Here is a 48,013-nt window from a genome sequence, read left to right as displayed (position 1 = left end):
ATTATATGTAGTCTATGTATAAAACAAGTGAAATAAAGACTTGTGTTGAGACATACACGAGATATTAAAAGGAGAAGTAGTTTAATGGAAGTAATAAAATTAGGATTATATTTAACCATAGGTATGGTAGGAGTTTTTGTTATATTTGGTTTTTTGATAGGATGGTTAAATAATAGAAGTAGAAATTATATTTATGGAGCTTTTGGAAAACCAGCTTTATATATAACATCTTTTATAGGAACTCCAGTACATGAGTTTGGGCATTTTATAATGTGCATATTGTTTATGCATAGGGTTGTAGAAGTGAAATGGTTTATTCCAAGTGCAGTAGAAAAAGGTGGAGTGCTGGGATATGTCAGGCATAGTAGACATGATAGTTTATACCAAAGGGTAGGAGATTTCTTTATTGGAATTGGACCACTAATTGTAGGTAGTATTATTATTGTTACTCTTAGTAGATGGTTATTACCAGATACTTTTAACGCTTTATTTAATATGAAAGAATTTGACCTTACGTATATAGTAAAAACTATTTTTTCAGTAAAAAATATTTCAGACTATAAATTTTGGATATTTATGATTTTAGCTATTTCTATAAGTTCTCACATGTCATTAAGCAAACCTGATATAGAAAATAGCTATTTTGGAGCAATAGTTCTACTATTTATAAATATGGCGATTGCTACTATATTTGTAAGTTTAAAAATGGATACAAACCTTATAATTAAATTTATATATACTTATAATTTCATATTTATAACTTTATTATCAATAGGAATTGTTGCTATTTTAATTAGTATCATTGTGGCCAATCTATGGTTAGGTGTTAAAAGAATAAGCTAAGGTGTAAGATGTGGAAGCAAGTATAGGAAATATGTTATTATATAGATATGAGTAAGTTATAATACTCAAGGAATATAAAAAGATATTGGAGGAAAGAAATGGACGAAGGACCTGGACCGAATGCTAGTAATATTTCATACATCTTATTATTAGTAGCATTAACTTTAATTAATGCTTTTTTTGCAGCTGCAGAAATGGCAATAGTATCAGTAAACAAAAATAAACTAAAGATGTTAGCGAATGAAGGGAATAAGAAGGCAAAGGTAGTTTGTAAACTTATTGAAGAGCCTACCAAGTTTTTATCAACTATTCAAGTTGGTATAACATTGGCCGGATTTTTTGCCAGTGCAAGTGCAGCTACAGGAGTATCAAAAAAGTTAGGAGAATTATTAATCAGTTTAAATATTTCCTATGGAGAAGAGATAGCTTTTATAGGAGTAACTATTATATTATCTTACTTTACTCTTGTTTTTGGAGAATTGTTTCCAAAGAGATTAGCTTTGAATAATTCAGAAAATATAGCTATGTCATTTGTTGGACCTATAATGCTTATTTCAAAGGTATTATCACCTTTCATTAAAATTTTAGCTGTATCAACTAACTTTTTAGTTAAAATAACAGGACTTAACAAAGATTACTTAAATGAAAAAGTGACAAAGGAAGAAATTAAGTCTATTCTTGAAGAAGGTCAAGTGAGTGGTACTATAAATGAAAATGAAAAAGAAATGATTGATGGCATTCTTGAGTTTGATGATAAGCGTGCTGAAAAGGTAATGACACCAAGAACAGAGGTTTATTGTATAGACATAGAGGATACATTAGATGATTATATAGATGAATTGCTAGAAAAGAGATATACAAGAATACCTGTATATGAAGGAAATATAGACAATATTATTGGAATTCTCTACATGAAAGATTTTTTAATTGAAGCAAAGAAAAAAGGTTTTGAAAATGTGGATCTTAGAGATATACTTATAGAACCTAGTTTCGTACCTGAATGTAAAAGAGTAAAAGACTTATTTAAAGAAATGAAAGCATCAAAGAGTAAGCTAGCAATAATAATAGATGAGTATGGTGGTTTTTCAGGTATAGTAACTATAGAAGACTTGGTAGAGGAAATAATGGGAGAAATCAACGATGAGTATGATATTGAAGAAGAGGATATAGTACAAATTGGCGAAAATTCTTTCTTAGCTCAAGGTACTATGCCTTTAGAAGACCTTGAAGAAAAATTGGACATAGACTTTAAAACGGAAGATATAGATACTTTAAGTGGATTCTTAATAAATACTATAGGCAAAATTCCATCAGAAGAGAATGAGAAAGTTATAGAATATGATGGAGTAATTTTTAAGGTTCATGAAGTGAATGAAAAAAGAATAGAAAAGGTGATAATTCAACTGAATGTTGATAATATTAGGAATGACAATGAATTAATAATTAATAATTAATAAAAAAGATGTCTCGATTAAGAGACATCTTTTTTATCTTAGTTTAATAACTTCCATATTTTCTATAGCAAAGTTAACTAATGAAGCTATATCAAGGACTTCTTCACTCTTTCTCATTTTATCAACTTTTGGATGAGTTTTTGGATGTTTTGGAACAAATATTGTGCAGCAATCTTCGTAAGGAAGAATTGAAGTTTCATATGTATCTATTTCTCTAGCTATGTTCATAATATCTTCTTTATCCATAGCAATAAGTGGCCTAAATACTGGTCTATCAGCACAATCTGTACTTACTATAAGTCCATCCATAGTTTGACTTGCAACTTGACCTATACTTTCACCAGTAGAAATAGAATCTATACCAAGTTTTTCGGATAAAGTACAAGCTATTCTCATCATAAATCTTCTCATTATTATTGTTAATTCATCTTCTCTACATTTTTCTATAATACTCATTTGAATTTCAGTAAATGGAACTATATATAAATTAACTTCTTCAGTGTATCTAGCTAAGATTTTTGCAAGTTCTTTTACTTTGTCTTTAGCACGTTCTGATGTGTAAGGGTGACTATGATAGTAGACGCAATTAAGTGCAACACCTCTTCTAGCCATAAGATATCCTGCAACAGGAGAATCTATACCACCAGAGAGCATAAGCATTGTGCTTCCATTAATACCATAAGGAAGACCTCCGACTCCTTTGATTTTATCTTTACTAGACCAAATATAAGCATGTTCTCTTATTTCAATATGTATTGCACATTCCGGATTTTTAACATCAACAGATAGTTCTTTATGTGAATTATGAAGAATGAATCCTCCAACATCTCTAGAAGTATCTATAGAATTTAGAGGAAAAGTTTTATTAGCCCTATTAGTAATAACTTTAAAAGTTTTACAATCCACATCGGCAATACATTTAACAGCTTCATTTCTAATTACATCTAGATCTCTATTTACTTTAGTTACTAAGCAAACTTCAGAAACTCCAAAGACATTTCTAATTCTCTTTATTCCTTCTTCTATTTCGTCAACTTTTATAAAATGTCTACCTTGGTCCATTATAATTTCAAAATTTAGGCCCTTAAGTTTTCTTGAAATATTATTTCTTAATTTTTTTTCAAAAGTATTCCTATTTAGACCTTTTAAGAATATCTCCGAAGCATATTTAACTAAAATTAATTTATTCATCTTTTAATTCTCCTTAACAATAATAATCCTTTTTTTAAAATCTCAATGGTCTTGTCTATTTCTTCCTTAGTGTTGTCAGGTGAAAATGAAAATCTTATTGCACCTTCAACATCGCTTTTTGTGAGGCACATTGCCTCTAACACATGGCTTCCAACAACTCCACCTTTACTTTTAGAAGTACAAGCTGATCCAGTTGAAACAAAGATGTTTTCCTCACTTAAGAAATGGAGTAATACTTCTCCACGTATTTTTGCAAAAGATACGTTTAGTATGTATGGAGAAAAACCTTCATCCATAGGGCTATTAATTTTAATGTTATCAATATCGCTAAGTTTATTAATCATATAATTTTTTAATTCTTCTACTTTTTTATAGTTTTCCTTGAGATGGTTAATTTTATCCTTAGCGGCTATTGTAAGACCTACTATACCAGGTAAGTTTTCAGTTCCTGCTCTGAGCCCTTTTTCCTGAGCTCCACCAATTATATTGGGAATAGGAGTAATACCTTTTCCTATATAACAAAATCCAATTCCTTTTGGACCATTGATTTTATGAGCACTTACAGTTAATGCATCGATTTTCATAGAGCTTACATTAATAGGAAGTTTCCCATAACCTTGAACGGCATCTACATGAAATTTTGCTCTTGAACTTATTTCTTTTATAACTTTCCCAATTTCCTCAAGGTTTTGTATTGTACCTACTTCATTGTTTACATACATGATCGATACTAATACAGTATCTTTATTAATAGCAGATTTTAAATTGTCTATATCTATAAATCCGTTTGAATCAACAGGAATGTAAGTAACTTTAACTCCATTGTTTTCTAAAAATTGAACTGTATTTTTTATAGAACTATGCTCAAAATTAGTAGTAATTACATGAAGATCTTTCTTTGCTAGTCCTTTTAGGATAAAGTTATTTCCTTCACTTCCACCTGATGTGAAATAAATTTCATCTTTAGAACAATTTATAGTTTTTGCAATTTCCTCTCTACATTCATTTATTTTTTTATCACATTCCATACCAAGCTTATGAAGAGATGAAGCATTAGCATAGAAGTTATTCATACTGTCACAGATAGCGTTAATTACTTCGCTTGAAGGCTTAGTTGTTGCTGCATTATCTAAATAAATATTCATAGTTAGCACCTCCTGAAAATTTATTACTTATATTTCATATAAACATACTTAGTATAATGTAAATATAACATTATTTCAAATATAAAAAATAATACCACTTTATACTATGGTCATGAAAGAGTTGATTAGCTATAATAGTATACAAGAGAATTGTAAGTTTTTATACAGCAATTAGGAATTTTTATTGATAATTTATATAAGAGTTTTAGAAAAGGGGAAAAATAAATGGACAAATCAGTTATTGATTATTCACTTTATCTAGTTACAGATAGATCTGTATTAAAAGGAAGAAATTTGAGTAAAGCAGTTGAAGAGAGTATCCTTGGAGGAGTGACTTTAGTTCAACTTAGAGAAAAAGAAATATCTTCATTAGATTTTTATAAAATAGCTAAGGAAATTAAGGTTGTAACCGATAAATATAATATACCATTAATAATAAATGATAGACTGGATATAGCTCAAACTATTGATGCTTCAGGGGTTCATTTAGGACAAAGTGATATACCTTGCAAAGTAGCTAGAGAAATTTTAGGTAAAGATAAATTAGTAGGGGTATCAGCACATAATTTGGATGAAGCATTAAAGGCTCAAGCAGATGGGGCAGATTATATTGGCTGTGGTGCTGCATTTGCTACAAGTACGAAAGAAGATACTGTTAAGGTTACATATGATTCATTAAAAGAAATTAAAAGTAAGTTATGTATTCCGGTAGTTGCAATTGGAGGAATAAATGACAAGAATGTTAATGAATTAAGTGGGTCAGGAATAGATGGAATAGCCGTGGTGTCAGCGATTTTACAAAAGCAAAATATACGAAATACTACAAAAGAATTGAAAAGTATTTTGAATGCTAATTTAGGTAGATAGTATGAAATCAATAATAGAATATTGGTTTTAGTATTTTAATGGTATATAATAATAATTAGGTTGGGAATCTATAGGAAAGAGGAGTAGGATATCATGGAACAAATGGAATCAATAAGTAAGTCTATTGAAAAAATTAGTAAAGAAATTGATGAAATGAAGAGTACAGCAGAAAGTCTTTATGGCAAAGTAGACAGTATGAAGGATATGGTGAATAGTTTTAAAAATTCTTCACAAGAAATAGTGGGAATTGCATCTCAAACTAATATGCTTTCTTTAAATGCATCTATTGAAGCTGCTAGAGCTGGAGAAGCTGGAAAAGGATTTGCAGTAGTTGCAACAGAAGTTAAGAAGTTATCTGATATGAGTAGTAAGGTGGCTGAATCAACAGTTAAAGATCAAAATGAAATGCTTAAGATGATAGTTGATATTTATAAGGTTGCAGATATTGTAAATGAAAAGAGTGAAAGTTTAAGAGAAGCAATTGATAATATACAAAAAGCTGTAGAAAATAATAATTAGTTTATAAAATTGGCTTAATGGAAAGTTGTATTGATTAGGGATATTTCTGATTAATGCAACTTTTTTTATGTGAAATTATACAAAATACTACGATAAAAGTTTTTAATTTTCTTATAAAGAAAATAGTTTAATCAAACTAACATGATAAATGTATCTATAGAGGCAGCTAGGGTTGGAGAAGCAAGAAGAGATTGCTTCAATTGCTGCTTGTCTTGTTAAAAATTCATAAAAAGATATTGACAAATTGCAATTAAGATAATATTATAAATAACATGAAGCAATTGCTCAGAAAATTTAATACAACGATATCTTATCAAGAGTGGTGGAGGGACTGGCCCTTTGAAGCCCAGCAACCAATATAATAGTTCATTTACTATTTTACTATGGTGCTAAATCCTGCGGTAAATTTTTTAAATTACTGAAAGATGAGAGAATAATATTTTAGTGTTTATTATTGCGCTAGAGATTTATTCTCTAGCGCATTTATTTTTTATCTTACATTCATAGAGGAGGAGACAATTAGTGATTGAAATTAAAAATGTAAGTAAGAGTTTTGGGGATGTAGAAGTTTTACAAGATATTTCAATAAGCATAAATGAAGGGGAAATTTACGGTATTATCGGGCATAGTGGGGCAGGAAAATCAACTTTGCTTAGATGCATAAATGGTCTTGAGTCATATGATAATGGATCTGTAATTGTGATGGGGAAAGAAGTTTCTAAGCTTAATAATAATGAACTTAGAGAATTTAGAAAAGACTTAGGTATGATATTCCAAAACTTTAATTTACTAAAAAGAAAAACAGTATATCAAAATATTGCTCTTCCACTTGAAGTTTGGGGCTACAGTAAGAAAAAAATAGATGAGAGAGTAATGGAACTGTTAAGATTAGTTGGGCTAGAAGAAAAGATTAACAGTAAACCTGCATCTCTAAGTGGGGGACAAAAACAAAGAGTTGCTATAGCAAGAGCTTTAGCACTTGAACCAAAAGTACTTTTATGTGATGAAGCAACATCGGCATTAGATCCAAAGATAACAAAGGATATATTATCTTTGCTATTAAAGATTAATAAAGAACTTGGAATTACCATAGTTATGGTTACACATCAAATGGAAGTAGTAAAAGAAGTATGTGAAAAAGTAGCATTAATCGAAGGGGGCAAAATTAAAATAGAAGGAAGATCAGATGAGTTATTCTTAAAACCAGGACTATCTCTAAAGAAGTTCTTAGGAGAAGAAGAGGAGGAAACTCTACCTGATACAGGAGTTAATATAAAGTTATTCTTCCCAGCAGATTGTTCTGAAAATACAATAATCACAAGAATGGCTAGAGAAACAAATGTAGATTTTTCAGTAGTTTGGGGCAAACTAGAAAAGTTTAGAAGTAATGTTCTTGGTAGCTTAGTAATAAATGTAGAAGAAAAGGACAAGAACCTAGTTATGAATTATTTAAAAGATAAAAATATAGAATGGGAGGTAATATAGTATGTGGGAATTACTTTGGCCAGCAATACAACAAACTTTAGTAATGGTTGTTCCATCAACTATATTAGCAGTGATAATTGGTTTTATACCAGCTATTATATTAACTTTAACAGATGAAAATGGATTAAAACCGAATAAGGCGGTTTATAAAGGGTTAGACTTTATAGTAAACACACTTAGAAGTTTACCGTTCCTTATATTAATGGTAGTTATTATACCATTTACGAAATTAATTGTAGGAACTTCTATTGGAGAAGTAGCTTCTATAGTGCCATTAACTGTAGCTTCGGCACCTTTTATAGCTAGAATAATAGAATCAGCTTTAAAGGAAGTCGATCCAGGAGTTATTGAAGCAGCAAAAGCTTTTGGGGCTAGTACAACTCAAATAATATTTAAAGTAATGATTAAAGAAGCTGTACCTGCAATCATTTCAGGTATAACACTTTCATTAATAAGTATTATAGGATATTCAGCTATGGCAGGGACTATCGGAGCAGGTGGTCTTGGAAATTTAGCTGTAAGATATGGATATCAAAGGTTTCAAACAGATGTAATGATAGTGACAGTAATAGTACTTATTATTATAGTTCAAGGATTACAAAGTTTAGGCAATTATTTATATAACAGATTATCTAAATAGATTTAGTGATTTAAAGGGGGATTTATAAATGAAAAAGAAAAGTATAATTTCAGTAGTATTAGCAGGAATATTAGCACTAGGATTAGCTGGATGCGGAGCAAAGAAAACAGATGATAAAACAATAACTATTGGAGTATCACCTGTTCCACATAAAGAAATAGTTGAACAAATTAAGCCTATATTAGAAAAGGAAGGCTATAAGTTAGAGATAAAAGAATTTGATGATTATGAATTACCAAATACAGCAGTACAAGATGGAGAAATTGATGCGAACTACTTCCAACATATTGCTTATTTGAATACAACAAATGAAAAGAAAAACTATGATTTAACTTACACAGCAGAAATTCATATAGAACCTATGGCTTTATATTCAACAAAGGTTAAGAATCTTAATGAATTAAAAGATGGTGCAACAATAGGAATTCCTAATGATCCATCAAATGAAGCAAGAGCTTTAAGATTACTTGCAAAAGCAGGTCTAATTAAAGTTAAAGATGGAGAACTTATAACAATTGCAGATGTTACTGAAAATACTAAGAATATAAAATTCAAAGAATTAGAAGCAGCACAACTTCCAAGAACTTTAGATGAATTAAATGGTGCTGTAATTAATGGTAACTATGCGCTTGAAGCTAAATTAGATGCTACAAAGGATGCATTATTTACAGAAGATAAAAATGATGAATCTATAAAAAATTATAGAAATATATTAGCGGTTAAAAAAGGAAATGAAGATTCAGAAAAGATTAAGGCTTTAACAAAGGCACTTACTTCTGATGAAGTTAAAAAATATATTACTGATACTTATAAGGGTGCTGTAGTTCCAGTATTTTAATGAAAAAAAGAATTGATTACAAATTGTAATCAATTCTTTTTTTATATACAAATATTTTATTTGGTATATAATTTGTGATTTTAAATATCGTTGAATTTTCCTTTTGTTCATCATTGCTTATATCAGGCAATAAATATATATAGTTTTACAATAAATAAAAATCAGGTTAAAATAAATTAAGATTATATGTTAGTGGAGGAAAATATAATGAAGATTTCAAAGGTAAATGCAGAACTAACTGGACAAGATATTTTAAGTATAATAAATGAATTTGTTAAAGTTGAAGGATTAACTCTTAATAAAGTAAATATAGATAATGAAATTACAATAGAAGGTACTTTCAAAAAAGGAATATCTTTTGGTTTCAAAGGAAGTTTAGCGATAGAGGGTGTCAGAGACGGAAAGATATACTGCAGATTGTCAAAGTTTAAGGTGCTAAAGCTTGGTATCTTTAGAATTATACGCAGTTTTGCATTAAAAACTGCTTTTAAATATCTTGCTATAAGTGGAATAGAAAACGATAAAGATGTAATAGTATTAAATATACACAAGTTATTAAATCCAGTACCATATGTTGATTTAGATATCTCAGCCGCTTATGTAAGAAAAGATATTCTTTTAGTTGAAGTTGAAGAAATTAACATATCAGTTAATGGAGGCTTAATAAAGGAAGAAGAAGCTGAAGAGGAATTAACAGAAGATGTGGAGAAATTAGAGTTGCCTGTTGAAAAAGTTAAAGATGGATATACTACTGGAAGAAAATTTATAGAGGACAAGCTACCAGAAGGTGTTAAAAAAGCTAGTGATATTATTCTTGTAGTTCCAGATGTAATAGCATTAATATCTAGATTATTAAAGGATAACAGGGTACCTCTTAAAACAAAATTATCTATAGCAGCATCACTTGGATATATGATGTTTCCTATAGACATAATACCAGATAGGATTCCTTTTATAGGTAACATTGATGAATTAGCAGTTGCTTTTTTTGCCTTAAATAAGGTTGCAAGTACTGTTCCAGTGCAGGTTATAGCTGAGAACTGGGAAGGGAAAACGGAATTGGTTTTAGTACTTAAAAAAGGGGTAGAATATTTAGTGAACTTCACAAACGCAAGAAATGTAGAAAAACTTTATAACGTTATTACAGAATTAAGTACATTATAGGAAGGTAAAAGTATGACAAAATATTATTCAGTATATAGAGGGAAATCAGGAATACCTAAGATTCTTACAAATTGGGAAGAATGCAAAAAAGAAGTCATAGGATGTAAGGGGGCAATATATAAAAGTTTTAAAACAGAGGAGGAAGCTATAGAATTTTTATCTTTAAGTTCAAAAGGGAAAAGTGAGATTTCTAGCACAAATGTTGTGGATGAAGAAAAAAGTTTACATTTAGATATGAATGGATTAGTTATTTATGTAGATGGAAGTTTTTCTTTAGAAAAGGGTAACTATTCATATGGATTAGTAGCAATTAGAAATGGAGAAGAGATTTATAGAGATTGTGGAGCTGGGGAAGATTCGGATGCAATTGCATTAAGAAATGTGGCAGGTGAAGTGCTAGGATCCTTAAAGGCTGTTGAATATGCTATTAGCAATGGATATGAAGATGTTAAAATAGTTTATGATTATCAAGGAGTAGAGTGCTGGGCACTGGGAACTTGGAAGAGGAATAAGGAGTTAACAGAAGCATATCATAAATCAATGCAAGAAAATATGAAAAAAATTAACATAAAATTCATAAAAGTTAAAGGTCATAGTGGAGACAAGTATAATGATATAGCAGATAAACTTGCAAAGAAGGCTTTGGAAATCATTTCATAGGTTAAAAGAATAAAAAATACATAATATAAATATAGAATCCAATTTAGATAATTTTAAAAAGAGGTGTTTTATATGGGCAGATATGTAAATGGAATGATAGCTGGAGTAGTAGTTGGAGCTACAGTTGGAATGATGGTATTACCTCAACTAGATAGGAGAACTCAGAAAAACGTGAGAAAAGCCGGACAAAAAATACTAGATTATGTTGAGGATTCTTATGATGGAATGACCAAAATGTTTTAATTGGGAAAAGCAGAGTTGATTACTCTGCTTTTTTTTATATTATTAAAATAAATGTTAACAAATTGGTTAATATGTGTTGAGAATATTACATTAAGTTGTTTACTTTTACAAATTTATGTTATAATTTAGTTATTAATTTGATTATTTACCTGTATGAAATAATAAAATTTAAAAAAGGAAGAGGATATAATGGAAATTCTGTCATTAGGAGAGAAAATAAAAAGAAGAAGAAAAGAGCTAGATATGACTTTAAAAGACTTAGCCAAGGATAGAATTACTCCTGGACAGATAAGTTTAGTAGAGTCAGGAAGATCAAATCCTTCAATGGATCTATTAGAATATTTATCTGTAAATCTACATACATCAGTAGAATATCTTATGGAGTCTGAAGAAAGTCAAGCTGAAAAGATTAGTACATATTATTCACAGGTTGCTGAATCTTATATTTTAAGTGGAGAATATAGTTTAGGAGAAAGTTATATTGAAAAAGCTTTAATCTATGCTGAAAAATACAACTTAGAATATAGAAAAGCAAAAATACTATCTTTAAGGGGGAAAATAAGTACTTTTAAGGGGGAAATTGCATTAGCACAACAATTTTTTCTGTCATCAAATGTAATATTCATAAAGAATAATAATTATGAAGAAATAGTTGAAACATTTCTGAATCTTGGAAAAATAACTATAAATTTAAAAGCTTATCACTCAGCTGGTAGTTATTTAAAGCAAGCAGAAAAAGTTTATATTGACAACAAAATTGGAAATGATTACATGCTGGGGGAAATATATTATTATATTTCAATAATATATTTTGCCATGGAAGATGAAGAAAAGTCCAATAAATATGCATGTTTAGCAAAAGACAAATTTAAGCAAATTTACAATAGAGAAGAATATGCAAAGACATTACTTCATATTTCGGAGGAGTATAATGAAAACGGAGATTTAGTTAATGCTATTAAATACTCTAATAAAACTCTAAAAATATATGAAGAAATAAACAAATTAAAGAATCTATCTTATATTGAAAATAATTTAGGAAAGATATTTTATAATTTTGAAAAGACTGAAGAAGCCTTTAAACATTTTGAAATTGCTAATGGATTTGCGCCGAATTGTGATGATGATTTATTAATAGAGACAAGCTTAAACATTTGCAAAAATCATTTGAAATTAAAAAATATTGATAAATGTGAAATGCTATTAGATGAAATTATAGGCAAGATAAAGCAAGGTAATATAGATAAAATGATAGAATATAATCTAATTAAGTATAGGCTTTATACAATTAAAGATGATTTTGAGAATGCTGAAAGAATGTTAAATGAAAGTTATCTCATAGCGAAAGACGGTGGATTACTACAAAAAGCAGGTGAGATAGCAATAATACTAGGTAAATATTATATGGATAATAAAAAGGTTGAGGAAGCTACAAGGTATTTAGATCAGGGAGTAAGTTTATTTAAAGAGGTAGGAGTTCTACAAAATTAGAATTAGATGGGTGAGAAAAATGGAAATATTGTCTACTGGGGAAAAAATAAAAAGAGCTAGGATATATAAGGGAATAACCTTAAAAGATTTGTGCGAAGATAAAATATCAATTTCAAAAATGAGTTGTATTGAGAATGGAAAGGTCAAGGCAGATAAGGAAATAGTACAATTTATTGCTAATAAAATTGAACTTGATTATGATTACTTAATACAGGATGTTTATGAACAGATAGTAGAGAATCTAGCTACTATTAAAGCTGGTAAGGGGAATAGCGAAAATATCGAAGAAGATATCAAACATAATTTATATTATGCTGTGGAATATGAATATTACGAACTTGCGTTTGACTTGATACATATATTATTTTCTTATTATCTAGAAGAGCAGAAATATGAGAAAGTTCAACTAATAATATCTCAATATTATGATCTTTATCAAAAAAATAATAAAGATGAAAATACAATAGTATACTATAATGATATGGCAAAATATCTTCTTCAAAATGAAGAATACAGTGAAGCTATAGCTTACTATGTAAGGCTTAGAGAAATAATAGATATTGAGGATTCTACAGGAAAAGAGTTGTTTTCAACTGTAGCATACAATGAAGGAATTTGTTATTGCAGATTGCATAATGATATAAAAGCATATGATTTATTAAAGGAATCAATACGATATGAAGATTACCTACAAGGAGATATTAATAAGGGAAAAGTATGCCAGGCATATGCTATGGTATGTATAAGACTAGGGGCTGAGGATGCTCAAAAATATGTAAAAAAAACATATGAATATCAGAAAAGCAATCCAATGATAGTAGCTAGTGCAAAAGGTGAATATGGGAAAGCTTACTTTGAAGTTGGACAAAATGATAAAGCTGTAGAAGAAATTCTAGAGGGGATAAAAATGTTTCCAAGGCATAACAAAGAAAAGTATGTGCAGTTTTTAAATGAATCGATTGAAACATTATATAAATATAAAGAATATGATAGGGCATATGATCTAGCAGGACAAGCATTAGATTTAGCTATTGAAACAGGTGAAATAAAACTTATCGAAAAATCATACTATTTTAAAGGAAGTATATTGCAAAGGAAAGGTAACTTTAGGGAAGCAGAAATGTATATGAATCTTGCATTAGATTCATTATTGAAGTTTGGAACTAAGGAAGAAAGAAGAAGAAGATATATGGATATGGCAAGTATGTACTATAATTTAGGTGATGTAAAAGATTCTTTAAAATATTTCTCTTTAGCTATGACGAAAGAAAAGAATATTCTATAAAATGAAACTGGATTAAATGAATTCATTTAATCCAGTTCTTTTTATTTTATTATAATTAGGACAGCACCATAGCCTTTTAATTTGGTTATTATATTAAGAACTGAACTTCTTTTTGCATATTTAAATTCAATTTTAGGGAAAGAAGCCTTTGATAGAATCTCCATTTCTTCTTTACTTAACCTGTCAGGTTTTCCCATAGAAACCCAGTAGTTATAAGATGAACCTACTTTTTCATTAATTTCATAAAAGGTTATTCTTGAATCTTTATTTATATTAGTTAAATTTAATGAAATTTTCTTTTCTGTAGATTTAGACATTCCGCGCTTATTAATTAAGTTATGACTGTTAAAAATACTTTCTAAAGTTTCAGTGTATGTATATAAAAGTATACTAAAACCATCGGATGATTTTGTTATTATATAGCCATTATCCATTTCAACTATGTCGCCATTTAGTTTGCTCATAAGATAATATGCATAATACGAAGGCTTTCTTATAGCCATATCGTTAACAAGTCCTGAAGCTCCAATAAAAACTTCGTTATTTAAATGAGTTTCTCTTTCTAAAACATCAAAAGCTCTCAAATGGCTCATATCATCGTTGGTAAATAGTTCTTTATGAATTATATATGGAACCATATATGATGTATCATAGATGGTGTTCAATTCTCTATTTTGAGTAAACTCATTATCTAGAATGCTAAACTTAAGAGAATTAGTAATATAATTTTTTAAACTTTCTTTTATCATATAATTTAGATTAGAAGAAAGCTGGAATTTAATTTTAGAAAGATCAAAGATTTCAATATCTGAAAAATATGATTTAAAACTTTCTAATGCTGTTATATAATCCTGGTGAGAGAAGCTAGTATTATCAAGAACAATAAGAGGATTCAAATTTATGTAATCAAGAAATTCAAGTACTGTTCTTATCCTATTCCAGTTAATAAAATCATTTCCTTTAAATACTCCCATATCTTCATTAAAGAAGTTTTCAAGTCTTCCATAATTAAAATGAAGCTCCTCTTGAAGTTCTTCCAGAATATTTTTATTTTCTTCAATTAGAAGGTCGAAAGTGTCACCTAGAGTTAGAATTTCTCTAAATTTTTTTGTGAATTTTCCTTTAGTCAAGCTCATATCAACATGTATATTCCAAAGTTTGTTTTCGTAATTATATCTTTCATAATCATCTAGGTAAGATGATAATAGTTCTATAGAATCATATATTGGTAAATAGGTAATCTTTTTTGCTTTTTCATATAATTTAGGAGAAAGTTTATTTTTTCTTTTAAATTGAAGTGGAGTGCAACCATAATAAATTTTAAAATGCTTATTTAAGTACCTAGTATGAGAAAATCCTATTTCATCTGATATTTCTGAAATACTCATATCTGTATCTAAAAGGAGTTTTACCGATTCTTCAACCCTAGTGAGGTTAAGTAAATCCGTAAAGCTATAACCAGTAGCATTTTTGATTTCATGTGAAAGGTAATGTGGTGTTAAGAATTCCTTTTTAGCTATTTCTTGTAGAGTTATATTACTGTTATAATTGTTATATATATATTTTGAAATTCTATGATACCTTTCTAATTGTTCTTTGTTATCTTTTAAATCTTCTTGTTCATAAAGGAGATAATGAAAATTATTAATTAGATGAAAAAGTAAATTAATTAATATATTTTCAATTTCTTCGTCATAGTTTTCTTGTCTTTGTACATATTCATATAGAAGTTCGGCTAAAAATGCTCTGAATTCGTCATACTCAGCACCTTCTTGAGCTCCAAGGTCAGAAGTATTCGTATAGAAATAAACATTCTTAATATCTTTATAGTATTTAGATAGAAAGCTAGGATCAATGTGGAATATTAATAACATATTATCAAAGTTAGAAGTAATACTGTGAGTTTCATCAACATTTATTATTTCTAATTCATTTTCAAATAGTTCAAAGCTATCTGTATCTATGGATATTTTAACTTTACCTTTTATTACATATATTATTTCAATAGAATTATGCCAATGTATAGGATATTCCTTAACTGAACAAAATGAAATATTAACAGGCATATCAGATGCAAAGTTAATGAATTCTTTTCTCAAAATAACACCTCCTGTTGTATATAGAAATTATAACAATTATTAGTTATTTAAAAAAGTAAAAAAATGAAAATAAAACTTTGACTTTCTTTGACCTTTGTATTATTATAAAAATATAGAAAAAACTATTTACAGTAGTAAGGAGGAGTAATATATGAATGTTGATAAAATGACATTAAGAGTACAACAATGTTTAAGTGATTCTAACTCTATAGCAGTTAAATTTAATCATCAACAAATTGAAGTAGTTCATCTTTTTGCTGCCCTTATGGAACAAGAAGACGGGTTAATTCCTAATATTTTCACTAAAATTGGTGTTGATATAAAGAATGTAAGATCAGAAATTAATAACAAATTAGAAGCTATGCCTAAAGTTATGGGAGAAGGAGCAAATTCTTCGGGTGTATATATAACTAGAAGAGTAGATGAAGTACTTGTAAAAGCAGAAGATATTTCGAAAAAATTTAAAGATTCATACATTAGTGTTGAACATTTAATGTTATCCATTATGGAAGTTGATTCTAAGGGTATAGTTGGAGAAATATTAAAAAAATTTAATATTACAAAAAAAGATTTTATGAAAGTATTAGAAGAAGTTAGAGGAAATCAAAGAGTTGAAACACAGGATCCAGAAGGGACTTATGATGCACTAACAAAGTATGGTAGCAATTTAGTTGAATTAGCTAAGAAACATAAGTTAGACCCTGTGATTGGAAGAGATGAAGAGATTAGAAGGACTGTAAGAATACTTTCAAGGAGAACAAAAAACAATCCTGTTTTAATTGGTGAACCGGGAGTTGGTAAAACTGCTATAGTTGAAGGCTTAGCAGAAAGAATAGTAAAGGGTGATGTGCCCGAAGGTTTAAAAGATAAGGTAATCTTTTCACTTGACATGGGATCATTAATTGCAGGTGCAAAATATAGAGGGGAATTTGAAGAGAGATTAAAAGCTGTTTTAAAAGAAGTTCAAAGAAGTGAAGGAAGAATAATTCTTTTCATTGATGAAATCCATACTATTGTAGGTGCTGGTAAAACAGATGGAGCAATGGATGCTGGTAATTTAATTAAGCCATTACTTGCAAGAGGAGAATTACATTGTATTGGAGCAACTACTTTTGATGAATATAGGCAATATATTGAAAAAGACAAAGCTTTGGAAAGAAGATTTCAACCAGTAATAGTGGATGAACCAACAGTAGAAGATACTGTTTCTATATTAAGGGGATTAAAAGAAAAATTTGAAATACATCACGGTATTAGAATTCATGACAATGCAATAGTAGCGGCTGCAAAACTTTCTCATAGGTATATTCAAGATAGATTTTTACCAGATAAAGCTATAGATTTAATAGACGAAGCAGGAGCTATGATTAGATCAGAGATAGATTCTCTTCCTACAGAATTAGATATTATAAGAAGAAAATTATTTCAATTGGAAATTGAAAAGGGAGCTTTAGAGAAAGAAAATGATGAAGGTTCTATAAAACGGCTAGAAGCGATTTCGAAAGAAATAGCAGAACTTAAAGAAAAGAATGACGAAATGACTGCAAAATATGAAAAGGAAAAAGAGCATATTACATCTTTAAGAGAATTAAAAACAAGACTGGATGATGCACGTGGTGAAATAGAAAAATATGAGAGAGCTTATGACTATAATAAAGTTGCAGAGCTTAAATATTCCACTATACCAGTATTAGAAGAAGAAATAGAAAAGAGAGAAAGTGAAGTAAAGGAAAATTATGAAGGTGCTCTTTTAAAAGAAGAAGTTACAGAAGAAGAAATTTCACAGGTTCTATCAAAATGGACTGGAATTCCTGTAAGTAATCTTCTTGAAGGAGAAAGAGAAAAATTATTAAGACTTGATTCAGAACTTCAAAGCAGAGTTATTTGCCAAGATGATGCAATAGAGGCTGTATCTAGTGCAATACTTAGAGCTAGAGCAGGACTAAAAGATGAAAACAAGCCAATAGGATCATTTATATTCTTAGGACCAACAGGAGTTGGTAAAACTGAACTTGCAAAAACCTTAGCTAGGACATTATTTGATAGTGAAGATGCCATGATAAGAATTGATATGTCTGAATATATGGAAAAGCATGCTGTATCAAGACTTGTTGGTGCGCCTCCAGGCTATGTTGGATATGAACAAGGAGGTCAATTGACAGAAGCGGTTAGAAGAAAGCCATATAGTGTGCTTTTATTTGATGAAATTGAGAAAGCACATGAAGATGTATTTAATATGTTTCTTCAAATTTTAGATGATGGAAGGTTAACTGATAATAAAGGTAAAACTGTTGATTTTAAAAATACAATAATAATAATGACTTCCAATATAGGATCTCAATATTTATTAGAAAATGAAAATCAGGAGGAAATAAGTGGAAAAAGTAAAAATTTAGTTATGTCTGCTTTGAGAAGTAAGTTTAAACCAGAATTTCTAAACAGAGTAGATGATACGATAATGTTCAAACCTTTATCAGAAACAGGTATAAAGAAAATAATTGATATTTTCTTAGAAGAAGTTAGAAATAGATTAAAAGATAACAATATTACATTAGAAGTTACAGAGAGTGCAAAAAATATTTTGGCAAAAGAGGGATATGATGTAGTTTATGGAGCTAGACCACTTAAGAGATATATCCAAAATACCCTTGAAAATAGTCTTGCTAGAAGAATTATAAAAGGTGATGTTCATTATGGTTCAAATGTACTGGTAGATGGAGACGGAGAAGAAATAACACTTTCTACAAGGTAAAAATAGCTTGTATCAAAAAAATTAAAATGCAGAAAATATATATATAAAGAATTACTCAGTTTTGAAAATTTATAATCAATTTTTGATTATGAATAATTTAAGGAGGAATTTTTATGGAGTATATAACTGCAATGAATAATTATGTAGTAGTTAATCCAAATGGGGATATGCAAGGATATGTAGAAATTGATGAAGCTGTAGGAGCAGTAGACTCATATGATTTAGAAAATATTTTAGCATTATGTGAAGAACCCAGAAAAGGACATATGTTTGATATGTGGCAATTTGACGATATGCAGGATTCAGGTATTATTTACGGAGTAGATAACGGTGAATGTCAAATTTATGATATGGATACTTTACTAGAGGCTATAAGAGAATCTGGTATGTTTCAAGATGAAAAAGACGAATTAATTAAAGAATTGTTAAAAAAAGATATTCATTTAAATGCATATGATAAAGGTATTGTGGGAATACTAGCTAATGTTGATGTTGAATGGACATAAAAAAGGAAAGGTCACGGTTTTGCCGTGACCTCATAATATGTTATTTTAAACCATTTTCATATTGTTGCACCATTCTCTTAACCATTTCGCCACCAACACTTCCGCATTGTTTTGAAGAAAGGTTTCCGTTGTACTCAGTGAAAGGAACTCCCATTTCACTTGCAACTTCATTTTTGAATTTTTGTAATCCATTCTTAGCTTCTGGAACTAATGCATTATTATTGTTTTGTGACATATTAAATTCCTCCTCTAACGAGTTTTTTTTCTAGGCATTTCTGCTTTGCACTATTATTGTGTGTAAACACAAAATATATAAACTATGTTTTAATAGGTAAAGAAGGAAAATTGTACAAACTATATTTCAGTTATAATATGGTTATTAATTATTTTCTGTTTCTATAAATTTTTAATAGTCCAGTTACCACAGGGATTACTATTAATACTGAGATTATACATTCTGGGACTCCATTAGTTAATGCAATTGTACCAAGTGTTCCAGCAACAGCTTCAGGACTCAAGTTTTTTAATACAGCATATTGGTCACGAAATAAAATGAAAGTTAATCCTAATACTCCAACAGTATTAGTAATTGTACCTAATGCAGCTGCAAATCCATAAGCAATTTTTGGAGTGTTAAATTTATTTTTAATATATTTATATACATAATATGATATAATTCCGATTAATACTCTAGGTATAATAGCAACTACAGGATTCATGAAAACTGGTGATAAAATTGTTGGTGCAGTAATGTTTTGATATATAGAAAATAAACCGAAAACTAACCCAACAGCAGCACCTACAATAGGACCTTCAATAATAGCGCCAATTATTACCGGTATATGCATTATTGTAGCTTTCATAAAAGGAAGTGGAATAAATCCTATTCCTGTTAACCCCATAAATATGGAGATTCCAGAGAGCATTCCTATGACAGCTAATTGTCTAACTTCTAAAAAACTTTTTTTGTGATTTTCCATTACATTTCCTCCGTTCTTATTCCTTAATGGATATAATTCGGCAAATCTTGAAGTTTAGATTTACAGTTCAGTTTGTTAAAATACTGACAAGTATTATTGTAGCATGAAATAAAAAATTATCAATATAAGATAAAATTGTAGAATTTTTTGAAAATATAATAAAATAAATAAAGACTAATTTTCAAGCTTTTTCACTTGAAAATTAGTCTTTATTAAGTTAGCTAAAAGTTGTATTGTTAATAAATATTTTTATCTGGCATAACAAAAGCACAAGCAATATAACCAAAAAAGCCTAGTCCGAAAGACAATAAGGTAATTAAAATCCACAAAACTCTTATTAAAGTAACATCAGCGTCAAAATAATCAGCAAAACCGGCACATACACCAAATATTTTTTGTTCAGCTGAAAGTTTATATAATTTTTTCTTTGAATCCATAATAATTAATCCTCCCTAAAAATGGTGAAAGAATATCTTTATTATATTATAAACGAGAATAATAAAAAGTATATATAATAATTGGAATATAATTAAAAGTTAAGATGATATTAAGAAAAAAATAAATTTAATATATTTTATTAAATTAGAGATATAATTATATCAGTAAGTAAAAAATAGTATAAGAGGAGGAGAGTTCATGGCGAGTGAATATAGAATTATGGATTATCCTGAAAAGTCTTGGAGTATATCAAAGATGAAGGTAATAGATAATTGCTTTAGAGAATATTACTATACATACTATGGCTCTCATAATGGATGGCTTTATCAATCTACTGATGAGCAAAAAATATCATGGAGATTAAAAAAATTGACCAATATATGGATCATGTTTGGTGATAAGTTACATGAATTAATAAAAAGTTTGGTGAAAGATGATGGAAGTGAAATAAATGTAGGTGAAATAAAAGAACATATGAGAGTTAAACTTAACCTAGGTGTTAAGGAAAGCTTGCAAAAGTATAGAAATGGAGACTGGGATGAGTATCCTAAGGGGGAAATGCTTCAGGAATATTACTATGGAGAGAAACTTAAGGAGAAGGATGTAGAAGAGATAAAAAAGAGAATAGAAAGTTGCACTAAGGGATTGATAGTATCTAAGTCGTATAATGAAATTAAAAACACAGCAAAAGAAATTCTAGAAGTAGATGAAGAAAAATTTGATTTTATCTTTGTTTCAGGTATAAAGGTATATGCTCTTATTGATGTTCTATATATAGATGAAAAAGGTAATTATGTTATTGTTGATTGGAAAACTGGCCAATTTAGTGAACATGATAAAGAACAATTAATGGTTTATGTATTGTATGTTATGGAAAGATATAAAGTACCAATAGATAAAGTCATAGGACGTCTAGAATATTTATTAATTGGAGAAAATTATGAGTATAAATTTAATCTAGATGATATTATAGAGATAAATAATAGAATAAATATGGACTTAAATGTTATAAATGCTTTTTTGGAAGATAAGGATAAAAATAAACCGAGACATAAAGAACACTTTTTGATGTGTGATAATATAAGTAAATGTAGAAAATGTAAATTTAGAAAATTATGCTTAAATGAGGAGGAAATATAAATGAAACTAATTGATATCGTACAACTAACAAATAATAAGTTTTTAAACATGTATAAGCTAAAATTAATAAATAGAAAGGGGAATCCAAAGGATTATTTTGTTGCAAGTAGGAGAGATAGATTACATTTAAGTTGTGTAACAAAAGATCATAATGTTTGCGATGGAGTTATGATAATTCCTATAACAGAAGATGGAGAAATCGTAATGCTTAAGCAGTACAGACCAGCAATATCAGACTACTTGTATGAACTTCCAGCAGGAATAGTAGATCCAGGAGAAAGTATAGAAAGTGCAGCTAAAAGAGAACTATATGAGGAAACAGGACTTATAGCAAAGAGCTATGAAGTATATTTAAAACCAAGTTACACTTCAGTAGGATTAACTGATGAGACTACAGCGATAGTAAAGATGGTGGTTGAAGGTGAGATAACAAATGAACATGCAGAAGCTGATGAGGATTTAGAAGTTTTTAAATTAAAAATAAGTGATGCAAAAAAGTTTGTAGAAAGTCATAATGTCTCTATAAAAGGGGCGCTTATATTGATGAGTTTGTAAAACACGAGTGTTCTTCTAATAAAAACACTTGTTTTTATTAGAAGAACATGATATTATTGTATTAAGAAAATTTCACATAATAATATACTTGGGGTGATAAAATGAAATTTCAAAGTACAAGAGGGTTAGAGAAAGATGTATCTTCGGCTGAGGCTATAATTAGAGGAATAGCTAAAGATGGAGGTCTATATGTTCCAGAATCTTTTCCAAATTTGTTTAACTTGATAAAGTATGATAAAGATTTATCATATGAAGAACTAGCTTTTAAGATAATAAAGGAGTATTTTACTGATATTAATGAAGAGGATTTAAAAGATGCAATAAATGATGCGTATAAGAATCGTTTTGAAGTTAAAGTAAATAAGGATTTTTTAGAGTTATATCATGGACCAACTTGTGCATTTAAAGATGCTGCTTTATTATTTCTTCCTCAAATTATGAAAAGAGCAAAAAAGGCTTTAGGATTAAAAGAGGAAATAGTTATATTGACTGCTACATCTGGAGATACTGGTAAAGCTGCTTTAGAGGGTTTTAGTAATGTTGATGGATTTAAAGTAGTTGTTTATTATCCTAAAAATGGAGTTAGTACTATTCAAGAAAGGCAAATGGTTACACAAGAAGGAAATAACGTTAAAGTGTTTGGTATTACAGGTAATTTTGATAATGCACAAACCGGGGTGAAAGAAATTTTTGGAGATGAGTCTTTTAAAGAAGAGGTAAGAAGAGGTGGCTATCTTTTATCTTCTGCAAATTCAATTAATATAGGGAGACTTGTACCTCAAATTGTTTACTATTTTTACGGTTATTTCAAACTAGTTGGACAAGGAAAGATTAAATTAGGGGAAGAAATAAATGTAGCAGTACCTACAGGGAATTTTGGGAACATTTTAGCATCATATTATGCTAAGAGAATGGGATTGCCAGTACATAAATTTATTTGTGCATCAAATGAAAATAAGGTACTAACTGAATTCTTTCAGACAGGAATATATGATAAAAGAAGAGAACTTATTTTGACAGAATCACCATCTATGGATATTTTAGTTTCTTCAAATTTAGAAAGATTGTTATTTGAAGGAAGTGGAAGAGATGGAGAAGAGATTAAGAGACTTATGGATTCTTTAATGGCGAAAGGAGTTTATAAAGTTTCAAACAAAATTAGTGAATTCTTAAAAGATTTTTATGGAAACTTTGCAAATCAAGAAGAAGTTTCAAAAGCAATAAGTGATATATATGAAAAAGAGGGATATCTAATAGATACTCATACTGCTGTAGCTAAAGTAGTAAATGAAAAATATGTAAAAGAGACAGGGGATAATAGACAAGTGTTAATAGGATCAACAGCAAGCCCGTATAAATTCCCTAGAAGTATTTGCTCTTCACTTAATATTAATATAGAGGAATTAAATGATTTTGAAGTGCTAAATAAATTATTTGAAGAAACAAAAGTTGAAATTCCTACAAATTTAGTAGGGTTAGCTAAAAAAAGCATTTTACATAAAGAAGTATGGGATAAAAATGAGATGAAACAAGCTCTTTTATCATACTTAAAGTAGGTACTACCATGATTAAAATAAGAGTACCAGCTACTTCAGCTAATATGGGGCCAGGCTTTGATTCTTTAGGAGTAGCTCTAAATCTCTATAATATATTTGGATTTAGAGAAATAGATAATGGATTGAGTTTTAATGGAGTTCCAGAGGAATTTTGCAATGAAGACAATATAGTTTACAAAGCCATGATGAAATGTTTTAGTAAGGCTGGGTACAAACCTAAGGGGATAGAAATATCAACTTTAAAACAGGACATACCAGTATCGAGAGGACTTGGAAGTAGTTCTAGCTGTATAGTTGGGGGACTAGTTGGAGCTAATGAAATTTTAGGTAAAAAGTTTTCTCAAGATGAAATACTTGAAATGGCGGTTGAAATTGAAGGGCATCCAGATAATGTTGCGCCAGCATTGCTTGGAAACATGGTAGTTGCTGTAACTGAAGAGAAAAAGATATATTATCAAAAGATAAATGTTAATGAAAAAATTAAGTTCATTCCTATTATACCTAATTTTAAACTTTCTACCAATGAGGCAAGAAAGGTTTTGCCAAGCGAAATATCTTTAAATGATGGAGTTTATAACGTAGGAAGAGCGTCACTTTTAGTTGCTGCAATATCAAATGGAAATTTAGAATTACTTAAACATGCTTGTAAGGATGCGTTTCATGAGAAATATAGAAGTAGTCTCATAAGTGGATTTTATGAAGTAAAAGAAGAAATTTACAAAGCTCAAGGATTAGCTTCTTATTTAAGTGGAGCTGGACCTACCATTATGGCTCTATCGTTGAATCAGGATAGAGAATTTAAAGTGAAAATTCAAGAATTTTTAAAGCTTAAATCTTTAGATTGGAATGTTTTTGAGTTATCAGTGGATAAATTAGGGGCAATAGTACTAGAGGGTGATGAGGAGTGCAAGGAAATTTTTTTGTAATTGATAAAAGAGTTTTACCAGAAGTATATGAAAAAGTTGTAAAAGCGAAGAAATTACTAAAAGAAGGTAAAGTAAAAGAAGTAACAGAGGCTACAAGGTTAGCTGGAGTAAGTAGAAGTGTATATTATAAGTATAGGGATTTTGTATTTGAGTTTTCAGAGAGTCCCAAAGGGCAAAAAGCTACATTCAATATAATGATAATAGATGGAACAGGTGTGTTGTCTACTATATTGAATTATATATCAAGTGTTGGTGGAAGTATATTGACAATAAATCAAGGAATACCATTAAACGGATATGCTTACGTCAGTTTAACTATAGATATGAGCAATTTAAACGGAGACATAAAAACACTAGTTGGGGATTTATCAAAATTAGATAGGGTTGAAAAAGTTGAGTTTATAGCTATGGAGTAGGATGTAAGATGAATGTTAAAGAGTGAAATAATTTATTTCACTCTTTTTCGTTAAGAAAAATATAGTGGTTATTATCATATGCTTAATAATTATATGAATTTTTTAATACATTTGTGCAAAAGTTATTATTGACAGTGATAATATGATATATTATTATTAAAATATAATTTATCAATTTAGTACACTAAATCGATAAAGCAAGGAGGGGCTATGGGGAAAAAATATATAATACCTGAAGGAACAAGAGATTTAGTCTTAGGTGAATGTGCTATTAAGAAAAAACTACAAATTGACATTGAGGAATTACTAGATAAATGGGGCTATAAGGAAGTTGTAACACCGACAATAGAATTTTATGAGACTTTTAATTGTGGATTTCAAAATTTAAAAGAAGAGGAGGTGTATAAATTTTTTGACAATAAAGGGAAAATATTGGTGCTTAGACCGGATATGACTATTCCTATAGCAAGGGTAGTTGCGACTAAGTTTAAAGATATTCCTGGACCTATTAGATTTAGGTACAGTTCCAATGTTTATAGAGTTCATGAAAGTCTTGGTGGTAAAAAGAATGAATATACTGACTGCGGAGTTGAACTTATTGGAGCAGAAGATAAGTGTTCAGATTTGGAAATTTTGCTTACGGCCTTGGATGTGTTAAAAGCATTAGAGGTGAGGCAATATAAGCTTGAAATAGGAAATATCAATTTTTTTAATTCTGTAATTAAGGACTTGGGCTTGGAGGAAGAAGAAAAGTTAGAATTAGCAGAACTTATTGATAGAAAAAGTTTAAAAGAGCTAGATGAATATTTAGATTTTCTAGATGTGGCAGAAGTTTATAAAGAATTTTTTAAAAAGGTTCCTTGGCTTTTTGGAGGAAAGGAAGTTTTAGAGGAAGGTAAAAATTATTGCTTCAATGATGAAATTAAAAATAGTATAGAGTATCTAGAAAGACTTTCAAAAGTATTAGATGAACTAGGTTATGGAGAAATGGTAACTTATGATTTAGGAATGGTACCTAGACTTGATTATTATACTGGGATAATTTTTAGAGGATATGTAGGTGGCGTAGGAGCTACAGTTTTAAGTGGTGGAAGATATGATAATTTAATTTCATATTTTGGAGAAAATAGAAAAGCTGTTGGATTCTCTATAAATCTTGACTCAGTACTAGATATTATGAAGAATAAGAAAATAGTAGATAAACAATCATATAAACTTCATTATGAAGAAAAATTTCAAGTTGAAGCTTTTAAAAAAGCGGAGGAACTTAGAAAACAAGGGTTTATAGTTAATATGATTTGTGATTCCAATCAAGATGAAATTAATGTTCAGGAAGCAGGTAATAATAGATGAGTATAAGTATAGCATTAACAAAAGGAAGATTGGAAAAAGAAACTGTTAAGTTACTTGATAAAGCAAGTTTTGGAACAGACGAATTGAAAGATAAGGGTAGAAAATTAGTATTTAATGATACTAAGGAAGATATAAAATATTTCTTGGTAAAAGCTGCTGATTCTATAACTTATGTAGAACATGGTGTTGCTGATATTGGGGTAGTTGGTAAGGACACATTGTTAGAATCAGATAATAATTATTATGAAGTTTTAGATCTTGGGATAGGTAAATGTAAATTTATAGTAGCTTCATTACCTGAAAATCAATTTCTAAAAAAAATTGGTCATATAAAAATAGGAACGAAATATCCAACAGTAGCAAAAGAGTATTTTAAGAAGAAAGGAATGGATGTTGAAATAATAAAAATAGAGGGATCAGTTGAATTAGCGCCTATATTAGGATTATGTGATGCTATAGTTGATATTATGGAAACAGGCACTACTCTTAAAGAAAATGGATTAATTATATATGACACAATTTGTGACATTAGTGCTAGGGTAATAGTGAATAAAGCAAGCTTTAAAATGAAAAAGAGAGAAATAGAATCATTTATTGAAAGAATAAGAAAAGTATTAGATAAGTAATAAGCAATAAGCAAAGGTGGAGTAGAAAATGTTAAAACTTTTTAATTTAGAAGAAAAAGGATGGAATCTTCTTATTAAAGAATTAAATGAAAGGGCGAATTCAGAAAGTGAAGAGATATTGGAATCTGTATCTAAGATACTAAAAGATGTTAGATTAAGAGGAGATATTGCTATAAAAGAATATACTGAAAAGTTTGATAAAGTAAAAATTAAAGATTTCAAAGTCAGTGAAGAAGAATTAAGTGAGTGTTTTAATGAAGTAGATGTTGAGTTTATTAACAATCTTAAAGAAGCGAAGGAAAATATAGAATACTATCATAAAGCTCAAAAAGGAAGAGGCTTTATACTAAATAAAGAAAGAGGCGTATTTTTAGGACAAAGAATCCTGCCTTTAGATTCAGTAGGAGTTTATGTGCCAGGAGGTACAGCTGCATATCCTTCATCAGTTCTCATGAATGTAATACCAGCAAAGGTTGCTGGAGTAGAGCAAATAGTTATGGTTACACCACCCAATAAAGACGGAAAAATAAATCCTTATATAGGAGTAGCAGCAAAAATTTCAGGAATTGATACTGTATATAAAGTCGGGGGAGCTCAAGCCGTGGCAGCATTAGCTTATGGAACTGAAGCTATTCCAAAAGTTGATAAAATTGTTGGGCCAGGAAATATATTTGTGGCTACAGCTAAAAAACTTGTATTTGGAACAGTTGATATTGATATGATTGCTGGTCCGAGTGAAATACTTATAATAGCTGATGAAGGGGCTGAAGCTAGTTATATAGCGGCAGATTTAATGTCACAAGCAGAACATGATAAATTAGCATCTTCGATACTTGTTACTACATGTAAAGAACTATATGAAAAAGTTAATTCGGAATTAGAAAAACAGATTAATGATCTTTTAAGAAAAGATATAATTAAAGATTCACTAATAAATCATGGAAAAGCTATTATCTGCAGTAGTATTGATGAATGTATTGAAGTTTCAAATAGAATAGCTCCTGAACATCTTGAATTAATGGTTCAGAATTCAATGGAGCTTTTAGGTAAGGTAAAGAGCGCTGGTTCAGTATTTCTTGGGTATAATACACCAGAGCCTATAGGAGATTACTTTGGGGGAACAAATCACGTGTTGCCTACAAATGGCACTGCAAAGTTTTTTTCAGCACTTTCAGTAGACAGTTTTATAAAAAAATCATCATTCTTATATTATTCAGAAGAAGCGATAAAAGAAGATGGTGAAAAGATAATTAACATAGCCAACAAGGAAGGTCTTACTGCACATGCAAATTCTGTGAAAGTGAGGCTAAAATAATGAAAGATATTAATTCTTATATAACCTTAAAAGGCCAGAATGAAATAAATCTAAATAGTAATGAAAGTTCTTTAAGAATAGAAAAAGAATTGCTTGGAATGATGAAAAGTTCATTTAATAAGATTGATTTTAATAGATATCCTAATAATAATAATGTCAAAATCAAAGAATTATATGCTAGTTACATTGGAGATGAAATAACTAAGGATAATATAATAATTGGTAATGGTTCAGATGAAATGTTAGGGCTAATTATTAATATTATAATAGATAAAAATAAAAAACTTCTCACAGTTTTTCCTGATTTTACTATGTATGATTATTATGTATCTATGCAAGGTGGAAAGATTGTAAAATATCAGAGTAATAGGGATGGTTATGTAGATGTAGATAAGTTTATAGAACTAGGAAAAAAAGAAAATGTAGATTTGATTATGTTTTCTAATCCAAATAATCCAACTGGATATGCATTTACACTAGAAGAAGTAAAAAAGGTTGTTGAAGCTTTTAAGGATATTTATGTTGTTGTTGATGAAGCATATTATGAATTTTATGGAGAGAGTATAGTAGGGGAGATAAATAAATATAATAACTTATTAGTAACGAGGACATTATCAAAAGCATGGGGTCTTGCAGCATTAAGAATAGGATTTTTGATTTCAAATAAAGATAATATTAAGAAGTTTAATGAGAATAGAGTACCGTATAGTGTTAGTTCTCTTTCACAGGTTGTTGCAGAAGTTGCATTGAATGATCAAACTAGAGCTAGGGAAGATAGCAGAAAGATAGTAGAAGAAAGAGAAAAAGTTTATGAAGAGCTTAAAAAAATAGAGAAAGAAGCAGCATTAGAGATAGAATTTTTTAAATCTAAAGCAAATTATATTTTTGGGAGAACTCTATATAAGGAAGCTCTTATTCATGGATTAAAAATGAATGGGATTAATATAAGAGATTTTCAAGATGATAGTTTTAGAATTACAATTGGCTCACCTTTTGAAAATAGCAAACTTCTTCAAAGTTTACGGAGAATATTTGTCTATGGAGGTGAGTAATATGGAAAAAAGAATAGTAGCTTTAGAAAGAAATACAAAAGAAACGCAAATTAAGTTAAGCTTAAATCTTGATGGAACAGGGAAAACATCTATAGAAACAGGAGTAGGTTTTTTTGATCATATGCTTGATTTAATGGCTTTTCATGGAATGTTTGATTTGGACATTAAAGCAAAAGGTGATTTGGTTGTATGTGATCATCATTTAGTAGAAGATGTAGGAATAATATTTGGAAAAGCTTTTTTAAAAGCTTTGGGTGATAAGAGAGGAATAAGAAGATATGGAACTTTTTTTCTTCCAATGGATGAATCTTTAGCTCAAGTTTCACTTGATATAAGTGGTAGAAGTTTTTTAGTATTTGATTGTAATTTTAATAGAGAGAGTATTGGAAACTTTTCTACTGAAATGGTAAAGGAGTTTTTTAGAGCATTTGCATTTAATTCAGAAATTACCTTACATGAACGGATTATTTATGGAGAAAATGATCATCATAAAATAGAAGCTTTATTTAAGGCTACTGGGAGAGCAATAAGAGAAGCTAAAGAAGTAGATAAAAGTAATATGGTCATACCTTCAAGTAAAGGTATGCTGTAGGAGGTTATTATGGTAGTAATAATAGATTACGGGATGGGCAATTTAAAAAGTGTTTTCAATGCTTTAAATAAAATAGATTGTCATTCAAAGATATCTTCTGATAAAGAGGATTTAAGAACAGCAGACGCATTAATATTACCAGGTGTAGGAGCATTTAAGGATTGCATGGACAATTTGGAGAGAACCGGATTATCAGATATTATAAAGGAAGAGGTAGTAAAGGGAAAACCGCTACTTGGCATATGTCTTGGGATGCAAGTATTATTTGAAAAAGGTTATGAGGGAGAAGAGAAGAAGGGGTTAGGTCTACTTAAAGGAGAAGTAAGGAAAATGGTAGATCCTTATGAAAAAATTCCTCATATAGGATGGAACAATCTTGAAAAAAATAATAATGATATTTTAATCGATGGAATAAATGAAAATTCTTATGTTTACTATGTTCATTCATATTATGCACAAGAATATAGAGATGAGGATTTAGTAGGATATTCAACCTACGGAAAACTTAAGATTCCAGGGCTGGTAAGAAGAGATAATATTATGGGAGCACAATTTCATCCTGAGAAAAGTGGAGAAGATGGGCTTCGAATTCTCAAAAATTTTAAGGAGTTGGTTTTATGATAATTATACCTGCTATAGATATAATAGATGGTAAGCCGGTAAGACTCTATCAAGGAGATTATAATAAGAAAGAAATAGTAGCAGATGATATATTAGAAACTTCTAAGTCATTTCAAGATGCAGGGGCAGAGTATATTCATCTTGTGGATTTAGATGGAGCTAAAGCTGGTAAATTAATTAATAGAGAAGTTATTATAGAGGTTGCTAATAAAGTAAGTATTCCAGTGGAAGTAGGGGGGGGAATTAGAACCTATGAAACCATAAAATATCTAATTGAAAATGGAGTGTCTAGGATTATACTTGGGACTAGTGCAATGGAAGATGAAGTATTTTTAAAGAAAGCCATAGATAATTTTGGCGAAAAAATAGCTGTTGGAATAGACTGTAAAGATGGATATGTTTATGGAAGAGGTTGGCTAGAAGGAAGTTCTCTTTATTATATTGATTTTGCTAAGAAACTTGAGGAGTATGGAGTTAAGAATATAATAGTTACAGATATAAGCAAGGACGGGACTTTAGAAGGCCCTAATTTAGAGATGTTAAGTAATCTAAAGAGTGAAGTGAATATTAATATTACTGCGTCGGGTGGAATAAGAGATATAGAAAATATAAAAGCATTAAATGATATGAATATTTATGGAGCTATAACTGGAAAAGCTATATATGCAAAAACATTGTCCTTAGAGGAAGCCATAAAGCTTACAAAGGGGGAAGTGTAAAATGCACACAAAGAGAATTATTCCTTGCTTAGATGTTAAGGCTGGAAAAGTTGTTAAAGGTATAAACTTTGTTGATATAAAAGAAGTAGGTGATCCTGTAGCACTTGCAGAACATTATTATAAAGAAGGAGCAGATGAAATAGTGTTTTTAGACATTACTGCTACACATGAAGATAGAGGGATAATGAAGCAAGTGGTTGAAAGAGTAGCTGAAAAAATATTTATTCCATTTACAGTAGGTGGAGGGTTAAGAAGTTTAGAAGATATAAAAACTATATTAAGAGCAGGTGCAGATAAAATTAGCTTAAATTCAGCAGCTGTTAGAGATAAAAACTTAATTAGGAAAAGTGCTTTTACATTCGGAAATCAGTGTATAGTTCTTGCTGTAGATGCAAAAAAAAGAGAAGATAAATCTGGATGGAATGTAGTTATAAATGGAGGAAGAATAGATACTGGATTAGATGCTTTAAAGTGGATAGAAGAAGGTGTAAAGCTTGGAGCTGGAGAGATATTATTAACTTCTATGGATGCAGATGGTACTAAAAAAGGTTTTGATATAGAACTTACTAAGGCTGTATCTAATATAACTAACGTGCCAGTAATAGCATCAGGAGGGTGTGGTAGTCTTGAGCATTTCTATGAGGTATTTAATGAGAAAGCAGCAGATGCTGCACTTGCAGCATCGTTATTTCATTACGGTGAACTTACTATAGAAGAAGTAAAGAGATATTTAAGAGAGAGAGACATTCCTGTAAGGTTTTAATGGAGGAATTATGAAAGAAGAAATAATAAGTAAGGTAGAAAAGGTGGATTTTGCAAAAGGCAATGGATTAATTCCAGCAATTGTTCAAGATTTTAAGAGTAATGAAGTTTTAATGCTTGCTTATATGTCGAAAGAAAGTTTGATTAAAACGTTAGAAGGCGAAACAGCTTGGTATTTTAGTAGAAGTAGAGATGAGCTTTGGAATAAGGGAGCTACATCTGGGCATTATCAATATGTAAAGGAAGTTAGGATAGATTGTGATAACGATACTATACTACTTCTGGTAGAACAAATGGGGGCAGCTTGCCATACAGGTAATAGAAGTTGTTTTTTTAGAAAGTTGTAGGAGGAAACATGAGTAGTGTAATAAAAGAATTATATTCAACTATTTTAGATAGGAAAAAAGGTGGCGATGAAGGGTCATATACTGTATACCTATTTAATAAAGGAAAAGAGAAAATACTTAAAAAGGTTGGTGAGGAAGCAACAGAGGTTGTAATAAGCAGTCTTTCAGAAAATAAAGTTGATCAAGTAAATGAAATCTGTGATTTAACATATCATCTTTTAGTATTAATGGCAGAGTTAGAAATACCTGTAGAAATGGTAGAAGAAGAGCTTATTAGAAGAGAAAGTAAAACTAACAATTTTAAAGGCGAAAGAAAAGAAATTCAAAATCTTTGATTAAAATGTTAAAGTTAAGGCATAATTAATATAAGAAAAAATTATAATTGTTAATTAACCTTTAAAGGTGTTATAATAAGGCAACAATGGAATTTTGAAAGGAGCTTTTTATGAAAGAGCTATTTAAAATTAAAGATTTATCATTTTATGCTGAGGACTTTCTTGACGATTTAAGTGAATATGAGGATATAATTCCTATAATAAAGGAATTAGAAAATAAGTTACAATATGAAAAAATTGCAGTAACAGAAGAAAATGAGTGCTGTGGAAAGAGTAGAGATAACTATTTTATCCAAATTCATGGATATATAAACAAAGATGATGAATTTATTACTAAAGAAGAGTTAGAAATGTTTAATAATACATTAAAAAAAGAAGAGCTAGATCTTTTTGTCATAAGAGTATATAAATGTGTTGACTGTGGAAAATGGATAATAGATATTTTAGAATAAAAGAAATCCTTTTGTAAATACTTTGATATTTGCAAAAGGATTTCTTTGTTGGTATTATATTCTAAAAATTCTTTAAGCTAAAAACCTTGTTATTTTACTAATTCCAAATTAAAATAAAATTAGTGAATAAGGTCTTTGAGAGTTGTGATAGGAGACGAATTTATGAACAAATTAATAAATGGAAAAAATAAATTTTTAAATTATTTTTTAGATTTAATGAATAATTTAAGAGAGAGCAATATTAGAAAATTTATAAGAAAAAGATTAAAACTTATAATAGTAATATTAATAGGGATTTTCTTATTTTTAGGCTACTTTATTGGTAGAGTTAATAGTAGCAGAGATAGGATAATAGGGAAGTTAGAAGTGGCATTAAAAGATGGAGATGTTAGTAAGTTAAGCAAGATTGTTAAGTTAGATGGGAAGAAAGTAGATAAAGAAAAACTAAAACCATTAATTAATTATTATAATGTAGATTCTTCTAGAAGTGATTCTGCTATAAGAATTTTAAAAGTTGGCGGAGAAACAGAGGCTTTCAAACTTGAATCTAGAAATTCGTTATTTGGAACGGACTACTATATAGATTTGAATACATATAAATTAAAGGTGAAAAGCAATTTTGAAGAAGGGATATTTACTATAAATAATAAGGATTATGTTAATGGGGATGAAGAACAAAAGGGACTTATTCCTGGAATATATTCTGTTGACGGAAAATTAAAAAGTGATTATGGAGATGTAGAAAGTTCAAAAGAATTAGTTCTCATGAAAGATGAAGAAATAGATGTTGATTTTCCAGCAATAAAAGTTAAGGTTGAATCAAAATATGAAGATAGTGAGATATTTGTAAATGAAGAAGATACTAACATAAAGGTAAAGGATGGTGAAGAGATAGGACCATTTGCCACTGATGGATCTGTTTTATTGCATATTGAGAATGACTTTCCATGGGGAAGAATTAAAAGTGAGGATGTAGCTGTTAGAAATACTCCTAACATGAAATTAGATATTAATATGGAAAATGATGAGATGAAATCAGAGCTAGAAGAGGCTTCAAATGACTTTTATAATAGCGTATTCAAATCATTAAATTATGAAGATAAAAATAGCATAAAAGCAGCAACAGAAACCACAAGAGATAAGATATATGATATTTTGGAAAAGAAATATATATTTTTGAAAAATGAGTATACAATTAAAAATGTAAATATAGATAATGAGAAAAGTCAGTATGACTATAACGATGGAATATATAGGGCAATATTAGTTGTAAAGGTTGATTATGAAATAAAGAAAAGTTTTTTAGGCTTAAATAAAAGTAATAATTCAAAATTGTTTTTTACCAAACTTATTTATGATGAAAATGGATGGAAAATTGATGATGTAGAAAACTTTAGTTTATAAACAAAAGATAAAGAGGAGAGTACTTATGAATAAAAAAAGAAATAAACTAGTCACGATATTTATTACACTTACTCTTATTACAAATTCGCAAATTACATATGCGGCTGGTACTTCAAGCTTACAAGATAAAATGAATAAGAATAATCAGCAGATTGATGCCTTGGAAAAACAGGAAAAGGGTGTTCAAGACCAGAAAGCAAATGAAGAAAAAAATCTTGATGATGTAATGAAAAAAGTAAATGCAAAAAGTGCTGAATTAGCAGAAGCAAATAAAAAAGTACAATCCTTTCAAAGTAAGATAGATGAATTACAGAGTAATATTAGTAATTATCAGAGTAGTATAAATGCTAATAATGAAGAGATTAAACTTAAAGAGTTGCTTATAAAAGATAATGAAGAAGAGATTATAGAAAGAGAAAAAATGCTAGATGATAGGCTTAGAAGTTATTATAAAAACAACATGTCTAGCCAAATTATACATGTGATAGCAAAAAGCGGAAGCATAAGTGAAATGATAAATACTATTTCTACTATAAGCAAATTAATGAGTATGGATAGTAAACTAATGAAAGAAGTAAAGGAAATAAAAGAAGCTCTTGAAAAGGAAAAAGTTACATTACAGAAAAAGGTTGATAATCTCAATGAGGAAAGCCTAAAGGTAGAAGCATTAAAGAATGAACAAGTAAATGCTCAGAAAGAATTTATTTTGGAGAAAAATAAGTATGAGACTGAAATGAATGAATTAAAGAATTTAGAAGATGCGAAACAAAAAGTTGTAAATTCGTTAAGTTCAGAAGAAAAAGCATTGCAAGAAAAAATAGGAGACTTAAATGACTTTAATGAAGGGTTACAAAAGCAAATAGATGAGTTCTTTAATAATATTAATGGTAACAGTAATGTAGATAATAAAATTTCTAATGGTGAGGGGTTTTTAAAACCTGCGAATGGGGCTGTGACAAGCCCATATGGTCCTAGAGTTCACCCTATTTTTGGAACTAATGGATTTCATACAGGCGTAGACTTTGGCGCACCTAATAATTCTTCGATTTATGCATCAAAGAGTGGGAGAATAGTATTTGCTGGTGTTCAAAGTGGATATGGAAATACTGTTATAATAGATCATGGTGGTGGAGTTCAAACTTTATATGCACATTGTAGTTCAATTTTAGTATCATATGGACAAAATGTAGCAAGAGGACAAGTTGTAGCGAAGGTTGGTTCAACAGGAAATAGTACAGGCCCTCATCTTCATTTTGAAGTAAGGATTAATGGAAAACATACAAATCCTATGCAGTATTTAGGATAAGATAAGTTAAGCGATTTAGAATTAGTAAACAGTTCTAAATCGCTTTTATCATTGTTCTATATTATTAATGAAATGGATATTGTTTTAATATAAATCAAAAACCTGTACTCGGGTAAGTACAGGTTAAAGGGTTATGTCCATTTTTTGAAAGGGATAAATGAACATAATGTGGGGTTTATATCAACTTAACTATTATATATAGCTAAGATGTATGGGCTAAATTGTCTGATATAATTAGTTACTTATATTATAAGACAAAAATAAACAATTGCCAATGGATAAATTGAATTATTTCAGAAATGTAGAAATAATTTAGTAATTATTGCTGGATTAGAAATATAAGTATTAATTCTAGTATAGATAGTATATTATATATATATTACAATGCAATCATAAAATGCATTGCTCAGAGGAGGAAGTAATGAAAAAGTTTGACATTCAAAAAGAGATTGATAAATCTATGCAATTTGTTATGAAAAAAATTAGTGAAGGTAGATTATTAGTAGATACATTAGAGAGAGAAGATAATTTATTTATATATATAAAGAATGGAAGATATGATTTTTATGAAGAAGATGAGAAAAAAAGTTTTAATGGTATTTTATTATTAAGAGAAAATATAGAAGACTTGAATAAATTTAAATTAGAATTAAGAAAAAAGTCATGGAATTTAAACAACAATGGGTTTATAATTTTAAGGTATGTAAATAATGATATTGACGATATAGATTTAAAGGGAGAAGAATTTCAAAAATTCTTTAAAGAGGAAGGATTTGTTGATATAGAAAGTTATATTCTTTTAACAAAAGATGAGAACGAAGAAAGTAGTAAGAAAGGTTTGGTTGTAATAGGAAGATGGCATGAAGATTTGCTTAAAGAAACGCCTGAATATGAAGCGTATTCAAAGAACTTGGTAAAATCAAGTAAGTGTGGAGGCTGTTCTAAAAAAAGTGGGGGCTGTAGTGCCTGCAGTGGTGGTTGTTGCAAGAAATAAAATTTTAACGTGTAAATATATAAAAATAGTGTGTAATAGGATATAATGAAATATGTATAACGAATAAATGATATTATAGATATTTTCTGCAGGAGGTTAGGAAGTTGGCAAAACCAAGTATTTTTAGTAAGGATTATGAGAAGAGGATGAGAAAAAGAAAAAGAACAATATTTTTAGTGGTGTTGTTGGTATTAGTAGGAATCTCAATTGTAATCTTTAATTCAAAAATAAAAAATATTGATTTTTCAAATGTAAAAGCTAATATACAAGCTTGGGTAGATAGTGGAAAACAAGAGGAAGAGTTGACTAAAGTAGAAGAAGAGGAAACTGTAGAACCTGAAAAAGAAATACCTAAAGAACCTGAAAAAACTTATGTGAATATAAATATAGCACCAGGGGTAGAGGTGAAGGCAGAATATGTTTTACAAGAAGGTAAGAAACAGTTTGTTGCAGTAGATCAAATTCAAGGATATACTTTTAATATTAGCCCTTCAAAAGGACAAATGTTAATTTTAGATAGTGCGCAGAATATGAAAATTTCTGATACTGAAGGTGCAATAAAGGATATAACTAAAACAGCATATATATCTCAATCTGGAAGTAACTTTCCGAAGGATCAAATATTAGCTAATAATCCAACATATATATGGCATTCGCAAGCTAGATTTATAGATGATGCAAAAGTAGTATATGTGAGCGAATTGCCTTACTTTGGAAATGCTGGACAAAAGAAATATGTATGGATTCATGATATTGCATCAGGTGAAGATAAGACAATATGGGCATTAATTGGAACAAATATAACAATAGGGGATATAGTACCAGATAAAGGTATAACTATAACTGTTGATGGTGTAGTATCATATCTAAAAGCTGATGAGACAGTTACAAAATAAAATATGTTAATAAAAACTAGCAAATAAACAAATTATTTGATAATATTTAATATAATATGATATAATATTTTAGTCTATAAATATGAAAAAGGACTATTTTAGGAGGAATATAATTAATGGAAGCTAAAATGGAAAAAATAGAAGCAAATTTAGTTAAAATTGAAGTAAGAGTTGAGGCAGAAAAATTTAATGCTGCTTTAAAAAAGGCATATAACAAGAACAAGCAAAATTTTAATGTTCAAGGTTTTAGAAAAGGTAAAGTTCCTATGGCAATGGTTAAGAAGTTCTATGGTATAGAAGTTCTTTTTGAAGATGCTATTAACTTTGCAATAGATGAAACTTATGGAAAAGCACTAGAAGAAAATAACATAAGACCTGTTGACTATCCAAAGGTTAATGTTGTTGAAGTTGGAGAAGATAAGGATCTTGTATATACTGCTGAAGTTACAGTATATCCAGAAGTTGAACTTGGAGAATACAAAGGTTTAGAAGTTGAAAGACCAACATATGAAGTAAAAGAAGAAGATATTGAAAAACAATTAAAGTCAATGCAAGAAAAAAATGCAAGGATTGAAACTAAGACTGAAGGAACAGTAGTAGATGGAGATGTTGCAGTTATCGACTTTAAGGGATTTATTGATGGAGTTGCTTTTGAAGGTGGAGAAGGAAATGATTATTCACTAGAAATAGGCTCAGGTTCATTCATTGATAATTTTGAGGAACAATTAGTAGGAGCAGCTGTTGGAGAAAAGAGAGAAGTTAAGGTTACTTTCCCTGAAAACTATGGAAAAGAAGATCTTAATGGAAAAGAAGCAGTATTTGAAGTAACTATAAAGGAAATAAAAGTTAAGGAGCTTCCTGCTTTAGATGATGAATTTGCTAAAGAAGTATCAGAATTTGATACATTAGCAGAGGTTAAAGAAGATATAAAGAAAAAGTTAGAAGAACAAAGTGCTGAAACAGCAGATAGAGAATTTGAAAATGCAATTATAACTGCTGCAGTTGAAGTTTCAAAAATTGATTTACCACAAGTAATGGTAGAAAAAGAAATAGATGTTATGGTTGGAGATCTTGAAAATAGATTAAAATATCAAGGATTAACTTTAGATCAGTATATGGAGTTTACAGGAAATACAAATGAAAAGATGAGAGACTACATGAGAGAAAATGCTGATAGAAAAGTTAGAGCAGATTTAGTTTTAGATGCAATAGCTAAAAAAGAAAGTATTGAAGCTACAGAAGAAGAATTAAAGGAAAAAGCTTTAGAGCTTGCTAAGATGTATTCAGCTTCTGAACACGAAAAGATGGCAGAAATGTTAATAAATGCTCAAAAGTCTATGATTGAAAGAGATATAGTTATTGAAAAGACTATTAAGCTATTAAAAGATAACGTAAAATAATATATTTGATAATTTAATATAATGATTATAAGAAAATTGCCAGAAATTATTTCTGGCAATTATTTCAAATAAAACATTAACAAAAACATTAAAATCTTGTATAATTACAATATGAGAATAGACTCTAGATAAGATAGAGTAATATAAAGAGGAGGTAGAATTATGGCATTAGTACCTATGGTAGTAGAACAAACAGGTAGAGGGGAAAGATCTTACGATATATTTTCAAGATTATTAAAGGATAGAATAGTTATGCTTAGTGGAGAAGTTAATGATGACTCCGCAAATCTTGTAATTGCCCAATTATTATTCCTAGAAAGTGAAGATCCTGATAAGGATATTTATTTATACATAAATAGTCCAGGTGGCTCAGTAACAGCGGGAATGGCTATATATGATACAATGAATTATATCAAAGCAGATGTATCTACAATCTGTATGGGACTCGCTGCATCAATGGGAGCATTCTTATTGTCTAGTGGAGCAAAAGGAAAGAGATTTACACTTCCTAATGCAGAAATAATGATTCACCAACCTTTAGGCGGATTCCAAGGGCAAGCAACAGATATTGATATTCATGCTAAAAGAATATTAAAGACTAAGGAAAAACTTAATAAAATTTTAAGTGAAAATACCGGTAAATCGTTAAAACAAATTTCTCAAGATGTAGAAAGAGATTACTTCATGGACGGCGATGAAGCAGCTGAATATGGAATAGTGGATAAAGTTATAACAAGTCATGATTTAGGGAAGGATAAATAGTAGATATATAGTCTGAGTGAGGTGAATATATGGCTAAATATGATGAAAAAAAGCAACTAAAGTGTTCATTTTGTGGAAAAAGTCAAGACCAAGTTAAGAGATTAATTGCTGGTCCTGGAGTTTATATATGTGACGAATGTATTGATTTATGTTCGGAAATAATAGCAGATGAATTTGAAGAAACAGTAGAATTTGATGCAAAAGCATTACCAAAACCACAAGAAATAAAAAATTATTTAGATGATTATGTAGTAGGTCAAGAAAGTGCAAAAAAAGCTCTTTCAGTAGCTGTTTATAATCACTATAAAAGAGTTAATTCAAATGATACTAGTGATGATGTAGAATTACAAAAAAGTAATATTTTGTTGTTAGGGCCAACAGGATCTGGAAAAACATTTTTAGCACAAACATTAGCAAAGTTTTTAAATGTACCTTTTGCAATAGCAGATGCTACTACATTAACAGAAGCTGGATATGTAGGAGAAGATGTTGAAAATATACTTTTAAGGCTTATCCAAAATGCTGATTATGATGTTGAAAAAGCTGAAAAAGGAATAATATATATTGATGAAATAGATAAGATTGCTAGAAAGTCAGAAAACCCATCTATTACTAGGGATGTCTCGGGAGAGGGTGTTCAGCAAGCATTGTTAAAAATATTAGAAGGAACCGTTGCCTCAGTGCCACCTCAAGGAGGAAGAAAACATCCTCACCAAGAATTTATTCAAATAAATACTGCAAATATATTATTTATTTGTGGTGGTGCATTTGATGGAGTTGATAAGATTATAGAAAAGAGAACAAGAAAGAGTTCTATAGGGTTTGGAGCAGACATACAATCTAAGAAGGAAAAAGATGTGGGAAGTTTGCTTAAGGATATTCTGCCAAGTGATCTTTTGAAATTTGGATTAATACCTGAATTTGTAGGTAGATTACCTATAGTTGTAACATTAGAATCATTAGATAAGAAAGCTCTTGTAAATATATTAAGTCAACCTAAAAATGCTTTAGTAAAGCAATATAAGAAGTTATTTGAGATGGATAATGTTGAACTTGATTTTACTGAAAAGTCATTAGAAGCTATTGCTGAAAAAGCAATAGAAAGAAAAACTGGAGCTAGAGGATTAAGGTCAATAATAGAAGATGTTATGACTGAAATAATGTTTGACATACCTTCTGATAATAGGGTTACTAAAGTTATTATTACAGAACCAACGATAACAAATAAAGAACAACCTGAAATTCATAGATTAGCTGAAGGTGAGGAGAGAGTTGCTTTACCTAAGCCTAAGAAAGCTAAAAAGAGCAAGGGTATGGAAACTGCTTAGTGCAGTATAGAGAGAGTGATAGTAAAGACTATCACTTTTTTTTATGAGAATTATTTCAAAAGTAAAAAAATCCATTGTATAGTGTTCTGTTAGTAGGTTAATAATTATAACTAGAAATATAACTAACGGAGGAATCAGTGATGGCAGAAATATTAATTCTTTTACAAGTAATATTAATGGTTATAATAATTTACTATATGGTTTATAGTAATAAACATACTAATTCTAAAAAAATTATAATAAATAAAGAAAATAGAAAAGAAATGGATAAATTAAATAAGATGAAAGGAGTATCATTAACAATACCTTTAACTGAAAAGAGTAGGCCAAGAAAATTTGAAGAGGTTATAGGCCAAGAAAATGGCATAATGGCTTTAAAGGCAGCGCTTTGTGGACCTAATCCTCAACATGTTATAATATATGGGCCTCCGGGTATTGGTAAAACAGCAGCTGCAAGATTGGTGTTAGAAGAGGCCAAAAAGAATAATAAATCGCCTTTTAGGAACAATGCAAAATTTGTAGAGATAGATGCAACAACTTTAAGATTCGATGAAAGGGGAATTGCAGATCCTTTGATTGGTTCTGTACATGACCCAATTTATCAAGGGGCTGGCTCTCTTGGAGTAGCAGGAATACCACAACCAAAACCAGGAGCTGTAACAAAAGCGCATGGAGGAATATTATTCATAGACGAAATAGGAGAGTTACATCCTATAGAATTAAATAAATTGCTGAAAGTTTTAGAAGATAGAAAGGTTTTTTTAGATAGTTCCTATTATAGTTCTGAAGATCCTAACATACCTGACTATATAAAAGAGATATTTGATAATGGATTGCCTGCTGATTTCAGACTTATAGGGGCAACTACAAGAAGTCCAGATGAGATATTGCCAGCAATAAGATCAAGATGTGTAGAAATATTTTTCCGTGGATTAATGCCAGAAGAAATAATAAAAATTGGAAATGATGCTGCAAAAAAAATAGGGCTATCTATAGAGGAAAATGCAAAAAAATTAATAGGAGAGTATTGCTATAATGGACGTGAAGTTGTAAACCTAGTACAGTTATCAGCTGGAATAGCAATTAATGAGGGCAGAAAAATTATAACAGTTCAAGATGTTGAATGGGTAATAGAGAATGGACAATATATAAAAAGAATTGAACCTACTATAAACAAAGAACCAACGATTGGAGTTGTAAACGGGTTAGCAGTATATGGGGCAAATCAAGGTGTTTTGATGTTGATTGAGGTTTCAGCAAAGAAATCAAAAGATTTTGGAAGCTTAAAAGTATCAGGAATGGTAGAAGAAGAGAGTATATCAAGTAGCAACAGAAAGATAACTAGAAAAAGTACAGCAATATCATCTGTTGAAAATGTTATTACAGTACTGAATAATATATATAACTTAGAATGTAACAAATATGATATACATATTAACTTTCCAGGTGGAATGCCAGTAGATGGACCATCAGCAGGTATAGCTATTGCAACAGCAATATATAGTGCTATAAAAAAGATTAAAATAAATAATTGTATAGCTATGACAGGGGAAATTGGTGTTCTTGGAGGAGTAAAAGCAATTGGAGGAGTAAAAGCTAAGATAATGGGGGCAAAAAAAGGAGGAGCAAAAGTTGTTATTATTCCAAAGGATAATTGGAGTGAAAGTCTAGAAGAGATGAAGGATATAAAGATTCATTCAGTTGAGAGCATAGGTGATGTTTTTGATATTGTATTTGAAAAAACATCAATTGTAAATGATACTAAAATTGAGATATTATCTGCTAGTTTAAGAAATGAAGAAAAGAGTAATTTATAATTGAAAGAATCAATTTATAGGGCTATTACGAATGAGTTAATTGTAGAATTATAGATATTCTAATAGTTAAAAAGAATGCCCAATTTAAGGGTTTATTTATTGAAAAAACAAGTTATTATGGTATACTAATTAAGACTAAATAAATATTATGTGGATGGAGGGAAGAAAGATGGATAATAAAGATACACTTCCATTAATTCCTCTAAGAGGATTAACTATTTTTCCTAATATGGTACTACATTTTGATGTAGGAAGGGAAAAATCAATTGAGGCTATTGATGTAGCTATGTTAAATGGTGAAGAAATATTTCTTGCAACTCAAAAACAAATGGAACTTGATAATCCAAGCAGTTCAGATATAAGTAATATAGGAACACTGTGTAAGATAAAACAAATTATAAAGATGCCTGGAGATACTATAAGAGTATTAGTGGAAGGTAAAGCTAGAGGGAAAATAAAAAAATATATTGATAATGATAAGTATTTTGAAGTAGTAATAGAGAAAATTGATGATAGTCCTAGTAATGATAAGGAAGATGCTGAGTTAGATGGCTATTTTGAAAGCTTAAAGAAAACATTTAAAAAGTTTATTAAAGCAGCTGGGGAAGAAAGTCCTGAAATGATGACTAATATTAAGCTTGAAAAGAATGTTTATGAATTTGTGAATATAGTGGCAAGTTATCTTCCTTTATCGGAAGAGAGGAAGCAGGAAATACTAGAAACTATAGATATAAAAAAGAGAATAGAATTACTTCTAATTTCTCTTGAAAAAGAACTAAAAGTTATAAAAGTTCAAAAGAAACTTGCAAATAAGATGAAAAAGAGTGTAGATGATTCTCAGAAGGAATTTTATTTAAGAGAACAACTTAAATTTATTCAGGAAGAACTTGGAGAAGATGATGAAGAAAAGGTTATAATAAATAAGTTTGAAGAGAAAATCAATAAAACTAAACTTCCTAAGGAAGTAAAAGAAAAGGCGCTTAATGAACTTGGAAGGCTGAAGAGAATGAATATTTCTTCCTCAGAAGGAAATACAGTACAATCTTACCTAGAGTGGTTGTTAGACATTCCTTGGGGTAAATATACTAAGGAAGTTCTTGATATTAAGAAAGCTGAAGAGGTATTAAATTCAGAACATTATGGTTTAGAAGATGTTAAGGAAAGAATTTTAGAATATCTTGCTGTTAAGAAGATGAGCGGATCGCTAAAAGGACCTATATTGTGTTTAGTTGGTCCTCCAGGTGTAGGTAAAACTTCTATAGCTAAATCTATAGCTAAAGCTATTAATAGAAAATATGTAAGGATGTCTCTCGGTGGACTTAAAGATGAATCTGAGATAAGGGGCCATAGAAGAACATATGTAGCTGCAATTCCAGGGAGAATTATTTATGGGTTAAAAGAAGCAAAAGCATTGAATCCCTTAATATTATTAGATGAAATTGATAAATTAAGTACTGACTATAAAGGAAATCCAGCTGATGCATTGTTAGAAGTTCTTGATAGTGAACAAAATAAGACATTTAGAGATAATTACATCGAGCTTCCAATAGATTTATCTAAAGCCTTATTCATTACTACAGCCAATAGCTTAGATACGATACCAAGACCATTACTTGATAGAATGGAAATTGTAGAAGTATCGGGTTATACTTATGAAGAGAAATTCCATATAGCTAAAAACCACTTAATGCCTAAGATATTTAAGGAATATAACTTGAATAATGATAAAGTAACAATTAAAGATGATGCAATTAAAGAAATAATTGATGGTTATACTAGAGAATCTGGTGTAAGATCTCTTGAAAGAGCTTTAGGAAAGCTTATTAGAAAATCTATAGCTGAATTATTAAAGGACAATAAGGAAACTATAACTATTAATAAAAAGAAGGTAGAAAAGCTAATGGGAACTAGAATTTTTACTTTTGATGAGATAAAGAAAGAAGATAAACTTGGAGTTGTTACAGGACTTGCATGGACTGCATATGGTGGAGATACATTACCTGTAGAGGCTATGGTCATGAAGGGAAATGGGAAGTTACAGTTGACAGGAAAACTTGGAGAAGTTATGCAAGAATCAGCTAAGGCTGCATATTCTTATGTAAGATCAAATGCTTCAAAGTATGGAATAAAAGAAGATTTTTATAAAGAAAAAGATATACACATACATGTTCCAGAAGGTGCTGTTCCTAAAGATGGTCCTTCAGCTGGTGTAACTATGGTTACAGCTTTAGTTTCAGCTTTATCAGGAAGAAAAGTTAAAGGAAATGTAGCTATGACTGGAGAAGTTACTTTAACTGGTAGGGTATTACCTATAGGTGGGCTTAAAGAAAAGTCATTGGCAGCATTTAGAGCTGGTGTTAATACTATAATAATACCAAAAGAAAATGCCAGTGATGTAGAAAAGATACCAAGTAGCATAAGAAATAAAATAAAAATAATAAAAGCAGAAGAAGTTGGCACTGTTCTTGAGAATGCTTTAATTGGAAAGGGTACTAATGTTAATTAAAACAAGTGAATTTATAATATCTGCAGTAAAGAGGGAACAATATCCAACTGATAATAGAGTGGAAATTGCTTTTGTTGGTAGATCTAATGTTGGAAAGAGTTCTATAATAAACGCATTAACAAATAGGAAAAAACTAGCTAAGGTTAGTCAAACTCCTGGTAAGACAAGGTTGATTAATTTCTTTCTTATAAACAATGATTTTCATCTTGTGGATTTACCTGGATATGGGTATGCAAAAGTTTCAAAGAAAGAACAAGCAAGTTGGGGAAAAACCATTGAGACATATTTACATGGTAGAGAAGAATTAAAAAGAGTTGTACTGTTAGTTGATTCAAGGCATAAGCCGACGGCTGACGATATTACAATGTTTGAATGGATAAAACATTATGGATATGATGTAATAGTTGTAGCGACTAAAAAAGATAAACTGTCAAACAATGATTTAAGAAAAAGTGAAAAATTAATAAGGGATACATTGAAATTAACTTCAGAAGACAAGTTGTATTTTTTCTCGTCTTTAAACAAAAAGGGTAGAGATGAGTTAATTGACAATTTATTTGGAGATTTGGCAAGTGAAGAATAAAAAAGAGCGAAAGCTCTTTTTTTTATTCATTTGTAATGTTAAGCAATAAAGAATTCGATAGTAGTTAACAAGATTAACTATAGAAAGAGTTTTATCCTAAAATTTTGTGGCAAATAGACCTTGGGAGAATAGTATATAGTATAAAAACAAATATAAATTCCAAGGAGGAAAAACAATGGAGATTAATGACATTATTAACGGATTAAACTGTAACGGAGAATCCAATAATAATATAAACAGTGGAAATTGTGGTGGTTTTGGAAACTGTGGCGGTTTTGGAAACTGCGGCTGGATATGGTGGATTATAATATTATTCTTCTTCTGTGGCGGTTGCGGAGGTAATTGTGGCGGCTTTGGCGGATATGGCAACCAATGTTGTTGTGAACCTTGTTGCTGTAAACCATGTTGTTGCAAAGAGAAAAATTATGACCCATGTTGCGATATGAATCGCAATAATTCATTCCTAGGTGGATCATGGTGGTTATTCTTATTAGTTATTCTATTTATTTGTGGTGGTTGTGGCTGTAATAACGGAAATGGTAACTTTGCATAATGAGTTACAAACTAATGCTATCAGAAGGGAGAGATAGTTATGTCAAAGAAGAAGCATAAAAAAGACAATTGTTGTTGCTGCTGCTGCAATAATTATGGCGGAAATGGCATATTTGGTGGAAATGGCATCTTTGGTGGTGGCTGCGATAGCTGTGGTGCATGGGAAGCTATATTATTTTGGCTAATAGCTTGTGGAGCAGGAATATTAAACACCAATTCAATATTAATAATATTACTATTTATACTTTACGGTTGGAGCGAAACAAATTGTGGATACAACAACGGGTATGGTTATTAGTAAAGTTGAGTGGAGGGCAGTTTAAGCCCTCCAAAAAAATTGAATTAAAAGGTTAACCAATAATTGATATATACATATAATAGCTAATATAAGGCTTTAGTAGGAGGATAGATTATGTCAAAACATAGACATAAATCCAATGAAGGTAATAGAATGGTTAGGAATCAATTGAACGGGTCTATGAATAGTAATCCTTTCGGTATAAGTCCTCAACAACTTTTAGGATTATTAGGTGGAAATATAGATATGACTGGACTAGGAAACATGTTATCGAATATGGGCAAGGACGGATTTGATTTAAATTCAATTAATGAACAAATTAATGCTAATAATATTAATAATGGTGTTAATGGAAATACTATAAAAAATAATGACATTAAAAAATCTAGGGATAATGAAGGAAATAGAAGAGTTAGAAAAGAAAAACATAAAGAGACTGCTGATGAGATAGTAAGTTGTAATGAAGAAGATGAGAACATAGAACTACTAATTGCTTTAAAAAAAATAGTTGATCCAGCTAAGATAGAGTTAATTGATAGGATTATTGAATTATATAACGAAGGAATGTTGGATGATAAATAATTGTATATTTTGTTCATATTAAGTCAATAATATTATTGTACCGGAGAAAGTATTCTCCTATAGCTAAATGAAGATTTTCTTCATAGAAGCTAAAACCCCCCATCCCCCTTTTAGGCCGCATTTTATAGATGCGGCCTTTTAATTTATGTGTGCCCAGCATGGGCACGTACTAGTCGGTGAAAGTCCGATATGGGGGTTGATAGTGCCAACCATTAGCT

At 29.7% G+C, this 48,013-nt stretch carries 49 protein-coding genes and 1 riboswitch; of the genes, 43 read left to right on the top strand and 6 right to left on the bottom strand.

What is annotated here, in order from left to right; translation table 11 throughout:
• The first annotated feature begins 84 nt into the window (after positions 1–84).
• The gene (locus H9661_RS16925) at positions 85–843 is read left to right on the top strand and encodes a hypothetical protein (RefSeq protein ID WP_143318135.1); all 759 of its coding nucleotides are present in this window, start codon (positions 85–87) and stop codon (positions 841–843) included.
• Between the two features lie 98 nt (positions 844–941).
• A complete protein-coding gene (locus H9661_RS16920; protein ID WP_143318136.1) occupies positions 942–2,297 on the top strand; it encodes a hemolysin family protein in 1,356 nt (451 codons plus the stop codon).
• A 33-nt stretch (positions 2,298–2,330) separates the two neighbouring features.
• On the opposite strand, the gene thiI is transcribed toward H9661_RS16920, so the two are convergent.
• Entirely contained in the window at positions 2,331–3,488 is a 1,158-nt protein-coding gene (thiI, locus tag H9661_RS16915; RefSeq protein WP_143318137.1) for a tRNA uracil 4-sulfurtransferase ThiI, read from the bottom strand.
• Entirely contained in the window at positions 3,485–4,633 is a 1,149-nt protein-coding gene (locus tag H9661_RS16910; protein ID WP_143318138.1) for a cysteine desulfurase family protein, read from the bottom strand. The genes thiI and H9661_RS16910 overlap by 4 nt, the downstream gene beginning before the upstream one ends.
• Before the next feature lie 225 nt (positions 4,634–4,858).
• Between H9661_RS16910 and thiE the strand changes: the two genes are divergently transcribed.
• The 10 genes from thiE to H9661_RS16860 all read left to right on the top strand — a co-directional run bounded on the left by thiE (position 4,859) and on the right by H9661_RS16860 (position 13,825).
• Positions 4,859–5,500, top strand: a complete 642-nt coding sequence (gene thiE / locus H9661_RS16905) for a thiamine phosphate synthase (protein ID WP_143318139.1) — start codon at positions 4,859–4,861, stop codon at positions 5,498–5,500.
• Positions 5,501–5,593: 93 nt separating this feature from the next.
• Positions 5,594–6,019: a methyl-accepting chemotaxis protein gene (locus tag H9661_RS19930; protein ID WP_143318140.1), complete on the top strand. Its 426-nt coding sequence runs from the start codon at positions 5,594–5,596 to the stop codon at positions 6,017–6,019.
• A gap of 307 nt (positions 6,020–6,326) precedes the next feature.
• A riboswitch (SAM riboswitch) is annotated at positions 6,327–6,451 on the top strand.
• A gap of 90 nt (positions 6,452–6,541) precedes the next feature.
• Positions 6,542–7,504, top strand: a complete 963-nt coding sequence (locus H9661_RS16895; protein WP_143318141.1) for a methionine ABC transporter ATP-binding protein — start codon at positions 6,542–6,544, stop codon at positions 7,502–7,504.
• Position 7,505: 1 nt separating this feature from the next.
• Positions 7,506–8,144, top strand: coding sequence for a methionine ABC transporter permease (locus H9661_RS16890; RefSeq protein WP_143318142.1), 639 nt, complete (start codon positions 7,506–7,508; stop codon positions 8,142–8,144).
• 28 nt (positions 8,145–8,172) lie between these two features.
• On the top strand, positions 8,173–8,982 hold the full coding sequence (locus H9661_RS16885) for a MetQ/NlpA family ABC transporter substrate-binding protein (RefSeq protein ID WP_143318143.1): 810 nt from the start codon (positions 8,173–8,175) through the stop codon (positions 8,980–8,982).
• Positions 8,983–9,189: 207 nt separating this feature from the next.
• Entirely contained in the window at positions 9,190–10,146 is a 957-nt protein-coding gene (locus H9661_RS16880; RefSeq protein ID WP_143318144.1) for a YkvA family protein, read from the top strand.
• 12 nt (positions 10,147–10,158) lie between these two features.
• Positions 10,159–10,806, top strand: coding sequence for a ribonuclease H1 domain-containing protein (locus H9661_RS16875; protein ID WP_143318145.1), 648 nt, complete (start codon positions 10,159–10,161; stop codon positions 10,804–10,806).
• A 72-nt stretch (positions 10,807–10,878) separates the two neighbouring features.
• Positions 10,879–11,049: a YtxH domain-containing protein gene (locus H9661_RS16870; RefSeq protein WP_143318146.1), complete on the top strand. Its 171-nt coding sequence runs from the start codon at positions 10,879–10,881 to the stop codon at positions 11,047–11,049.
• 189 nt (positions 11,050–11,238) lie between these two features.
• Positions 11,239–12,540, top strand: a complete 1,302-nt coding sequence (locus tag H9661_RS16865; protein ID WP_143318147.1) for a helix-turn-helix domain-containing protein — start codon at positions 11,239–11,241, stop codon at positions 12,538–12,540.
• A 19-nt stretch (positions 12,541–12,559) separates the two neighbouring features.
• Entirely contained in the window at positions 12,560–13,825 is a 1,266-nt protein-coding gene (locus H9661_RS16860; RefSeq protein WP_143318148.1) for a helix-turn-helix domain-containing protein, read from the top strand.
• A 41-nt stretch (positions 13,826–13,866) separates the two neighbouring features.
• On the opposite strand, the gene H9661_RS16855 is transcribed toward H9661_RS16860, so the two are convergent.
• Entirely contained in the window at positions 13,867–15,924 is a 2,058-nt protein-coding gene (locus tag H9661_RS16855) for a helix-turn-helix domain-containing protein (protein ID WP_191769940.1), read from the bottom strand.
• Between the two features lie 151 nt (positions 15,925–16,075).
• On the opposite strand from H9661_RS16855, the gene clpB reads away from it, so the two are divergent.
• Entirely contained in the window at positions 16,076–18,676 is a 2,601-nt protein-coding gene (gene clpB / locus H9661_RS16850) for an ATP-dependent chaperone ClpB (protein WP_191769937.1), read from the top strand.
• 113 nt (positions 18,677–18,789) lie between these two features.
• On the top strand, positions 18,790–19,182 hold the full coding sequence (locus H9661_RS16845) for a hypothetical protein (protein WP_191769935.1): 393 nt from the start codon (positions 18,790–18,792) through the stop codon (positions 19,180–19,182).
• A gap of 40 nt (positions 19,183–19,222) precedes the next feature.
• Here the strand turns inward: H9661_RS16845 and H9661_RS16840 are convergent, their stop codons facing one another.
• From H9661_RS16840 to H9661_RS16830, 3 genes are all read right to left on the bottom strand, one after another.
• Positions 19,223–19,417, bottom strand: a complete 195-nt coding sequence (locus H9661_RS16840) for an alpha/beta-type small acid-soluble spore protein (RefSeq protein WP_143318152.1) — start codon at positions 19,415–19,417, stop codon at positions 19,223–19,225.
• 148 nt (positions 19,418–19,565) lie between these two features.
• Entirely contained in the window at positions 19,566–20,162 is a 597-nt protein-coding gene (locus H9661_RS16835; RefSeq protein ID WP_143318153.1) for an ECF transporter S component, read from the bottom strand.
• A 236-nt stretch (positions 20,163–20,398) separates the two neighbouring features.
• On the bottom strand, positions 20,399–20,599 hold the full coding sequence (locus H9661_RS16830) for a PspC domain-containing protein (protein WP_191769933.1): 201 nt from the start codon (positions 20,597–20,599) through the stop codon (positions 20,399–20,401).
• 199 nt (positions 20,600–20,798) lie between these two features.
• Here H9661_RS16830 and H9661_RS16825 point away from each other — a divergent pair, with 199 nt between their 5' ends.
• The 29 genes from H9661_RS16825 to H9661_RS16685 all read left to right on the top strand — a co-directional run bounded on the left by H9661_RS16825 (position 20,799) and on the right by H9661_RS16685 (position 47,795).
• Positions 20,799–21,740, top strand: coding sequence for a PD-(D/E)XK nuclease family protein (locus H9661_RS16825; protein WP_191769931.1), 942 nt, complete (start codon positions 20,799–20,801; stop codon positions 21,738–21,740).
• On the top strand, positions 21,741–22,295 hold the full coding sequence (locus H9661_RS16820) for an NUDIX hydrolase (protein ID WP_143318156.1): 555 nt from the start codon (positions 21,741–21,743) through the stop codon (positions 22,293–22,295).
• Between the two features lie 101 nt (positions 22,296–22,396).
• Positions 22,397–23,851, top strand: coding sequence for a threonine synthase (gene thrC / locus H9661_RS16815; protein ID WP_143318157.1), 1,455 nt, complete (start codon positions 22,397–22,399; stop codon positions 23,849–23,851).
• Positions 23,852–23,859: 8 nt separating this feature from the next.
• Complete coding sequence (gene thrB / locus H9661_RS16810; RefSeq protein ID WP_191769929.1) at positions 23,860–24,777, top strand: homoserine kinase; 918 nt, start codon at positions 23,860–23,862, stop codon at positions 24,775–24,777.
• Entirely contained in the window at positions 24,756–25,193 is a 438-nt protein-coding gene (locus H9661_RS16805) for an ACT domain-containing protein (protein ID WP_143318159.1), read from the top strand. Before thrB ends, H9661_RS16805 begins: the two co-directional genes overlap by 22 nt.
• Before the next feature lie 210 nt (positions 25,194–25,403).
• The gene (gene hisZ, locus H9661_RS16800; protein ID WP_191769927.1) at positions 25,404–26,546 is read left to right on the top strand and encodes an ATP phosphoribosyltransferase regulatory subunit; all 1,143 of its coding nucleotides are present in this window, start codon (positions 25,404–25,406) and stop codon (positions 26,544–26,546) included.
• Entirely contained in the window at positions 26,543–27,172 is a 630-nt protein-coding gene (gene hisG / locus H9661_RS16795) for an ATP phosphoribosyltransferase (RefSeq protein ID WP_191769925.1), read from the top strand. Before hisZ ends, hisG begins: the two co-directional genes overlap by 4 nt.
• Before the next feature lie 28 nt (positions 27,173–27,200).
• Positions 27,201–28,487, top strand: a complete 1,287-nt coding sequence (hisD, locus tag H9661_RS16790) for a histidinol dehydrogenase (protein ID WP_143318162.1) — start codon at positions 27,201–27,203, stop codon at positions 28,485–28,487.
• Positions 28,487–29,539, top strand: a complete 1,053-nt coding sequence (hisC, locus tag H9661_RS16785; RefSeq protein ID WP_191769923.1) for a histidinol-phosphate transaminase — start codon at positions 28,487–28,489, stop codon at positions 29,537–29,539. The genes hisD and hisC overlap by 1 nt, the downstream gene beginning before the upstream one ends.
• Before the next feature lies 1 nt (position 29,540).
• Positions 29,541–30,131, top strand: a complete 591-nt coding sequence (gene hisB / locus H9661_RS16780) for an imidazoleglycerol-phosphate dehydratase HisB (RefSeq protein ID WP_143318164.1) — start codon at positions 29,541–29,543, stop codon at positions 30,129–30,131.
• Positions 30,132–30,140: 9 nt separating this feature from the next.
• The gene (gene hisH, locus H9661_RS16775) at positions 30,141–30,752 is read left to right on the top strand and encodes an imidazole glycerol phosphate synthase subunit HisH (protein WP_191769920.1); all 612 of its coding nucleotides are present in this window, start codon (positions 30,141–30,143) and stop codon (positions 30,750–30,752) included.
• Positions 30,749–31,471: a 1-(5-phosphoribosyl)-5-[(5-phosphoribosylamino)methylideneamino]imidazole-4-carboxamide isomerase gene (gene hisA, locus H9661_RS16770; RefSeq protein WP_191769918.1), complete on the top strand. Its 723-nt coding sequence runs from the start codon at positions 30,749–30,751 to the stop codon at positions 31,469–31,471. The genes hisH and hisA overlap by 4 nt, the downstream gene beginning before the upstream one ends.
• A gap of 1 nt (position 31,472) precedes the next feature.
• Positions 31,473–32,234 (top strand): imidazole glycerol phosphate synthase subunit HisF, encoded by a 762-nt coding sequence (hisF, locus tag H9661_RS16765; RefSeq protein ID WP_143318167.1) that lies wholly within the window; start codon positions 31,473–31,475, stop codon positions 32,232–32,234.
• Between the two features lie 10 nt (positions 32,235–32,244).
• On the top strand, positions 32,245–32,580 hold the full coding sequence (gene hisI / locus H9661_RS16760) for a phosphoribosyl-AMP cyclohydrolase (RefSeq protein ID WP_143318168.1): 336 nt from the start codon (positions 32,245–32,247) through the stop codon (positions 32,578–32,580).
• 8 nt (positions 32,581–32,588) lie between these two features.
• Entirely contained in the window at positions 32,589–32,915 is a 327-nt protein-coding gene (gene hisE, locus H9661_RS16755; RefSeq protein ID WP_143318169.1) for a phosphoribosyl-ATP diphosphatase, read from the top strand.
• A 110-nt stretch (positions 32,916–33,025) separates the two neighbouring features.
• The gene (locus H9661_RS16750) at positions 33,026–33,367 is read left to right on the top strand and encodes a hypothetical protein (protein WP_143318170.1); all 342 of its coding nucleotides are present in this window, start codon (positions 33,026–33,028) and stop codon (positions 33,365–33,367) included.
• Positions 33,368–33,529: 162 nt separating this feature from the next.
• Positions 33,530–34,771, top strand: a complete 1,242-nt coding sequence (locus tag H9661_RS16745) for a TcaA 3rd/4th domain-containing protein (protein WP_191769916.1) — start codon at positions 33,530–33,532, stop codon at positions 34,769–34,771.
• Between the two features lie 25 nt (positions 34,772–34,796).
• On the top strand, positions 34,797–36,077 hold the full coding sequence (locus H9661_RS16740; protein WP_143318172.1) for a murein hydrolase activator EnvC family protein: 1,281 nt from the start codon (positions 34,797–34,799) through the stop codon (positions 36,075–36,077).
• A gap of 421 nt (positions 36,078–36,498) precedes the next feature.
• Positions 36,499–37,071 carry a hypothetical protein gene (locus H9661_RS16735; RefSeq protein WP_143318173.1) on the top strand — a complete coding sequence of 191 codons (573 nt, stop codon included), beginning with the start codon at positions 36,499–36,501 and terminating at the stop codon, positions 37,069–37,071.
• Positions 37,072–37,175: 104 nt separating this feature from the next.
• On the top strand, positions 37,176–37,967 hold the full coding sequence (locus H9661_RS16730; RefSeq protein ID WP_143318174.1) for a hypothetical protein: 792 nt from the start codon (positions 37,176–37,178) through the stop codon (positions 37,965–37,967).
• Positions 37,968–38,083: 116 nt separating this feature from the next.
• Complete coding sequence (gene tig, locus H9661_RS16725) at positions 38,084–39,367, top strand: trigger factor (protein ID WP_143318175.1); 1,284 nt, start codon at positions 38,084–38,086, stop codon at positions 39,365–39,367.
• 162 nt (positions 39,368–39,529) lie between these two features.
• The gene (gene clpP, locus H9661_RS16720) at positions 39,530–40,129 is read left to right on the top strand and encodes an ATP-dependent Clp endopeptidase proteolytic subunit ClpP (protein WP_143318176.1); all 600 of its coding nucleotides are present in this window, start codon (positions 39,530–39,532) and stop codon (positions 40,127–40,129) included.
• A gap of 29 nt (positions 40,130–40,158) precedes the next feature.
• On the top strand, positions 40,159–41,457 hold the full coding sequence (clpX, locus tag H9661_RS16715) for an ATP-dependent Clp protease ATP-binding subunit ClpX (RefSeq protein ID WP_143318177.1): 1,299 nt from the start codon (positions 40,159–40,161) through the stop codon (positions 41,455–41,457).
• A 140-nt stretch (positions 41,458–41,597) separates the two neighbouring features.
• A complete protein-coding gene (gene lonB, locus H9661_RS16710) occupies positions 41,598–43,274 on the top strand; it encodes an ATP-dependent protease LonB (RefSeq protein ID WP_191769915.1) in 1,677 nt (558 codons plus the stop codon).
• 169 nt (positions 43,275–43,443) lie between these two features.
• Positions 43,444–45,780, top strand: a complete 2,337-nt coding sequence (gene lon / locus H9661_RS16705; RefSeq protein WP_143318179.1) for an endopeptidase La — start codon at positions 43,444–43,446, stop codon at positions 45,778–45,780.
• The gene (yihA, locus tag H9661_RS16700) at positions 45,770–46,363 is read left to right on the top strand and encodes a ribosome biogenesis GTP-binding protein YihA/YsxC (protein WP_143318180.1); all 594 of its coding nucleotides are present in this window, start codon (positions 45,770–45,772) and stop codon (positions 46,361–46,363) included. Before lon ends, yihA begins: the two co-directional genes overlap by 11 nt.
• 175 nt (positions 46,364–46,538) lie before the next feature.
• A complete protein-coding gene (locus H9661_RS16695) occupies positions 46,539–46,916 on the top strand; it encodes a hypothetical protein (protein WP_143318181.1) in 378 nt (125 codons plus the stop codon).
• Between the two features lie 39 nt (positions 46,917–46,955).
• A complete protein-coding gene (locus H9661_RS16690) occupies positions 46,956–47,213 on the top strand; it encodes a hypothetical protein (protein WP_143318182.1) in 258 nt (85 codons plus the stop codon).
• A 114-nt stretch (positions 47,214–47,327) separates the two neighbouring features.
• Complete coding sequence (locus H9661_RS16685) at positions 47,328–47,795, top strand: hypothetical protein (RefSeq protein WP_191769913.1); 468 nt, start codon at positions 47,328–47,330, stop codon at positions 47,793–47,795.
• The last annotated feature ends 218 nt before the right edge of the window (positions 47,796–48,013 follow it).

The organism is Clostridium cibarium (assembly GCF_014836335.1).
Lineage (GTDB): Bacteria > Bacillota > Clostridia > Clostridiales > Clostridiaceae > Clostridium > Clostridium cibarium.
The sequence above is the reverse complement of the archived record's forward strand: the minus strand, read 5'-3'. Positions and strand labels throughout refer to the sequence as shown.

What these genes read in the sequence shown, in the direction of transcription:
- H9661_RS16925 (WP_143318135.1), top strand. Translation starts at nt 85, where the DNA reads ATGGAAGTAATAAAATTAGGATTATATTTAACCATAGGTATGGTAGGA.
- H9661_RS16920 (WP_143318136.1), top strand. Translation starts at nt 942, where the DNA reads ATGGACGAAGGACCTGGACCGAATGCTAGTAATATTTCATACATCTTA.
- thiI (WP_143318137.1), bottom strand. Translation starts at nt 3,488, where the DNA reads ATGAATAAATTAATTTTAGTTAAATATGCTTCGGAGATATTCTTAAAA.
- H9661_RS16910 (WP_143318138.1), bottom strand. Translation starts at nt 4,633, where the DNA reads ATGAATATTTATTTAGATAATGCAGCAACAACTAAGCCTTCAAGCGAA.
- thiE (WP_143318139.1), top strand. Translation starts at nt 4,859, where the DNA reads ATGGACAAATCAGTTATTGATTATTCACTTTATCTAGTTACAGATAGA.
- H9661_RS19930 (WP_143318140.1), top strand. Translation starts at nt 5,594, where the DNA reads ATGGAACAAATGGAATCAATAAGTAAGTCTATTGAAAAAATTAGTAAA.
- H9661_RS16890 (WP_143318142.1), top strand. Translation starts at nt 7,506, where the DNA reads ATGTGGGAATTACTTTGGCCAGCAATACAACAAACTTTAGTAATGGTT.
- H9661_RS16885 (WP_143318143.1), top strand. Translation starts at nt 8,173, where the DNA reads ATGAAAAAGAAAAGTATAATTTCAGTAGTATTAGCAGGAATATTAGCA.
- H9661_RS16880 (WP_143318144.1), top strand. Translation starts at nt 9,190, where the DNA reads ATGAAGATTTCAAAGGTAAATGCAGAACTAACTGGACAAGATATTTTA.
- H9661_RS16875 (WP_143318145.1), top strand. Translation starts at nt 10,159, where the DNA reads ATGACAAAATATTATTCAGTATATAGAGGGAAATCAGGAATACCTAAG.
- H9661_RS16870 (WP_143318146.1), top strand. Translation starts at nt 10,879, where the DNA reads ATGGGCAGATATGTAAATGGAATGATAGCTGGAGTAGTAGTTGGAGCT.
- H9661_RS16865 (WP_143318147.1), top strand. Translation starts at nt 11,239, where the DNA reads ATGGAAATTCTGTCATTAGGAGAGAAAATAAAAAGAAGAAGAAAAGAG.
- H9661_RS16860 (WP_143318148.1), top strand. Translation starts at nt 12,560, where the DNA reads ATGGAAATATTGTCTACTGGGGAAAAAATAAAAAGAGCTAGGATATAT.
- clpB (WP_191769937.1), top strand. Translation starts at nt 16,076, where the DNA reads ATGAATGTTGATAAAATGACATTAAGAGTACAACAATGTTTAAGTGAT.
- H9661_RS16845 (WP_191769935.1), top strand. Translation starts at nt 18,790, where the DNA reads ATGGAGTATATAACTGCAATGAATAATTATGTAGTAGTTAATCCAAAT.
- H9661_RS16840 (WP_143318152.1), bottom strand. Translation starts at nt 19,417, where the DNA reads ATGTCACAAAACAATAATAATGCATTAGTTCCAGAAGCTAAGAATGGA.
- H9661_RS16835 (WP_143318153.1), bottom strand. Translation starts at nt 20,162, where the DNA reads ATGGAAAATCACAAAAAAAGTTTTTTAGAAGTTAGACAATTAGCTGTC.
- H9661_RS16830 (WP_191769933.1), bottom strand. Translation starts at nt 20,599, where the DNA reads ATGGATTCAAAGAAAAAATTATATAAACTTTCAGCTGAACAAAAAATA.
- H9661_RS16825 (WP_191769931.1), top strand. Translation starts at nt 20,799, where the DNA reads ATGGCGAGTGAATATAGAATTATGGATTATCCTGAAAAGTCTTGGAGT.
- H9661_RS16820 (WP_143318156.1), top strand. Translation starts at nt 21,741, where the DNA reads ATGAAACTAATTGATATCGTACAACTAACAAATAATAAGTTTTTAAAC.
- thrC (WP_143318157.1), top strand. Translation starts at nt 22,397, where the DNA reads ATGAAATTTCAAAGTACAAGAGGGTTAGAGAAAGATGTATCTTCGGCT.
- thrB (WP_191769929.1), top strand. Translation starts at nt 23,860, where the DNA reads ATGATTAAAATAAGAGTACCAGCTACTTCAGCTAATATGGGGCCAGGC.
- hisZ (WP_191769927.1), top strand. Translation starts at nt 25,404, where the DNA reads ATGGGGAAAAAATATATAATACCTGAAGGAACAAGAGATTTAGTCTTA.
- hisG (WP_191769925.1), top strand. Translation starts at nt 26,543, where the DNA reads ATGAGTATAAGTATAGCATTAACAAAAGGAAGATTGGAAAAAGAAACT.
- hisD (WP_143318162.1), top strand. Translation starts at nt 27,201, where the DNA reads ATGTTAAAACTTTTTAATTTAGAAGAAAAAGGATGGAATCTTCTTATT.
- hisC (WP_191769923.1), top strand. Translation starts at nt 28,487, where the DNA reads ATGAAAGATATTAATTCTTATATAACCTTAAAAGGCCAGAATGAAATA.
- hisB (WP_143318164.1), top strand. Translation starts at nt 29,541, where the DNA reads ATGGAAAAAAGAATAGTAGCTTTAGAAAGAAATACAAAAGAAACGCAA.
- hisH (WP_191769920.1), top strand. Translation starts at nt 30,141, where the DNA reads ATGGTAGTAATAATAGATTACGGGATGGGCAATTTAAAAAGTGTTTTC.
- hisA (WP_191769918.1), top strand. Translation starts at nt 30,749, where the DNA reads ATGATAATTATACCTGCTATAGATATAATAGATGGTAAGCCGGTAAGA.
- hisF (WP_143318167.1), top strand. Translation starts at nt 31,473, where the DNA reads ATGCACACAAAGAGAATTATTCCTTGCTTAGATGTTAAGGCTGGAAAA.
- hisI (WP_143318168.1), top strand. Translation starts at nt 32,245, where the DNA reads ATGAAAGAAGAAATAATAAGTAAGGTAGAAAAGGTGGATTTTGCAAAA.
- hisE (WP_143318169.1), top strand. Translation starts at nt 32,589, where the DNA reads ATGAGTAGTGTAATAAAAGAATTATATTCAACTATTTTAGATAGGAAA.
- H9661_RS16750 (WP_143318170.1), top strand. Translation starts at nt 33,026, where the DNA reads ATGAAAGAGCTATTTAAAATTAAAGATTTATCATTTTATGCTGAGGAC.
- H9661_RS16745 (WP_191769916.1), top strand. Translation starts at nt 33,530, where the DNA reads ATGAACAAATTAATAAATGGAAAAAATAAATTTTTAAATTATTTTTTA.
- H9661_RS16740 (WP_143318172.1), top strand. Translation starts at nt 34,797, where the DNA reads ATGAATAAAAAAAGAAATAAACTAGTCACGATATTTATTACACTTACT.
- H9661_RS16735 (WP_143318173.1), top strand. Translation starts at nt 36,499, where the DNA reads ATGAAAAAGTTTGACATTCAAAAAGAGATTGATAAATCTATGCAATTT.
- tig (WP_143318175.1), top strand. Translation starts at nt 38,084, where the DNA reads ATGGAAGCTAAAATGGAAAAAATAGAAGCAAATTTAGTTAAAATTGAA.
- clpP (WP_143318176.1), top strand. Translation starts at nt 39,530, where the DNA reads ATGGCATTAGTACCTATGGTAGTAGAACAAACAGGTAGAGGGGAAAGA.
- clpX (WP_143318177.1), top strand. Translation starts at nt 40,159, where the DNA reads ATGGCTAAATATGATGAAAAAAAGCAACTAAAGTGTTCATTTTGTGGA.
- lonB (WP_191769915.1), top strand. Translation starts at nt 41,598, where the DNA reads ATGGCAGAAATATTAATTCTTTTACAAGTAATATTAATGGTTATAATA.
- lon (WP_143318179.1), top strand. Translation starts at nt 43,444, where the DNA reads ATGGATAATAAAGATACACTTCCATTAATTCCTCTAAGAGGATTAACT.
- yihA (WP_143318180.1), top strand. Translation starts at nt 45,770, where the DNA reads ATGTTAATTAAAACAAGTGAATTTATAATATCTGCAGTAAAGAGGGAA.
- H9661_RS16695 (WP_143318181.1), top strand. Translation starts at nt 46,539, where the DNA reads ATGGAGATTAATGACATTATTAACGGATTAAACTGTAACGGAGAATCC.
- H9661_RS16690 (WP_143318182.1), top strand. Translation starts at nt 46,956, where the DNA reads ATGTCAAAGAAGAAGCATAAAAAAGACAATTGTTGTTGCTGCTGCTGC.
- H9661_RS16685 (WP_191769913.1), top strand. Translation starts at nt 47,328, where the DNA reads ATGTCAAAACATAGACATAAATCCAATGAAGGTAATAGAATGGTTAGG.